This window comes from Pandoraea sp. PE-S2T-3 (assembly GCF_002179965.1).
In the GTDB taxonomy this organism is placed as follows: domain Bacteria; phylum Pseudomonadota; class Gammaproteobacteria; order Burkholderiales; family Burkholderiaceae; genus Pandoraea.
On sequence record NZ_NGUQ01000015.1, the window covers coordinates 1 to 57,671 of the forward strand.

At 62.3% G+C, this 57,671-nt stretch carries 51 protein-coding genes and 1 other RNA gene (1 of these 52 running past the window's edge); 9 read left to right on the top strand and 43 right to left on the bottom strand.

Annotated features, from left to right (window positions below; all coding sequences use genetic code 11):
• The coding region (locus tag CDV46_RS12245; RefSeq protein WP_303395613.1) for a biotin/lipoyl-containing protein at positions 1-409 on the bottom strand (409 nt) is incomplete at its 3' end.
• Between the two features lie 97 nt (positions 410-506).
• Positions 507-3,194 (bottom strand): pyruvate dehydrogenase (acetyl-transferring), homodimeric type, encoded by a 2,688-nt coding sequence (aceE, locus tag CDV46_RS12250; RefSeq protein ID WP_058379240.1) that lies wholly within the window; start codon positions 3,192-3,194, stop codon positions 507-509.
• A gap of 342 nt (positions 3,195-3,536) precedes the next feature.
• Between aceE and CDV46_RS12255 the strand changes: the two genes are divergently transcribed.
• From CDV46_RS12255 to CDV46_RS12270, 4 genes are all read left to right on the top strand, one after another.
• A complete protein-coding gene (locus tag CDV46_RS12255; RefSeq protein ID WP_058379241.1) occupies positions 3,537-6,020 on the top strand; it encodes a PAS domain-containing sensor histidine kinase in 2,484 nt (827 codons plus the stop codon).
• Positions 6,017-6,643, top strand: a complete 627-nt coding sequence (locus CDV46_RS12260) for a response regulator transcription factor (protein ID WP_058379242.1) — start codon at positions 6,017-6,019, stop codon at positions 6,641-6,643. The genes CDV46_RS12255 and CDV46_RS12260 overlap by 4 nt, the downstream gene beginning before the upstream one ends.
• A 252-nt stretch (positions 6,644-6,895) precedes the next feature.
• Positions 6,896-7,750 carry a bifunctional methylenetetrahydrofolate dehydrogenase/methenyltetrahydrofolate cyclohydrolase FolD gene (gene folD, locus CDV46_RS12265; RefSeq protein WP_087722797.1) on the top strand — a complete coding sequence of 285 codons (855 nt, stop codon included), beginning with the start codon at positions 6,896-6,898 and terminating at the stop codon, positions 7,748-7,750.
• A gap of 418 nt (positions 7,751-8,168) precedes the next feature.
• Entirely contained in the window at positions 8,169-10,247 is a 2,079-nt protein-coding gene (locus CDV46_RS12270) for a M3 family metallopeptidase (protein WP_087723262.1), read from the top strand.
• A gap of 147 nt (positions 10,248-10,394) precedes the next feature.
• Here CDV46_RS12270 and CDV46_RS12275 read toward each other — a convergent pair whose 3' ends face one another.
• The 17 genes from CDV46_RS12275 to ndk form a co-directional block, all read right to left on the bottom strand.
• Positions 10,395-11,033, bottom strand: coding sequence for a DUF4189 domain-containing protein (locus tag CDV46_RS12275; protein ID WP_087722799.1), 639 nt, complete (start codon positions 11,031-11,033; stop codon positions 10,395-10,397).
• Positions 11,034-11,330: 297 nt separating this feature from the next.
• On the bottom strand, positions 11,331-11,867 hold the full coding sequence (locus CDV46_RS12280) for a phosphoribosyltransferase (protein ID WP_087688100.1): 537 nt from the start codon (positions 11,865-11,867) through the stop codon (positions 11,331-11,333).
• Between the two features lie 27 nt (positions 11,868-11,894).
• Positions 11,895-13,235, bottom strand: coding sequence for an adenylosuccinate synthase (locus tag CDV46_RS12285; RefSeq protein WP_087722801.1), 1,341 nt, complete (start codon positions 13,233-13,235; stop codon positions 11,895-11,897).
• 73 nt (positions 13,236-13,308) lie between these two features.
• Positions 13,309-14,469, bottom strand: coding sequence for an ATP phosphoribosyltransferase regulatory subunit (locus tag CDV46_RS12290; protein ID WP_087688102.1), 1,161 nt, complete (start codon positions 14,467-14,469; stop codon positions 13,309-13,311).
• 39 nt (positions 14,470-14,508) lie between these two features.
• Complete coding sequence (locus tag CDV46_RS12295) at positions 14,509-14,700, bottom strand: DUF2065 domain-containing protein (RefSeq protein WP_058379249.1); 192 nt, start codon at positions 14,698-14,700, stop codon at positions 14,509-14,511.
• A 72-nt stretch (positions 14,701-14,772) separates the two neighbouring features.
• Complete coding sequence (gene hflC / locus CDV46_RS12300; RefSeq protein ID WP_058379250.1) at positions 14,773-15,672, bottom strand: protease modulator HflC; 900 nt, start codon at positions 15,670-15,672, stop codon at positions 14,773-14,775.
• Between the two features lie 12 nt (positions 15,673-15,684).
• Positions 15,685-17,040: an FtsH protease activity modulator HflK gene (gene hflK / locus CDV46_RS12305; RefSeq protein ID WP_087688103.1), complete on the bottom strand. Its 1,356-nt coding sequence runs from the start codon at positions 17,038-17,040 to the stop codon at positions 15,685-15,687.
• Positions 17,041-17,259: 219 nt separating this feature from the next.
• A complete protein-coding gene (hflX, locus tag CDV46_RS12310; protein WP_249277560.1) occupies positions 17,260-18,426 on the bottom strand; it encodes a GTPase HflX in 1,167 nt (388 codons plus the stop codon).
• Positions 18,427-18,528: 102 nt separating this feature from the next.
• On the bottom strand, positions 18,529-18,765 hold the full coding sequence (gene hfq / locus CDV46_RS12315; RefSeq protein ID WP_010807283.1) for an RNA chaperone Hfq: 237 nt from the start codon (positions 18,763-18,765) through the stop codon (positions 18,529-18,531).
• A 125-nt stretch (positions 18,766-18,890) separates the two neighbouring features.
• The gene (gene der, locus CDV46_RS12320) at positions 18,891-20,228 is read right to left on the bottom strand and encodes a ribosome biogenesis GTPase Der (protein ID WP_058379252.1); all 1,338 of its coding nucleotides are present in this window, start codon (positions 20,226-20,228) and stop codon (positions 18,891-18,893) included.
• A 78-nt stretch (positions 20,229-20,306) separates the two neighbouring features.
• A complete protein-coding gene (gene bamB / locus CDV46_RS12325) occupies positions 20,307-21,494 on the bottom strand; it encodes an outer membrane protein assembly factor BamB (protein WP_249277561.1) in 1,188 nt (395 codons plus the stop codon).
• 85 nt (positions 21,495-21,579) lie between these two features.
• Positions 21,580-22,209 carry a tetratricopeptide repeat protein gene (locus tag CDV46_RS12330; RefSeq protein ID WP_087688106.1) on the bottom strand — a complete coding sequence of 210 codons (630 nt, stop codon included), beginning with the start codon at positions 22,207-22,209 and terminating at the stop codon, positions 21,580-21,582.
• Positions 22,210-22,241: 32 nt separating this feature from the next.
• Entirely contained in the window at positions 22,242-23,618 is a 1,377-nt protein-coding gene (gene hisS / locus CDV46_RS12335; protein ID WP_087722803.1) for a histidine--tRNA ligase, read from the bottom strand.
• A gap of 62 nt (positions 23,619-23,680) precedes the next feature.
• Positions 23,681-24,961 carry a flavodoxin-dependent (E)-4-hydroxy-3-methylbut-2-enyl-diphosphate synthase gene (gene ispG, locus CDV46_RS12340; protein ID WP_058379255.1) on the bottom strand — a complete coding sequence of 427 codons (1,281 nt, stop codon included), beginning with the start codon at positions 24,959-24,961 and terminating at the stop codon, positions 23,681-23,683.
• An 18-nt stretch (positions 24,962-24,979) separates the two neighbouring features.
• Complete coding sequence (locus tag CDV46_RS12345; protein WP_087722805.1) at positions 24,980-26,065, bottom strand: helix-turn-helix domain-containing protein; 1,086 nt, start codon at positions 26,063-26,065, stop codon at positions 24,980-24,982.
• Positions 26,066-26,326: 261 nt separating this feature from the next.
• A complete protein-coding gene (rlmN, locus tag CDV46_RS12350) occupies positions 26,327-27,448 on the bottom strand; it encodes a 23S rRNA (adenine(2503)-C(2))-methyltransferase RlmN (RefSeq protein WP_087688717.1) in 1,122 nt (373 codons plus the stop codon).
• A gap of 58 nt (positions 27,449-27,506) precedes the next feature.
• Positions 27,507-27,932, bottom strand: a complete 426-nt coding sequence (ndk, locus tag CDV46_RS12355; protein WP_058379257.1) for a nucleoside-diphosphate kinase — start codon at positions 27,930-27,932, stop codon at positions 27,507-27,509.
• Positions 27,933-28,340: 408 nt separating this feature from the next.
• Here ndk and CDV46_RS12360 point away from each other — a divergent pair, with 408 nt between their 5' ends.
• Positions 28,341-29,039 carry a Bax inhibitor-1/YccA family protein gene (locus CDV46_RS12360; protein ID WP_058379258.1) on the top strand — a complete coding sequence of 233 codons (699 nt, stop codon included), beginning with the start codon at positions 28,341-28,343 and terminating at the stop codon, positions 29,037-29,039.
• Positions 29,040-29,148: 109 nt separating this feature from the next.
• On the opposite strand, the gene rlmD is transcribed toward CDV46_RS12360, so the two are convergent.
• The 11 genes from rlmD to CDV46_RS27410 all read right to left on the bottom strand — a co-directional run bounded on the left by rlmD (position 29,149) and on the right by CDV46_RS27410 (position 40,926).
• Entirely contained in the window at positions 29,149-30,675 is a 1,527-nt protein-coding gene (gene rlmD / locus CDV46_RS12365) for a 23S rRNA (uracil(1939)-C(5))-methyltransferase RlmD (protein ID WP_254916036.1), read from the bottom strand.
• Between the two features lie 70 nt (positions 30,676-30,745).
• Positions 30,746-31,522, bottom strand: a complete 777-nt coding sequence (locus CDV46_RS12370) for a 3'-5' exonuclease (protein ID WP_087722808.1) — start codon at positions 31,520-31,522, stop codon at positions 30,746-30,748.
• 150 nt (positions 31,523-31,672) lie between these two features.
• Positions 31,673-32,779 carry an RNA polymerase sigma factor RpoS gene (rpoS, locus tag CDV46_RS12375; RefSeq protein ID WP_087688110.1) on the bottom strand — a complete coding sequence of 369 codons (1,107 nt, stop codon included), beginning with the start codon at positions 32,777-32,779 and terminating at the stop codon, positions 31,673-31,675.
• Positions 32,780-32,794: 15 nt separating this feature from the next.
• On the bottom strand, positions 32,795-33,580 hold the full coding sequence (locus tag CDV46_RS12380) for a peptidoglycan DD-metalloendopeptidase family protein (protein ID WP_249277563.1): 786 nt from the start codon (positions 33,578-33,580) through the stop codon (positions 32,795-32,797).
• Between the two features lie 85 nt (positions 33,581-33,665).
• Positions 33,666-34,763 carry a protein-L-isoaspartate(D-aspartate) O-methyltransferase gene (locus tag CDV46_RS12385; RefSeq protein ID WP_441339333.1) on the bottom strand — a complete coding sequence of 366 codons (1,098 nt, stop codon included), beginning with the start codon at positions 34,761-34,763 and terminating at the stop codon, positions 33,666-33,668.
• Between the two features lie 41 nt (positions 34,764-34,804).
• On the bottom strand, positions 34,805-35,566 hold the full coding sequence (gene surE, locus CDV46_RS12390) for a 5'/3'-nucleotidase SurE (protein ID WP_087688113.1): 762 nt from the start codon (positions 35,564-35,566) through the stop codon (positions 34,805-34,807).
• A 59-nt stretch (positions 35,567-35,625) separates the two neighbouring features.
• Positions 35,626-36,444 (bottom strand): ABC transporter permease, encoded by an 819-nt coding sequence (locus CDV46_RS12395; RefSeq protein ID WP_058379263.1) that lies wholly within the window; start codon positions 36,442-36,444, stop codon positions 35,626-35,628.
• 175 nt (positions 36,445-36,619) lie between these two features.
• Positions 36,620-37,432 carry an ABC transporter ATP-binding protein gene (locus tag CDV46_RS12400; RefSeq protein WP_058380365.1) on the bottom strand — a complete coding sequence of 271 codons (813 nt, stop codon included), beginning with the start codon at positions 37,430-37,432 and terminating at the stop codon, positions 36,620-36,622.
• Positions 37,432-38,463, bottom strand: coding sequence for an ABC transporter substrate-binding protein (locus CDV46_RS12405; protein ID WP_087688114.1), 1,032 nt, complete (start codon positions 38,461-38,463; stop codon positions 37,432-37,434). Before CDV46_RS12405 ends, CDV46_RS12400 begins: the two co-directional genes overlap by 1 nt.
• 151 nt (positions 38,464-38,614) lie before the next feature.
• The gene (locus tag CDV46_RS12410; RefSeq protein ID WP_087688115.1) at positions 38,615-39,817 is read right to left on the bottom strand and encodes a CaiB/BaiF CoA transferase family protein; all 1,203 of its coding nucleotides are present in this window, start codon (positions 39,815-39,817) and stop codon (positions 38,615-38,617) included.
• Between the two features lie 383 nt (positions 39,818-40,200).
• Complete coding sequence (locus CDV46_RS27410; RefSeq protein WP_249277506.1) at positions 40,201-40,926, bottom strand: helix-turn-helix transcriptional regulator; 726 nt, start codon at positions 40,924-40,926, stop codon at positions 40,201-40,203.
• Between the two features lie 414 nt (positions 40,927-41,340).
• Here CDV46_RS27410 and CDV46_RS12420 point away from each other — a divergent pair, with 414 nt between their 5' ends.
• A complete protein-coding gene (locus tag CDV46_RS12420; protein WP_087722812.1) occupies positions 41,341-41,742 on the top strand; it encodes a hypothetical protein in 402 nt (133 codons plus the stop codon).
• Positions 41,743-41,844: 102 nt separating this feature from the next.
• Here the strand turns inward: CDV46_RS12420 and CDV46_RS12425 are convergent, their stop codons facing one another.
• The 12 genes from CDV46_RS12425 to ffs form a co-directional block, all read right to left on the bottom strand.
• Positions 41,845-43,176, bottom strand: coding sequence for a hypothetical protein (locus CDV46_RS12425; RefSeq protein WP_087722814.1), 1,332 nt, complete (start codon positions 43,174-43,176; stop codon positions 41,845-41,847).
• Between the two features lie 383 nt (positions 43,177-43,559).
• The gene (locus CDV46_RS12430; RefSeq protein WP_087688118.1) at positions 43,560-44,327 is read right to left on the bottom strand and encodes a peptidase C39; all 768 of its coding nucleotides are present in this window, start codon (positions 44,325-44,327) and stop codon (positions 43,560-43,562) included.
• A gap of 12 nt (positions 44,328-44,339) precedes the next feature.
• Entirely contained in the window at positions 44,340-45,050 is a 711-nt protein-coding gene (locus CDV46_RS12435) for a C39 family peptidase (protein ID WP_249277507.1), read from the bottom strand.
• 53 nt (positions 45,051-45,103) lie between these two features.
• A complete protein-coding gene (locus CDV46_RS12440) occupies positions 45,104-46,483 on the bottom strand; it encodes a hypothetical protein (RefSeq protein ID WP_087688119.1) in 1,380 nt (459 codons plus the stop codon).
• A 30-nt stretch (positions 46,484-46,513) separates the two neighbouring features.
• Positions 46,514-47,170 carry a hypothetical protein gene (locus CDV46_RS12445; RefSeq protein ID WP_087722816.1) on the bottom strand — a complete coding sequence of 219 codons (657 nt, stop codon included), beginning with the start codon at positions 47,168-47,170 and terminating at the stop codon, positions 46,514-46,516.
• Positions 47,167-47,679 (bottom strand): hypothetical protein, encoded by a 513-nt coding sequence (locus CDV46_RS12450; RefSeq protein ID WP_140413351.1) that lies wholly within the window; start codon positions 47,677-47,679, stop codon positions 47,167-47,169. Before CDV46_RS12450 ends, CDV46_RS12445 begins: the two co-directional genes overlap by 4 nt.
• Before the next feature lie 5 nt (positions 47,680-47,684).
• Positions 47,685-48,275 carry a hypothetical protein gene (locus CDV46_RS12455; protein WP_140413352.1) on the bottom strand — a complete coding sequence of 197 codons (591 nt, stop codon included), beginning with the start codon at positions 48,273-48,275 and terminating at the stop codon, positions 47,685-47,687.
• Positions 48,276-49,018: 743 nt separating this feature from the next.
• The gene (locus CDV46_RS12460) at positions 49,019-50,380 is read right to left on the bottom strand and encodes a sigma-54 dependent transcriptional regulator (protein WP_058379273.1); all 1,362 of its coding nucleotides are present in this window, start codon (positions 50,378-50,380) and stop codon (positions 49,019-49,021) included.
• Positions 50,381-50,629: 249 nt separating this feature from the next.
• Positions 50,630-51,226: a recombination mediator RecR gene (recR, locus tag CDV46_RS12465; RefSeq protein WP_087688122.1), complete on the bottom strand. Its 597-nt coding sequence runs from the start codon at positions 51,224-51,226 to the stop codon at positions 50,630-50,632.
• Between the two features lie 26 nt (positions 51,227-51,252).
• Positions 51,253-51,579, bottom strand: a complete 327-nt coding sequence (locus CDV46_RS12470; RefSeq protein WP_058379275.1) for a YbaB/EbfC family nucleoid-associated protein — start codon at positions 51,577-51,579, stop codon at positions 51,253-51,255.
• A 97-nt stretch (positions 51,580-51,676) separates the two neighbouring features.
• Entirely contained in the window at positions 51,677-53,611 is a 1,935-nt protein-coding gene (gene dnaX, locus CDV46_RS12475) for a DNA polymerase III subunit gamma/tau (protein WP_087723266.1), read from the bottom strand.
• 337 nt (positions 53,612-53,948) lie between these two features.
• Positions 53,949-54,047: signal recognition particle sRNA small type (gene ffs / locus CDV46_RS12480), an RNA gene on the bottom strand.
• Positions 54,048-54,352: 305 nt separating this feature from the next.
• Between ffs and trxA the strand changes: the two genes are divergently transcribed.
• The 3 genes from trxA to CDV46_RS12495 all read left to right on the top strand — a co-directional run bounded on the left by trxA (position 54,353) and on the right by CDV46_RS12495 (position 57,322).
• Entirely contained in the window at positions 54,353-54,679 is a 327-nt protein-coding gene (gene trxA, locus CDV46_RS12485; RefSeq protein WP_087688123.1) for a thioredoxin TrxA, read from the top strand.
• Between the two features lie 193 nt (positions 54,680-54,872).
• Positions 54,873-56,135, top strand: a complete 1,263-nt coding sequence (gene rho / locus CDV46_RS12490) for a transcription termination factor Rho (RefSeq protein WP_042115527.1) — start codon at positions 54,873-54,875, stop codon at positions 56,133-56,135.
• A gap of 152 nt (positions 56,136-56,287) precedes the next feature.
• A complete protein-coding gene (locus CDV46_RS12495) occupies positions 56,288-57,322 on the top strand; it encodes a hypothetical protein (RefSeq protein WP_087722818.1) in 1,035 nt (344 codons plus the stop codon).
• A gap of 177 nt (positions 57,323-57,499) precedes the next feature.
• On the opposite strand, the gene CDV46_RS12500 is transcribed toward CDV46_RS12495, so the two are convergent.
• Positions 57,500-57,671, bottom strand: partial view of a Fe(3+) ABC transporter substrate-binding protein gene (locus tag CDV46_RS12500; protein WP_087722820.1) — the 3' portion only. The gene runs 884 nt beyond the window's last position; only the last 172 of its 1,056 coding nucleotides appear in the window; its start codon lies off the right edge, out of view; it ends in the stop codon at positions 57,500-57,502.

Here is a 57,671-nt window from a genome sequence, read left to right on the forward strand (position 1 = left end):
CCGGCACCTTCACGTCGATCTTGCTCGCACCGCCAGTGGCAGCCGGCGCGGCCGGTGCTGCGGGTGCCGGAGCCGCCGGTGCCGCAGCTGCGGCAGGGGCGGCTTGCGGTGCAGCGGCAGGCGTGGCGGCCGGGGCAGCAGCGCCGTTGGTTTGTGCGCCCGAACCGTTGACGGTCTCGAGCGTCAGGATCAGCGAACCTTCCGACACTTCATCGCCAACCTTCAGGCTCAGTGCCTTGATAACACCGGCCACCGGGCTCGGCACATCCATCGTGGCCTTGTCCGACTCCAGGGTGATCAGCGCCTGCTCGGCGTCGATCTTGTCACCCGCCTTGACCAGTACTTCGATCACGGGCAAGTCCTTGAAGTCACCGATGTCCGGGACTTTCACTTCGATCACTTGACTCATTTTCCACAGTCTCCTCGAGGCTGCGCTTGTCGTGCGGCGCGCGTCCGCCTGCCGCTGGGGGGCGGCTGGCGGACACTTCTGCCGCGCGAAGCGGCCTTTAGACGGTCATCGGGTTGGGTTTATTCGGATCCAGGTTGTACTTGGCGATCGCTTCGGCAACCTTGCTTGCCGGCAGCGTGCCTTCGTCGGCCAGCGCCTTGAGCGCAGCGACCGTCACCCAGTTACGATCCACCTCGAAGAAGTGACGCAGCTTCTCACGCGTATCCGAGCGGCCATAGCCGTCGGTACCGAGCACCACGTAACGACCGCGCACGAACGGACGAATCTGATCCGCATACGTACGGATGTAGTCGGTCGATGCGATGACCGGACCACGCGTATCGTTCAGGCACTTCTCGACGTGCGACAGGCGCGGCGTCTCGGTCGGGTGCAGAAGATTGTAGCGTGCCACGTCATTGCCTTCGCGCGACAGCTCGGTGAAGCTCGGGCAGCTCCACAGATCCGATTCGACGCCCCAGTCGTTCTTGAGCATCTCGGCCGCAGCAATCACTTCGTTGAAGATCGTGCCCGAACCCAGCAGTTGCACGCGCGGTGCCTTGCTGTTGTCCACGCCGCGGCGGAACGCATACATCCCCTTCAGGATGTCTTGCTCCACGCCTTCCGGCATGGCCGGGTGTGCGTAGTTCTCGTTCATCACGGTCAGGTAGTAGTACACGTCTTCCTGATCCTGCACCATGCGGCGCAGACCGTCCTGAACGATCACGGCGAGTTCGAAGGCGAACGTCGGATCGTACGGCAGGCAGTTCGGAATCGACGACGCCCACAGCAGCGAGTGACCGTCTTCGTGTTGCAGGCCTTCACCGTTGAGCGTGGTGCGACCAGCGGTACCGCCGATCAGGAAACCACGGGCGCGCATGTCGCCAGCGGCCCAGGCCAGATCGCCGATGCGCTGGAAGCCGAACATCGAGTAAAAGATGTAGAACGGGATCATCGTCTCGCCGTGCGTCGAGTACGACGTCGCGGCAGCGATCCAGTCGCACATGCCGCCAGCTTCGTTGATGCCTTCCTGAAGGATCTGACCGCTCTCCGACTCGCGGTAGAACATCAGTTGATCCTGATCCTGCGGGATGTAGCGCTGGCCGACCTGACTCCAGATACCGATCTGGCGGAACAGGCCTTCCATACCGAACGTACGCGACTCATCCGGCACGATCGGCACAATACGCTGACCCAGCGCCTTGTCCTTGAGCAGCACGTTGAGAATACGCACGAACGCCATCGTCGTCGAAATCTCGCGGCCTTCGGCAGTCGCCTTGAGCAGTGCGTCGAAGGCGGTCAGGGCCGGTACCGGCAGCGAAGCGGCCTTGGTGCGGCGCTGCGGCAGGTAGCCACCGAGTTCCATGCGGCGTGCGCGCATGTACTCAAGCTCCTTCGAACCTTCTTCGAACTTGACGTACGGCACGTCGGCAATTTCGTCGTCGGTGAGCGGCAGCTTGAACTGGTCGCGGAATTTCTTGAGCGACTCCACCGGCATCTTCTTCTGCTGGTGGGTGATGTTCATGGCCTGACCGGCTTCGCCCATGCCATAGCCCTTGATGGTCTTGGCCAGGATGACGGTCGGTTGACCCTTGTGCTGCGTTGCCGACTGGTAAGCCGCGTAGATCTTGTGCGGATCGTGACCGCCGCGATTCAGCGCCCAGATGTCTTCGTCGGAATAGTCGGCCACCATGGCCTTCAGTTCAGGCGTGTTGAAGAAGTTCTCGCGCACATAGGCGCCGTCCTTCGACTTGTACGTCTGATACTCGCCGTCCACGCATTCCATCATGCGCTTCATCAGCAGGCCCTTGCGATCACGGGCGAGCAGCGAATCCCAGCGGCTGCCCCAGATGACCTTGATGACGTTCCAGCCGGCACCACGGAACTCCGATTCGAGTTCCTGGATGATCTTGCCGTTACCACGCACCGGACCGTCCAGGCGCTGCAAGTTGCAGTTGATCACGAACACGAGGTTGTCGAGACGCTCGCGCCCGGCCATGCCGATCGCGCCCAGCGATTCCGGCTCGTCCGTTTCGCCGTCGCCCAGGAAGGCCCAGACCTTGCGGCCTTCGGTCTTCACGATGTTGCGCGACTCGATGTACTTCATGAAGCGAGCCTGATAGATCGCCATGATCGGGCCCAGGCCCATCGACACCGTCGGGAACTGCCAGAAATCGGGCATCAGCCACGGGTGCGGGTACGACGACAGACCGCCGCCGTCCACTTCCTGACGGAAGTTCTCGAGCTGGCTCATCTCCAGACGGCCGAGCAGGTACGCGCGGCTGTAGACGCCCGGCGACGAGTGGCCTTGCACGAACACCAGATCGCCGCCGTGCTTGTCCGACGGGGCGTGCCAGAAATGGTTGAAACCGACGTCATACAGCGTCGCGGCCGAGGCGAACGAGGCGATGTGGCCGCCGACGTTCGTGTCCTTGCCGGCACGCAGCACCATCGCGATCGCATTCCAGCGGGTGTACGAGCGGATCTTGTGCTCGATTTCCTGGTCGCCCGGGATACGGGCTTGCTGGTCGACGGGGATGGTGTTGATGTAGGGGGTGTTCGCCGAGAACGGGAGATGTTCGCCGTTGATACGGGCGAATTCAATCAACTTCTCAAGCAGGTAGTGGGCACGGTCCGGGCCCTCCGCAGCCAGCACGCCTTCGAGCGAGGCCAGCCATTCTTGCGTTTCTTGGGGATCGGCGTCCGCAGGGGACACGATCTTGAGGGCTTCTTCAGGTACGGCGGACATGGTGTCTCCTTGTCTGTCGTTAGCGGGTTGGCGTAATGGTCGATACCCGCTTCATGGACGGGCCCACCGGCATTTTTACCGGGGCATTGTACGAAGGATATTCCTGCCTTCGCAAGCGAAATTTCAGATTACGATAGTAAATTTCATAGTGCGAAATTCTGTTGCAGTGCACATAAAATCAAGGGCTTGGAGATGCCATCTCAACACGGTTTGTTGGCGTACCGATCGGTCTCAGTGGCGTTTTGAGCGGGCGTCTTACCGAAAACCTCGGACGCTTCCGAAAAGCAGCGCTTGCAAGGGCAAAGGCGCAGGAAACCGGCCGGCCTGCGCTACAATCTCGGCATGCTTTCGCCACGCCTCGCCAACTCCGCCCCACCGTCCCGGACCGCCACCACGCCCGCCCGCTCAAACCGCTGGCTGCAAGGGTTCGCGGAGTCGCACTACTACTTGCTGGTGCCGCTCGTCTCCATTGTGATCTTCCTCGTGGTGATGAGTCTGATCCTGTGGAGCCTGAACCGTCGTGAGACCGAACAGCAACAGGACACCCTCTATCGGAACGTGGCATGGGCGCAGCAGCAGATTCGCCTGAATATGCTGGCCATTCAGGACCAGATCAGTTCCCTCGCGCGTGATACCGCCGCCAAGCCGCAGGACATTGCGCACTTCCAGAACACGGCCAGCGAGCTGATGCAGAATCATGCAGACATTGTCTTCATGAACTGGCTCGATGCTGGGCAACGCCCGAAGTGGGCCGTGCCCGCCGACTCGCCATTCGCCTCGCGCTTGCAGGGCACCGCACAACACCCGATGGAGGATGAGTTGCTGGTGGCGTTTCGCGCTGCACGAGACTCCCGGCGCTCGGCCTACTCCACGTTGATCTACGACGCCTCGGGGGCGAGTTACATCGTCGTACAGGTACCCGTGCTTCGAGAGCGTGAGTTTCTCGGCACGATCAGTGCGGTCTATTCGGTGGAAGGCCTGCTGATTCACGAGTTGCCGCAAGAGCTTGGCGACAAGTTCAAGGTGTCGTTCATCGACACGCACAACAACGAACTCGCAACCACATCGACGCGCCCGCCGTTGCCGCGCGACGTCTCCTATGAATTGCTGCTCGATCCGCCCGGCCATAGCCTCGCGGTGCGAATCTACTCGTATCCGGCAGTCGGCAACTTCGTCAACAACACACTGGTCTGGCTGATTGCCGGGTTGTCGTGCTTCGTGCTGTGGAGTCTCTGGAGTCTGTGGCGGCACACACGCCAGCGCTTCGAAGCCCAGCAGGCGCTGTTCAACGAAACGTCTTTCCGGCGCGCGATGGAAAACTCCATCGTGATCGGCATGCGCGTACTCGATCTGCAAGGCCACATCACTTATGTGAATCCGGCGTTTTGCCGCATGACGGGCTGGGATGAGCCCGACCTCATGAACCGGGCGCCGCCTTACCCGTATTGGCCGAAAGACGACATTCACGAGATGCAGCGGCGCATCGACATGACGCTGCGCGGCAAGGCGCCCTCTCACGGGTTTGAAATTCGCGTGCAGCGCAAGGACGGCACGATCTTCTACGCGCGCATGTTCGTCTCCCCGCTCGTCGACGCGCACGGCCGGCAGACCGGCTGGATGTCGTCACTCACCGACATCAGCGAACCCAAGCGCGCACGTGAAGAACTCGCCGCTGCGCATGAACGCTTCACGACCGTGCTGGAAAGCCTCGACGCGTCGGTGTCCGTGCTTGCGGTCGACAAGGCCGAGTTGCTGTTTGCCAACCGCTATTACCGCCAGTTGTTCGGCACGCGCCCGGAAGGTCACCTCGAACTCTCGGGCGGCGGCGAGTTGTCGCCCACCTCGCTCGATCACATCGACATGGTCGATGCTTTCGCCGGATTGCCGGCGGCATCGCTGACCGATACGGCAGCGGAGACGCAGGAAATCTATCTGCCCACGCATCAGAAATGGTTCGAAGTGCGTCGCCAGTACATTCAATGGGTGGACGGTCATCTGGCGCAGTTGCAGGTCGCCACGGACATTACTGCGCGCCGCCACGCAGAAGAATTGGCACGCCAGGAGGAGGAACGGTTACAGTTCACTGGCCGTCTAACGACCATGGGCGAAATGGCCTCGTCGCTCGCACACGAACTGAACCAGCCGCTCGCGGCGATCAACAACTACTGCATGGGCACGGCCGCCCTGGTACGCGCGGGTCGCACGTCGCCGGAAACGCTGTTGCCGGCACTGGAAAAGACGTCACAGCAAGCGGTTCGGGCAGGCATGATCATCAAGCGCATTCGCGCTTTCGTGAAACGTAGCGAGCCGAAGCGTCAACCGTCATCAATCTATGAGATCGTGGCGGATGCCGTGGGCCTCGCCGAGATCGAAGCGCGCAAGCGCCGGGTGCGCATCGTGACCGAGCTGCCGGCAGGACTGCCACAGATTTACGTCGATCCGGTGTTGATCGAACAGGTGCTGGTGAACCTGTTGAAGAATGCGGCAGAAGCGATGCACGGCTATACGCCGCCGCCCGGCCAGCGACGCGACCTGACGGTGCGTCTGCACGTTGAGCGACGCGACAAGTCGATTGAATTTCAGGTGTCCGACCACGGCCCAGGCGTGGACGAAGCCACCATCGAACGGTTGTTTGAACCGTTCTTCAGTACTAAATCGGACGGCATGGGCATGGGCCTGAACATCTGCCGCTCGATCATCGAATCGCATCACGGCCGTCTGTGGGTAGAAAACAATGAAGTCGACGGCGTGCGGAATGGTTGTACTTTTTGTATTCTGTTACCGTTAGAAGGCGATACGACATCCGGATCCGGGGGAGGACTATGACGACACCAAACACCAATATCGATCAAGAAACTGTCTTTGTTGTCGATGACGACGAGGCGGTGCGCGATTCGCTGCGCTGGCTACTTGAAGCCAATGGCTACCACGTGCGCGGCTTTGAAAGCGCCGAACAGTTTCTTTCGCACTACGACCGACGTCAGGTAGGCTGCCTGATTCTCGACGTGCGGATGGCCGGCATGAGCGGCCTGGAGCTTCAGGAACAGTTGATCGCGCAGAAGATCAACATCCCGACGATCTTCGTGACGGGCCACGGTGATGTGCCGATGGCCGTCAACACGATGAAGAAAGGCGCGATGGACTTCATCGAAAAGCCTTTCGACGAAGCGGAACTGCGGGCGCTGGTGGAGCGCATGCTCTCGAAAGCCCGCCAGGACGCCAGCAGCCAACGCGAGCAACAACAGGCCGAGGAACTGCTCTCGCGCCTCACCGGCCGCGAACAACAGGTACTGGAACGGATCATTGCCGGCCGCCTGAACAAGCAGATTGCCGACGATCTGGGCATCAGCATCAAGACGGTCGAGGCTCACCGGGCCAACATCATGGAGAAGCTGAACGTCAACACGGTCGCCGACCTGCTGCGTCTCGCCCTGTCCAAACGCTCGTGAGTCTCGCCTGACCAGGGCTTTCTGAGCACAACGCTGCCCCGCCGCCCACCCGGCGGGCAGTCAGCGGCAACGATACCCACCTTGCATTCCCCCAAGGGCCGGCACACCACCGGCTCGCGCAAGGTGCCCCCTCCCGTCACCATCAGCGCGCCGCTATAATACGGTCTTTGCCGTCTGCCACCTGCCTTGGCCGACGCTGCCGTATCCGGCCTCTCAGGCCAGCCCCCTTCCTTCACACGATACCCACGCACCATGACCGCCACCCTCATCGACGGCAACGCCCTCGCCAAACGCATTCGCGCGGAAGTTGCCACGCGCGCCGCCGCCCTCACCGCCCGTGGCCATCAGCCCGGCCTCGCCGTCGTTCTGGTCGGCGAAGATCCGGCCAGCCAGGTCTACGTGCGCAACAAGGTCAAGGCCTGCGAAGACAACGGCCTCCACTCGTCGCTCGACCGCTACCCGGCCGACCTGACCGAGACGGCGCTGCTCGCCCGTATCGATGAGCTCAACCGCGATCCGAAGATCAACGGCATTCTGGTGCAACTGCCGCTGCCGAAGCACATCGACAGCCACAAGGTGCTCGAAGCCATTGCACCGGAAAAGGATGTGGACGGCTTCCACGTCTCGAACGCCGGCGCCTTGATGACGGGTGCGCCGCTGTTCCGTCCGTGCACGCCTTATGGCTGCATGAAGATGCTGGAGTCGGTCGACTTCCCGCTGCGCGGCGCGGTGGCTGTCGTGATCGGTGCATCGAACATCGTCGGTAAGCCGATGGCCATGATGCTGCTGCAAGCGGGCGCCACCGTCACGATCTGCAACAGCAAGACGAAGGATCTGGCCGCGCACACCCGCAACGCCGACGTGATCGTTGCCGCCGTCGGCAAACGCAACATCGTCACTGCCGATATGGTCAAGCCGGGCGCCGCAGTGATCGACGTCGGCATGAACCGCGACGACGCCGGCAAGCTGTGTGGTGACGTCGACTTCAACGGCGTCAAGGACGTGGCAGGCTTCATTACGCCGGTGCCCGGTGGCGTCGGCCCGATGACCATCACGATGCTGCTGGTCAATACGATCGAAGCCGCTGAGCGCTCGCTGGGCGCCTGAGCGTCTGGCTGCCCCGATTGACGGGCTTGTGAAGGAACGTGGCCGACGGCCAGACGGGTCTCGCCGCGTTCCTCCCGAGCACACCACAACGGGGTGCACCACCCCGGCGTAACTTTCGCACCGCGCGTGCATCGCGACTCTCGCGCTTCCGCGCTTCCCCGCTTCCCCGCTTTACGCTTGCTTAACTCCTGCCCTACGCCCGCCCGCTCCCGCTCCACTCCTCCTCTGCAACCGCCTCATGCCTGCTTTCCCGCCGCATTAAGGCCGTTTGCAGATGCACCGACGCTTCCCCGTCCGCCTCGGCCTGACACCGCCCTTCATGGCAATCCCCAATCAATCCAGTTGAAAAAAACGACTGGAAAAATCGCAGGGATGCCCCCACACTCTTCGTAAGCCCCTTCAAGTGGACATCGATCGCATGAATACGCCGCAAACCAATCCCCTGCTTGATACCGAAGGACTCCCCCGCTTCGCCGATATTCGCCCCGAGCACGTGACGCCCGCCGTCGACGTTCTGCTCGAGCAGGCGCGTGCCGCGGTGGACCGGGCGGCGGATCCGTCAACACCGGCGACATGGGCCAACATTCTCGACGCCGTGGAAGACGGCACAGAGGGCCTTGGCCGCGCCTGGGAAATTGTCGGACACCTGAACGCCGTGGCCGATACGCCCGAACTGCGCGCGGCCTATAGCGACAACCTGCCGCGCGTCACCGAGTTTTCCGCCAGCGTTGGCCAGAACCTCGCATTGTTCGACAAGTACAAGGCCATCGCCGCGGGCCCCGAATTTGCCGGTCTCACGACCGCTCGCAAGAAGATTCTCGATAACGAAATGCGTGGCTTCCGCCTGGGCGGTGCCGAGCTTCCCGAAGACCAGAAGCCGCGTTTTGCCGAGATTCAGGAAGAGCAAGCTCACCTTGGCAAGGCCTTTTCCGACCACGTGCTCGACGCGACGAACAAGTTCTCGCTGGTGATCACCGATGAGCAGGAAATCGCCGGCGTGCCTGAAGACGACAAGGCCGCCGCACGCGCCGCCGCCGAGCGCGACGAAGTTGAAGGCTGGAAATTCACCCTGCATTTCCCCTCCTATTTCCCCGTGCTGCAATACGCCGACAACCGCGCCTTGCGCGAAAAGCTCTACCGCGCCAACGTGACACGCGCCTCGGAGCTTGGCCCGCAATACGGCGAGGGCGAGGCCGAGTGGGACAACACCAAGATCGTGGTGGAGCAACTCGCCTTGCGCCGCGAAGAAGCACAGATGCTCGGCTTCAAGAATTACGCCGAAGTGTCGCTTGAACCGAAAATGGCCGAGTCCCCGGCCCAAGTGCTCGAATTCCTCGAAGATCTGGCCAAGCGCGCCCGTCCGTACGCCGAGAAGGATTGGGCGGAGTTGCAGGACTTTGCTGCGAAGTCGCTCGGCATCGACAAGCTCGAACCGTGGGACACGGCTTACGCTTCCGAAAAACTGCGCCAACAACGTTATGCCTTCTCGGAGACGGAAGTTCGCCAGTATTTCCCGCTGCCGAAGGTGCTGGATGGCCTCTTCCGCGTGGCCGGCACCTTGTTTGGCGTGACGATTCGCCCGCAAGACGCCGAGACGTGGCACCCGGATGTGCGCTTCTTCCGTATCGAGCGCGACGGCGAGTTGGTGGCCCAGTTCTACATGGATCTGTTTGCCCGGGAAGGCAAACGCGGCGGCGCATGGATGGACAGCGCCCGCACGCGCAAGCGCTTGCATGACGGCGCGCTGCAAACGCCGGTCGCCTATCTCGTCTGCAACTTCCCGGCGCCCGTGGGCGACAAGCCCGCGCTCTTGCCGCACGACGACGTCATCACGCTGTTCCATGAGTTCGGTCATGGACTGCATCACATGCTCACGCAAGTGGAAGACGCAGGCGTTGCCGGCATCAACGGCGTGGAGTGGGATGCCGTCGAGTTGCCGTCGCAATTCATGGAAAACTTCTGCTGGGAATGGGATGTGCTCGAGCACATGACCGCCCACGTCGAGACTGGCGCACCGCTGCCGCGCACGCTGTTCGACAAGATGATCGCCGCCCGTAACTTCCAGAGCGGTCTGATGATGCTGCGTCAGGTGGTGTTCTCGGACTTCGACATGCACCTGCACTATGACTTCGACCCGCGTGGCCCGGAGTCGGTGCTCGACGTCTCGCGTCGTATCAACGACCGCCTGCACGTGACGCCGCAAGCCGAGATTTCGCGCTGGCCGAATACGTTCAGCCACATCTTTGCCGGTGGGTATGCCGCGGGCTACTACAGCTACAAGTGGGCGGAAGTCCTCTCGGCGGATGTGTACGCAGCGTTCGAAGAAGCGGCGAAGGTCAGCGGCACGGTGCTCGACACCGCGACGGGGACGCGCTATCGCGACGAGATTCTCGCCGTCGGTGGCAGCCGCGAAGCGATGGAATCGTTCATCGCGTTCCGTGGCCGCGCGCCGCAAGTCGATGCACTACTGCGACACAGCGGCATGTCGGCAAGCTGAGCAAGCTTGTATTGGATTGACCCGATCGATGTCGGATCGGTAGTGAAGTACGGGCCGAGAGGCCGAGGGGCGGATCCTGAATCACTCAGGATCCGCCCCGTTTCCTTTGGTCATTCGGGCGAGCGTCGCTGACGCGCACGGGCGCTTTCAACTATCGTCATCGCAGCCGTTCGGACGCCACACGTAGCTGTTGGTCTCCCGATCGAGACACCGTGCCGCCTGAAACCGCACGGTGCAGCCGTTCTCGTACGTCCGCACGCACTCGCCGTTGTTACAGCGTGTTTGCATGCGCACCACCTGCCCTGTTGGAATCCGGCACTGTGGCTGGGGTGCCTGAGCCGCTTGCGGCGCAGGCGGGCGTTTGCCGGGACGTTGCCCGCTGTCATACCAGACCTGCGCGTTGTCGATCGCGCAATCGCCACCGCGCTGGCAGACCACGAACGCATCTTGCACCGCAGCCGCCTTTTCGTCGCCGAGCGCCACGCCAATCTCGCCATTGCTCGCGTGAACGACTGACCAGTAAGCCGGCCCATTGCCCGCCATGATGATCTCGCAACGCCCGCCCCCGCGTCGACCCGGGGCAAGCTGACTACGACATTTGTCGAGGGCGACGAGCTTGGCCTTCGCCATGGACGTCTGGTTGCCCACGAAGACGTAGCGCAGCGTCCCTCCCGAGCGAATTCCGGCGACGGCAGCCGCAGCGAAGCTCTGCGTGCTGGCGAGCGCCATCACGCCGCCAAATATCGCGAGACTGATCAGAGAAAGGATGCGAAGCCACATCGTCATGACGGTGCCGCGGGTGCCGCTCGCGCGGTGTCTGCGTTGAATGAATCGATACCGCCATCAGACCATAGTCATGAGGCATACGATGCGGCGAGAAGAAGGGAGTTTTGTCGCCGTTTTTGCGGCTTCCGAGCCCGCTCACACTGCGGCCGAAGTTGCTCCGGCATACCTTTTCAGGACATTTATCCGCGCCTCACAAAGCAAAACAGGCGGTACACCTTTCGGTGCCACCGCCTGCATCGCGAGGCATCCGCCTCGCCGGAAACACCTGTCGGCGCCTCCGCTCACAGTTTCAAACGCTCAGGTACCGCGCTTGATCCACGCCGACAGATTGTGCGGGCGCAGCGTGTCGTACTCTTCGAACGGCTGGTGAATCCAGGGGTTCGTCGCCAGATAATCGACGGCGTAGTCCGGTGCCACCTTCGAGCAAGCCTTGTGCCACAGCACGGCCGAGCGCACGTCGGTCACCTTCGGGAAACGCTCCTTCAGGTGGCTGCCCACGCGCTCGAGCGTCACGCCCGAATCGACCAGATCGTCGACCAGCAGCACGCGGCCTTCCAGCTCGCCGCGCGTGATGGTGATGTACTGGGCAATGTCGAGGTCGCCGCGAACGGTGCCTTCGGCCTCACGATACGAGCTCGTCGCCAGAATCGCGAGGGGCACGTCGTAGATGCGTGCAAGCTGGTCGCCCACACGCAAGCCACCACGGGCCAGACACAGGATCTTGTCGAATTTCCAGTTGGACTCATAGACCTTGAGCGCCAGGCGCTCGATCAGTCGATGGTATTCGTCCCACGAAACCCAGAGGTTCTTATCGTCGTTTTGGGGCAGATTCATGGTGTGCCGTTCCAATCCTACGGGGTCTCAGTTCTTGAACGGGTGACGCAGGAGAATGGTCTCCTCGCGATCCGGACCGGTCGACACCATATCGATCGGAATACCGCTCACTTCTTCGATGCGCTTCAGGTAGTTCTGCGCTTCCACCGGCAATTGATCCCACGACTTCACGCCGAACGTGCTTTGCGACCAGCCCGGGAAATCTTCGTAGATCGGCTCGCAACGGGCCACATCCACAGCACCACGCGGCAGGATGTCGACCGTCTTGCCGTCAATCTTGTAACCCACGCACAGACGCACGGTTTCGAGGTTATCGAGCACGTCGAGCTTCGTCATGCACAGACCGGTCACACCGTTGATCTGAATCGAACGCTTGAGCGCAGCGGCATCCATCCAGCCCGTGCGGCGCGGACGGCCGGTCACCGAACCAAATTCCTTGCCCACCGTCGCCAGTTGCAGGCCGATGGCTTCCTGACGCGCGGGATTGTCCGCATCGTACAGTTCACTCGGGAACGGGCCTGCGCCAACGCGCGTGCAATAAGCCTTGGTGATGCCGAGAACGTAATGCAGTTGCTGCGGACCGACACCAGCACCCGCCGACGCGGCACCGGCCACGCAGTTGCTGCTGGTCACGTACGGGTACGTGCCATGGTCGATGTCGAGCAGCGTGCCTTGGGCACCTTCGAACAACAACTTTTGGCCTTCGCGGTTCGCCGCGTAGAGCAATTGCGACACGTCGGCGATCATCGGACGCAGACGTTCGGCGTAGCTCAGCATCGTATCCAGGGTTTCCTGGAAGTCGACGGCCTTCGCGCCCAGATACTGGGTCAGCACGAAGTTGTGATAATCGAGGTTTTCGCGCAGACGGGCGGCGAACGTTTCCGGATCGAAGAGATCCTGCACGCGCAGCGCGCGGCGGCCAACCTTGTCTTCGTACGCCGGGCCAATGCCGCGACCGGTCGTGCCGATCTTGCTGGCGCCACGGCGCGCTTCGCGTGCCTGGTCGATGGCGATGTGGTACGGGAGGATCAAGGTACAGGCTTCGGAGATGCGCAGACGGCCGCAGACATTCAGGCCAGCGCCTTCGAGTTCGCCGATTTCCTTGAACAAGGCTTCCGGCGAGAGCACCACACCGTTGCCGATGTAGCAGGTGACGCCTTCATGCATGATGCCCGACGGGATCAGGCGCAGGATCGTCTTCTTGCCGCCAATGATGAGCGTATGTCCGGCGTTATGGCCACCCTGGAAACGCACCACGCCTTGCGCGTGATCGGTCAGCCAATCGACGACCTTACCCTTTCCTTCGTCGCCCCACTGGGTTCCGATAACGACGACATTGCGTCCCTGATTCAAAGCATTGCCGGACATAACAATAGTTGGTTTGGTTAAAAACGTATTCTACCCGTGTTGGGGTACGCTAGTGCCGCTTTTTTCAGCGGATTCACCGGGGTGTCACAACCCACTGGCCATCTTTCTCAACGAGAACGCGGTCTCCCGTGAACTCCTCGAAGTCTTGATCGTGGCCCGGCAGCATGCGGATAACCACCTCACCGGCGTCGCGCAGGCTCTCGATCTTGGCACGCAGTCCCGGCACATCGTCCGCAGGCGCCAAAATCGCATTACTACGCGCTTCTACCGGCGAAATTGCGGCCAACTCACGCAAATCCAACGAAAAACCGGTTGCCGGACGGTCGCGTCCGAATGCCTGACCAACCTTGTCGTAACGGCCGCCGCGAGCAATCGCGTTCGGGATGCCGTCGACGTACGCCGCGAACATCACGCCGCTGTGATACTGGTAGCCGCGCAGATCGGCCAGATCGATCGACAACTCGGCCTGTCCGTCCTTGCTCTGCGACGCCGCCAGATAGTCCAGATCGTCCAGGGCCGCCTTCACGCCGGGCAGGTCAGGCAAGACCTTACGGGCACGCGCCAGCGTCTCGGCGGGCTCGCCGTATAGCGTGGTGAGCGCCAACAGTGCGTCGCGCACATGGGCCGGCAAATCCTGCGTCAGCGCCTGAAGCTGGGGGACATCCTTCGTCGCCAGCGCGCCGAACAACTCGCTTTCCCGCGCCTCGGCCACCGGCACGCTGTCGATCAGCGCCTCAAGCACACCCGCGTGGCAAAGGTCGATACGAATTTGCTTGAGACCTGCCAGACGCAGACAGAACAGCAGCAACTCCTGAATCTCGAGATCGGCTTCCAGCCCGCCATGACCGAAGATTTCCGCACCAATCTGGAATGGCTCACGCGTGGCGAGCAAGTTGCGCGGGCGCGTGAACAGCACGCTGCCGGCATAGCACAGGCGCGTCACGCCCTTGCGATTGAGCAAGTGGGCATCGATACGGGCAATCTGCGGCGTGATGTCGGCGCGAAGCCCCATCGTGCGGCCGGAGAGCTGGTCGACCAGCTTGAACGTGCGCAGATCTAGGTCGTGACCGGTGCCGGTCAGCAGCGACTCGACGTACTCGAGCATCGGCGGCATGACGAGTTCATAGCCGTAGGTGCGGAAACGATCGAGCATGAGCCGGCGCAGATCTTCGATCTTGCGCGCCTCGGACGGCAGCACGTCGGCGATATTTTCAGGGAGTAGCCAGTTCGGCATGGGTATTTCGGTATTCAGACGGCGCGCAAAGCGCACCTTTTAGTGATCGGCCAGCAGCATCAGAATCAGCCCCAGCGACACGGCGGCCAGACCGAAGAATCGGATCTGGCCGGACGGCATTTCCGTTATTTTACGAAAACTTTGCCGCCACCGGTCCGGGGCGACGAACGGAAACAATCCCTCGACAATCAGCATGAGGGCCAAAGCGAGAATGAGGGTGCTGCTGGTCACGGGGGGACTCGGCCAAAATGCCACCGCCCGCGGTTGACGCGGGCGGTGGCGGCTACTCGGGTGTCAAGGGGGCTATTTTCCCGCTTTTCCGGCTGTCGCGCCAGCACCGCCCGAACTCCGCATGAAACGGAAGAAGTCGCTGTTCGGATCGGCAATGATCACGTCCTTCTTGTCACGGAAGGTCGCCTTGTACGCTTCGAGGCTCTGGTAGAACTGAGCAAACTGCGGGTCACGGCCAAACGCCTGCGCGTAGATGTTGGCGGCGGCGGCATCGCCCTCACCCTTCACCTGCTGCGCCTTGGCGTAGGCTTCGGCCACGACGACGTCACGTTGACGGTCGGCATCGGCACGAATCTGCTCGGCTTCTGCGGCACCGGTCGAACGCAACTCGTTCGCCACACGCTTACGCTCGGCAGCCATCCGGCTATAGACCGAATCGCTGATGCCGGCAGCCAGATCCACACGACGCATACGCACGTCGACGATCTCGATACCCACTTGCGCAGCATCCTCGCCAACCTTCTGCTTGACCCACTGCATCACCTGCTCACGCTGCGACGACACGACTTCAGTCACCGTGCGCTTTGTAAAGGCTTCCTGCAAGGCCGAGCGAATTTGCTGCGTCAGACGATCCTGCGCCAGACGGTTGTCGCCCTTGAAGCTCACATAGAACTTGCGCGGATCGACAATGCGCCACTTCACGTACGAGTCGACGATCAGGTTCTTCTTCTCGGCCGTGATGAAGCGTTCCGGCTCCGGGTTGTCGATCGTCATGATGCGCTTGTCCAGATACAGCACGGTCTGGAGCGGCGGCGGCAACTTGAACTTCAGGCCCGGCTGGCCATAGACATCCTTGATTTCGCCGAGCGAAAACACGACGGCATAACGACGCTGATCCACCACGAACATGGTCGAGGCAAGCACGATCAGCAAGACGATCAGCGCGACAATAATGGTTCCAATACGGTTCATGCGCTTATCCCCTTAGCGTGAATCGCGGTCGCGGTTGCGCAGTGCCGCGCGCGATCGATCATGGTCGATATCCGTGGCATCGTCGGCAGCCGCCGAGCCCGTCGCAGCGTTCGTGCCCGCACCGGAGGCCGGTGCCGGGGTCGACGCGTCGCTGCGTGTGCGATCCATGATCTTGTCCAACGGCAAATACAACAGGCTGTTGTTCTTCGAGTCCACCATGATCTTCGTGGTGCGCGAGTAGATCTGCTGCATCGTATCGAGATACATGCGCTCGCGAATCACGCCAGGCGCCTTGGCATAGGCTTCCTGCACCGACTTGAAGCGATCGGCATCACCCTGCGCCTGCGACACGACGCGCGCCTTGTAACCGGCCGCCTCTTCGGTCAGACGCGATGCCGTACCCTTGGCACGCGGAATCACATCGTTGGCATACGCCTGTGCTTCGTTCTTGGAGCGCTCCAGATCCTGACCGGCCTTCACGGCATCGTCGAACGCGGCTTGCACCTGCTCCGGCGGCTGCACGCTTTGCATCGTCACGCTCGTGACGAGAATGCCCGTCTTGTACGTGTCGAGAATGCGCTGAATCGACGTGACCAGTTCGTTGGCGATTTCTTCGCGGCCGGAATACAGCACGAAGTCCATCTTGTTCTTGCCCACGATTTCGCGCACGGCGGTTTGCGCGGCAAGATTCACCGACGATTCGGCGTCCACGTTATTGAACAGGAACTCGGTCGCATCCTTGATCCGGTACTGCACAGCGAAGCGCACGTCGATGATGTTCTCATCGCCGGTGAGCATCGACGAATCCTTCAGTGCGGTATCGCGAACGGTGCTCGAACGGCCAACTTCGACCGATCGGATCTGCGACATGTTCACGATCTCGACCGCTTGGATCGGATACGGCAGGCGCCACTGAATACCCGAGGTCGTCGTGTATTTGTACTTGCCGAATTGCGTGACGACGCCGACCTGCCCTTCCTGCACGATGAACACGCCGGTGGCGAGCCAGATCAGGAAAGCGATGGCGACGACAATGCCGACACCGATACCCGAGCCGCGCGAGCCGCCCGTGTAGTTGTTGGAACCGCCACCATTACCGCCTCCGCCGCCCTTGCGGCCGAAGATACGGTTCAGACGGCGATTGAAGTCGCGCCAAAGTTCGTCGAGATCCGGCGGACCATCCTGCTGCGGGCCTTGCGGTCCACGCGGGGGTTCTTTCTGATCTTGAGGATTAGGCGTGTTTGAACGGTCGGGCCGATTCGGCTCCTGATTGCCGGACGGCGTATCGCCGCCGCCGTCCCGCCCCCAGCGCGGGTCGTTCAGGGAGAAAGTCAAGCCAACTCGTCGCATCAAAGCTCTTGGAAGCATAGGTAGAAGCGTGGTGACTGAAGCGGTCTTGGCGTTGCGACCGGCGCGCCGCGTTTCGGAGCGCGCGTGTTGCCGGTTGCGCGTGGTTCCCGAATCTGGTGTGCCGATCGGCGGCCTTGCCCGGCCTCCGTCTAGTCTCTTGCCAGTTCGTCACCCGTTTCAGGCGGTGCTGCCAGTGTTCCCCGCGGCAGCCGCACCATCACGGTGTGACGTCTCGTGTTATCTGTCTTCTGCGCGCGGCACATCGTCCCAACGGTCGATGAGCCGGACATCGGGCGCTTCGTGCTGCGATTGTAACCCAGCAGTGCCGGCCACAACCGCCTCGGTAATGGCCTCACGCAGCAGGTCGAGGCCCTGACCGGTACGCGCGCTCAAAAACACGCGCGTGATGCGTCCGCTCTCGTCCCGCTCGATTCTCGGCCCTTGTGCGGCCAGTTCCGGCACCGCGTCGATCTTGTTCCAAACGAGAATCTGCGGGATGTTCGCTGCATCGATCTCCGCCAGCACGGCGTTGACCTCGGCCATCTGCTCCTTGCGCACCTGACTCGAGGCATCCACCACATGCAGCAGCATGTCGGCGTGTACCGTCTCCTCAAGCGTCGCCCGGAATGCCGCCACCAACTGGTGAGGCAACTCGCGGATGAATCCGACAGTATCCGATAGCACGATGTTCCCGACTTCTCCCAGATAAACGCGACGCGACGTCGTGTCGAGCGTCGCGAAAAGCTGGTCAGCCGCGTAGGCATTGGCCTTGGTCATCGCGTTGAACAGCGTCGATTTACCCGCATTCGTATAGCCGACGAGCGAAATCGACATCGTGCCGCTGCGCTGGCGCGCCCGGCGTTGCGTATCGTGTTGACGCTTGAGCCGCTCGAGCCGGATGCCCAGCGCTTTCACGCGCTCGCCGAGCAGACGACGGTCGGTCTCGAGCTGCGTCTCGCCAGGGCCGCGCAGGCCGATACCGCCCTTCTGACGTTCCAGGTGAGTCCAGGCGCGCACGAGGCGCGTGGACAGGTACTGCAACTGCGCGAGCTCGACCTGCAGCTTGCCTTCGTGACTCTTCGCGCGTTGGGCGAAGATATCGAGAATCAGGCTGGTGCGATCGACGACGCGCGTTTGCAGAAGATGTTCGAGGTTACGCTGCTGACCCGGTGTCAGGGCGTGATTGAAAATGACCAGATCGACGTCATGCTCTTCGATCGCAGCGCGCAATTCTTCGGCTTTACCGCTACCGATAAACAGCTTCGCATCTGGGCTATGGCGACGACCGGTAATGCTGACGACAGGCTTGGCGCCTGCGGATTTCGTCAGAAGGTCAAGTTCCTGGAGACTGGCTTCGAAATCGAGCTTGCCGAAATCGATGCCGACGAGGGCGGCGTTTGTGATCAAACTACGCAGGGGATGGGTTTCGTGGCTGTTGGACAAGAGCGGGATGGCGGGAAGAGAAATTCGCCCGGCCGGAGTGACTCCCGGTCGGGCGAGCCTGAATCAGGACTGCTCGGCTTCCGGATGGAAATTCACCGGACGCGCAGGCACGACCGTCGAAATGGCGTGCTTATAAACCATTTGGGTGACCGTGTTACGCAGCAGGACGACATACTGGTCAAACGACTCGATGTTTCCCTGCAGCTTGATACCGTTGACCAGATAGATCGAGACGGGAACATGCTCCTTACGCAAGGCGTTCAGAAACGGGTCTTGTAGAAGTTGCCCTTTGTTGCTCATAAGTTACTCCATTGTATTTTTAGCAAATGACCGTAGCCAGGGCGTGTGCGCGCTTCCCACCCTGACTCCCACACTATAGCCGATTTTGCTAGCGTCGCCAGCAAAACCCCGCCCCGGACGGGCTTTCACTCGCCCTTGGCGTAAGGGTTCGCGCTGTTCCGGAACTCTATGCGTAATGGAGTCCCCTTCAACTTAAAAGTTTCGCGGAAACGGTTCTCTAAGTAACGGCGATAGCTGTCGGTCACCCCATCGAGATTGTTCCCGTGGATGATGATGATCGGCGGATTCGAGCCCCCCTGGTGCGCATAACGCAGCTTGGGACGCGAGAAGCCGGAGCGACGCGGTTGCTGGTGCTCCACGGCCTCTTCCAAGGCACGCGTGAGCTTCGGCGTAGGCAGCTTGCTCATGGCCGCTGCGTACGCTTCGTCCACCGAGCGCATCAGTGCGCCGATACCGGTCGCACGTACCGCTGAAATGAAGTGGAAGCTGGCGAAGCCCAGGAATTTGAGCTTGCGCTCCAATTCCTGCTTGGTTTGGTCACGCGTGTACTCGTCCAAACCGTCCCACTTGTTCACGCCTACCACCAGTGCACGGCCCGATTCGACGATGAAGCCGGCGATGTGCGCGTCCTGATCGGAGATGTCCTGACGGGCATCCAGCATCAGAATCACCACGTTGGCGTCGGCAATCGATTGAAGTGTTTTCACAACCGAAAACTTCTCGACGGCCTCGAACACCTTGCCGCGGCGGCGCAAACCGGCCGTGTCGATCAGCGTGTAATTCTTGCCCTGCCGCTCGAATTCGATGTGAATCGAATCGCGCGTGGTCCCCGGCATGTCGAACGCGATCACGCGCTCTTCGCCGAGCAGCGTGTTCACGAGCGTCGACTTACCGACGTTCGGACGGCCGACGATGGCGATTCGCACGCGGCCATCGCCCTTCTCTTCCGTCTCGTTCTCGTCCTGATTGGCGTAGAACGGCGCCAGTGCCTCGTCGATGACTTCGCGAACGCCGTCGCCGTGGGCCGCCGAAATCGCCAGCGGATCGCCCAGACCGAGTTCGTAGAAATCGTTGGCGACCGTCGTGTACTTCATGCCCTCGGCCTTGTTGACCACGAGCATGATCTTGCGACCGGTCTTGCGCAGATACTCGGCAATGATCTGGTCTTGCGGTGTCAGGCCCTGACGGCCGTCGACGATGTAGATCACCACATCGGCTTCGACCACGGCCTGGCGCGTCTGCTTGGCCATCTCGTGGTAAATGCCGTCTTTGGCGACCGGTTCGAAACCGCCGGTATCGATGACCAGATACGGATGCTCGCCAACACGCCCCTCGCCATAGTGACGGTCGCGCGTGAGCCCGGGCATATCGGCGACGAGAGCGTCGCGCGAGCGGGTCAAACGGTTGAATAGCGTCGATTTGCCGACGTTGGGGCGCCCTACGAGCGCGATCACGGGTTTCATGAATAAGCCCTAAAAACGAATACGGCCGGCGCGCTGCCGGCCGTTCCCGGAAAATGCCCGGGTGCTGCCGATAACCGGTTAATTCGGTCGGAAGCCGTAGATGTTGCCGTCGCGCGTTTGCACAACCAGCGTCTGACCGGCAATGACCGGTTGTACGCTGATCGCACCGCTCAACTTCACGCGGGCGAGGATATCGCCGTTGTCACGCGACAGGAAATGCAGATAGCCCTGCTTGTCGCCTACCACCACCACACGGCCGAGGGCCAGCGGTGCCGACAGATCACGGTACTTGAGTTTGTCGTTCTGCCACAGTGTACTGCCATCGGCAGCGTTGAACGCGTACACGGCACCGTCGGTATTGACCGCTGCCACCACACGTTCGTCTTGCGTCACGCCGTTCGGCGACGAGAAGTCACGCGCCCACAGGCCGTTACCCGTCTGCACGTCCGCACAGCCGACACGGCCCTGGAAGGTCGCACCGCACACCTGACGGCCGAACACGACCGGCGAGCCGGTCACGTCGTTCACACGCTCGACTTCGGTCACGCCCTTCGGATACGACAGCGGCGTCACCCACAGCGGGTTGCCGGTGTTCGCATCGAGCGCCACCATCTTGCCACCCGGGAAACCCGTCACGACTGCGCGGTCACCCAGGAAGATCATGCCCGTGCCGGTGCGCAACGTCAGCGTCGTCGACGGTTGCGAGTACGACCAGCGTACTGACCCCGTGCCCGAATCGAACGCCGTCACACGGTTGTTGATCGCTCGCACGACCACCAGACCACGCCCCACCAGCGGCGCGGTCAGCACTTCGCTGCCCGCATTCGCCTTCCACGACTGCTTGCCATCGTGATCGAACGCGATCACGTCGCCCTTCTGCGTGGCGACAACCGTCGTCTCGCCGTCGCTGCCCGGGCCGGCCGTGATGCTGCTGTCAGCCTTGGCGGCCCAGTTCGACGCGCCGGTATCGGCGTCCAAACGCACGATGCTGCCATTGGCCCCCGCCGCAAACACGGCGTTCCCTACCGCCACCGGTGCAAAGCTGTAATCGCCCGCCTTACCCACGCTTGCCGTCCAGATCTGCTTGACGGTCAATGCCTGCTTGATCTCCGTCAGCGGCGTCGGCTCATGCGGCGGCTTGCTGCTGAAGATGCCACAACCACCCAGCGTGCCGAGCACCGCGAGCGTCAGCACCGCGCTGCCTGCGCGCTGGGAAAGACCACGGCGCGAGCCACGGCGCGCCGCGTCGGACTGCGTGTTCGACATCGATCGACGGAAGTCGTTAAGGATCATCATGTACCCGGTTATGCGTTATGAGAGGGTCATACTGCCAATGAAATTCCGGCGCGCTTCAGGCGCCCAGCGCGTCGAGCTTGAACTGCACGAACTGGCGCATACCCGAGTCCTGCTTGTCGAGCTTGTCGAGTGCCAGCTTGTAAGCGGCGCGTGCGTCAGCCACCTTGCTCTGCGCAACGAGTACGTCGCCACGACGATCGGCAAACAGCCCCTCATACGGTGCCGGCGGACTGTCGAGCATCTTGAGTGCTTCGTCGTACGCCTTCTCGTCGAGCAACACACCGGCCAGACGCAGCTTGGCCAGTTGCTTGTACTCGTCGTCCTTGGCGTTCGACACGGCCCACTGCAACTGCGCCTTCGCACCCGCCGCGTCACCCGCGTCCGAGAGCGACTTGGCGGCCAGCAGCGCGGTCATCTGCGCGTACGGCGTGCCGCTGAACTTGCTTTCCATGTCCGACGCGATACGGGACACCTTCACCTTGTCTTTCGCGTCGATGGCCGTGGCCAACTCGCCGTACAGCACGCCTGCCTCGACCGTCTGCTTGCGCTCGTAATAGCGCCACAGATTCCAGCCGCCATAGGCCAGCATGATGACGACCAGCGTCCAGATAACGTAATTGCCGTACTGCTTCCACCAGGCCTTTACGTTCTCGATCTGTTCCTGTTCCTCGTGATAGCTGCTCATTCGCCGGGGCTCTCCGTGTCTGGCGTCTTGGATTAGTGAATCGTTTCGTTGCCTGCGCCATTGCTGGCCAGGCTTTCATTCACGCTTTCGTCGGCACTCGCGACGATGGCATCGATCAGGTGCTCGGCAAGACCTTCGAACGGCACGCTCGTCTGATTGTTCGACGGATCGGCCGCGCGCAGGTGCTTGACCACCGCCGCGCCCGACGCCACTTCGTTCTCACCGACGATGATCGCGAAGCTTGCGCCGCTCGCGTCCGCACGCTTCATCTGCGATTTGAAGCTGCTGCCCTTGCCATCCGGGCTGCAATGGAACACGACATTCAGGCCAGCATCGCGCATGCGTTCTGCGGCGATCAGTGCCGGTGCCACGGCGGCTTCGCCCTGGTGCACCACATACACGTCGGCGCCCTCCGCCTGCGGCACCAGATCGTCTTCGCGCAGCAGTTCGAGAATGCGCTCGACACCCATCGCCCAACCGCACGCCGGCGTGGCATCGCCACCGAGTTGTTCGACCAGCGGATCGTAACGACCGCCGCCCGCCACCGTACCTTGCGCGCCGAGCTTGTCGGTCACCCACTCGAACACGGTCAGATTGTAGTAGTCGAGACCACGCACCAGACGGGGGTTGATAGTAAAGGGAATGTTGTTCGCCTTGAGCAGCGACTGCACGCCTTCGAAATGCTTGATCGAGTCTTCGCCGAGGTAGTCGATCAACTTCGGTGCACCTTCGACCATCGCCTGCATCGCCGGGTTCTTCGTGTCGAGCACGCGCAGCGGATTGGTGTAAAGACGGCGCTTGCCATCTTCATCGAGCAGGTCGACGTGCTTCTCGAGGTAAGCAATCAGGTCGGCACGGTGACGTGCGCGCTCTTCGCCCTGCCCCAGCGAATTCAGTTGCAGATGGATGCCGGTCAGGCCGAGGTCGTCCCACAGGCGCTGGCACATCAGAATAATTTCGACGTCCGCATCGGGGCCCGCCAGACCGAGCGCTTCCACGCCGACCTGATGGAACTGACGATAGCGGCCGCGTTGCGGCTTTTCGTGGCGGAACATCGGGCCGAAGTACCACAGGCGCTTCGGGCCGCTGTACAGCAGATTGTGCTCAAGCGTGGCGCGCACTGCCGCAGCCGTACCTTCCGGACGCATCGTGAGCTGCTCGCCGTTGAGCGCATCGGTGAAGCTGTACATCTCTTTCTCGACGATATCGGTCACTTCGCCGATGCCGCGCGTGAACAGCTGCGTGTGCTCGAGAATCGGCGTACGGATCTGTTGATAGCCGTAGGCGCGCAACATGGCGCGCACCGATTCTTCGAAAAACTCCCACAGGGCTTCGTCCTGCGGAAGGATGTCATTCATGCCCTTGACCCCAGCCAGCTTGGCGGGGCGCTTCTTCTTTTCTTCAGTCATATTCTCTTTGTCCTGCCCGCTTGATCCTGCGTCCATCGCCGCTTCAATCGATCTGAATCGACTCAGGCAGCAACGGCGCCTTCGGTCTGCGCGTAGCGGGTCTTCACATAGTCGTCGACGATCTGCTGGAACTCTTCCGCGATATGGTCGCCGCGCAGGGTACGCACTTTCTCACCATCGACGAACACCGGTGCTGCCGGCGATTCGCCCGAACCCGGCAAGCTGATGCCGATGTTCGCGTGCTTCGATTCGCCCGGACCATTCACGATGCAGCCCATGACCGCAACGTTCATGTTTTCGACGCCCGGATATTGCGCCTTCCACACCGGCATTTGTTCACGCAGGTACGACTGGATCTTCGAGGCCAGTTCCTGGAACACGGTGCTCGTGGTGCGGCCGCAACCCGGGCAAGCGATGACCATCGGCGCAAACGCGCGCAGACCCATCGTTTGCAGGATCTCCTGCGCCACCACCACTTCGCCCGTACGTGCACCGCCCGGTTCCGGCGTCAGCGAAATACGGATCGTGTCGCCAATGCCTTCCTGCAACAGGACTGCCAGCGCAGCCGTCGAGGCCACGATGCCCTTCGATCCCATGCCCGCTTCGGTCAGCCCCAGATGCAACGCGTAGTCGCAACGCTTGGCCAGTTCGCGGTACACCGCGATCAGGTCCTGCACGGCGCTCACCTTGCACGAGAGCAGAATCTTGTCGGCCGACAGACCGACACGCTGCGCCAGCTCAGCCGACTCGAGTGCCGACGTGATCAGCGCTTCGTACATCACGCTCTGCGCTTCCCACGGGGTCGCGCGCGAGGCGTTCTCGTCCATGATGCGGGCGAGCAGCGACTGGTCGAGACTGCCCCAGTTCACGCCGATGCGCACCGGCTTGTCGTACTTGCAAGCGGCTTCGATCATCTGCGCGAATTGCGTGTCACGCTTCGCGCCCTGGCCGACGTTGCCCGGGTTGATTCGGTACTTCGACAGCGCTTCGGCGCATGCCGGATAGTCGTTGAGCAGCTTGTGACCGTTGTAGTGGAAGTCGCCCACCAGCGGCACCATCACGCCCATGCGATCGAGCTGATCGCGAATCGCCGGCACCGCCGCCGCCGCTTCCGGCGTGTTGACGGTGATGCGCACCAGTTCGGAGCCGGCTTGTGCCAGTTCCTTCACCTGAATGGCCGTGCCGATCGCGTCTGCGGTGTCGGTGTTGGTCATCGATTGCACGCGAATCGGCGAATCGCCGCCGACCGTCACGAGCTGGCCACCCCAACGAATCGCGACTTTACGCGACTGACGGCGCGGTGCCGGACCGCCAATGATCGGCATGCATTCTACAGAAGCCATGATTACCCTCTTTCGGTCTTACTGGAGCGTCAGACGCGCCACGTTGCCCGCGTTACGGGACTTGATCTCGACCGGTTGACCGTTGAACTCCAGCGACTCGACGCCCGCGACGTTACCCACAACGATCTTGAACGGCGCTTCGCCCGTAATTTCCTGTTCGGCACCTGCTCGCATTAACTGGGAGTACAGCACCTTGCCGTCCTTCGCACGCACTTCGACCCAGCTATCTGCTTTCAGATGCAACGCAATCTTGCCATTACCTGCTGCGCCCGGCGCAGCAGCATTGGCTGCCGAAGCGGCAACTGCCGGCGTCGGCACTGCGGCCTTGGCAGCGGAGGCTGCCGCGTTCGCGATGCCCGCCACGACGTGCGTCGGATCGACCGCTGCGATCAGGCCGGCACCGGCCGTCGCCGAGCTCGCCGTCGCGGTGTTGACGGTGCTTTCCGTGTTGCCGTTGTTGGCAGCGGTGTTCACATTGTTGGTGCCATCAGCACCCGGCGGCGTGCCGTTCGCATCGGCCACGACCGGCTGACTGGCCGGCTCGGCGGCTTCTGCCCCCGGCACCGACGCGGCACTCGCCAGATCGGCGGCCTCGGTCGACCCACGGGTCGGCTTGTGGGCATTGCCGAAGTACCACGCGGCACCGGCAATCACCACGAGCGCAGCCAGTGCCCACGGCCATTTGGCCTGCGACGCGGCGACCGGCGAGCGGAAGCGCACGGGGCTCTTCGGAATACTGGGCTGCCCCGTCGGCGCCTGCGGAACATCGATCGGTGCGGTGCGGCCAAAACGGCGCAGCGGCTCGATCATCGGTTCCGGGTCACCCCCGAGCATGCGCGCATAGCTGCGCACGACCCCTTGAATAAACGGCATTTCCGGCAAGGCATCCCACTGGCCGGATTCCAGACGTTGCAGCTTCTGCACCGAGACTTTCAGACGCGCCGACACATCTTCGATCGACATGCCGCGCTTCTCGCGCAATGCGGCCAGTTGCGCACCCACCTGCGCGCCCAGCTCAGCCAATCCGGCGGCCGATCCCGACGGCGTCCCCTGGCCCTGAGTCCCGGTTTGCCCGCCTGCGTCCGCCTGATTCTGGTTATCCATCGATACGCCCCCGTTCGTAAGCAGCCGCTCGCAGCGGCTGAGGATATGCTGGCGACAGCGCCATCACGTCACCCTCCTTGCGCGCGGCGTGAAGATCTGCGCGACGCTTCGGACGATTCGATGTGGCACTGACGAAATCGCGCGAAGCATCAACGATGCCCCGCGCGAGGAATGCTGTAGTGCGTGACTGATCCGCCGGGCAGCATGGCACGCGCCGGGCCGACGGCCCTGGCCACGGTCCCTGCCCGCCCATGCGCAACCTCATACGGTACGCACCTCGACCGCGATTTTCCCGAACTTGCCGCGCTGTGCGAGCCGCGTGCGATCCTGCACTTCGCCGGCGAGCTGACCACACGCCGCGTCGATGTCATCGCCGCGCGTCTTGCGTACGGTCGTGACGAGGCCTGCGTCGAGCAGAATCTGCGCAAACCGCTTGATTTGCGGATCCTTCGAGCGCAGCAGGCCCGATTCGGGAAACGGATTGAACGGAATCAGATTGAACTTGCACGGCACGTCGCGGGTAAGTGCGACCAGCTCGCGCGCATGCGCTTCGGTGTCATTCACACCGTCGAGCATGCAGTACTCGAACGTGATGAAATCGCGCGGGGCCACTTCGAGGTAGCGCTCGCACGCGCCCATCAGTTCGCGTAACGGATATTTCTTGTTGAGCGGCACGAGCACATCGCGCAGCGCGTCGTTCGGTGCGTGCAGCGAGACGGCCAGCGCCACGGGCAGCTCCTGGCCCAGGCGATCCATCATCGGCACCACGCCGGACGTCGACAACGTCACGCGACGACGCGACAGCCCGTAGGCGTTGTCGTCGAGCATGAGGCGCATCGCGCCCACCACGTTCTCGAAATTGAGCAGCGGCTCGCCCATGCCCATCATCACCACGTTGCTGATGACGCGCTCGTTCTTGCCTTCGCGCCCGAGATCGCGGCGCAACGCAAATTCGGCCATCCACAACTGGCCGATGATCTCGCCGAGCGAGAGATTGCGTGAGAAACCCTGCTTGCCGGTCGAACAGAACCGGCAATTGACAGCGCAGCCCGCCTGCGATGAAACGCACAGCGTGCCACGCGTCTCCTCAGGGATGTAGACGGTTTCCACGGCATTGCCGTTACCTACATCCAGCAGCCATTTACGCGTGCCATCAGTCGACACGTGGTCGGTGATGATCGTCGGTGCAGCGATCATTGCACGTGTCTGCAATTTTTCGCGCAACGACTTGGCCAGATCGGTCATGCAGCCAAAATCGGCGGCACCCATCTGGTGGATCCAACGCTGGAGCTGGCGCGCACGGAACGGTTTTTCACCGAGCGTGCCGCAATAGGCGGCCAGACCGTCCGGATCGTAATCAAGCAGATTCGTGAGGTTGGTCATGGCCTGGTCCATCAACATCCCTTCGGTAACTTCTTGCGACTGATCGGCTAAACGCGCTTTAGCGCGCGTAGACGTTCAGGCCAGCGAAGAAGAACGACACTTCGACGGCAGCCGTTTCAACGGCGTCCGAACCGTGCACGGCGTTCGCGTCGATGCTGTCGGCGAAATCGGCGCGAATCGTGCCCTTCTCGGCCTTCTTCGGATCGGTAGCGCCCATCAGGTCGCGGTTCTTCAGAACAGCGCCCTCACCTTCCAGCACTTGAATCATGACCGGACCCGAGATCATGAAATCGACCAGATCCTTGAAGAACGGGCGTTCCTTGTGAACACCGTAGAACTGTTCGGCTTCGGCGCGCGACAGTTGCACGAGCTTGGCAGCAACGATCTTCAGGCCCGCGCCTTCGAAACGGCTGTAAATCTGGCCGATCACGTTCTTGGCAACGGCATCGGGCTTGATAATCGAAAGAGTGCGTTCGACTGCCATGAAAAACTCCAAAAAATTAAGCAGTTATATAACCAACATGAACCCGTAATTGTAGCACGAAGGCTGTTATTATGGTGATGGAACCTACAGTGCGCGCACCGCTCAAACGCAGGACGGCCGGGACTGTCCGGCTTGTTGGCGAGATTTGCGCAGCAGCAGGATTCCTCACCTTCCCGCCATGGAAAGGTTGACGGCATCCCGCCGACTTGAATTTTCGGGTATTTGCCCAAACATTCTCGGCATCTTCTGAGCGCATTCCGGGACATCTTTCGATATCCTGTGACATCGACGACAAGCCAGACCAACGGCTGCGGGGGATAAACCGGCGCACGCCGGTCATCGTAAAAAGCGTCACACGACGTCTGCCGGCCCCGCTGGCGGGCACAATGACCACGGAGAACACCATATATGAACCAGGATTTCCAACGTTTCGGCTACGGCGGGCAAGGCGCGACGACCGTACAGGTGCGCAACAAGGTGCTGCGCAATACGTATTGGCTGCTCGCGCTGTCGATGCTGCCGACGATTGCGGGAGCCTGGCTGGGCGTGACCTACGGCTTCGCGCTTTTCGCGGGCAGCCCGATGGTCAGCGTCATTGCCTTCCTCGCGATCGCTTTCGGCTTCATGTTCGCCATCCAGCGCTACAAAGACAGCGGCGTGGGGGTGGCCCTGCTGCTCGGCTTCACGTTCTTCATGGGCCTGATGCTCACGCGCATGCTGAGCTTCGTGCTGGGCTTCTCGAACGGCGCGTCGCTCATCATGCTGGCGTTCGGCGGCACCGCAGTGATCTTCGGCGTGATGGCGACGGTTGCCACGGTCAGCAAGCGTGACTTCAGCGGTCTGGGCAAGTGGCTGTTCATGGGCGTGCTGGTGATCATCGTCGCCTCGATCGCCAACATCTGGCTGCAACTGCCGGCCCTGATGCTGACGGTCTCGGTGCTCGCCATCGCGATCTTCTCGGCCTACATCCTGTTCGACGTGCAGCGCGTGGTGAACGGCGGCGAAACGAACTATGTGACCGCCACGCTCGCGATCTACCTCGACCTGTACAACATCTTCACCAACCTGCTCGCCATCCTCGGCGTGCTGGGCGGCAACCGCAACTGACCGGCTCCGGCGGGCTGCGCGCCCGCCCCAGTCTTAAGCAGTTGCCTCGCGGCATAAAAAAGCCAGTCCCTCGGGACTGGCTTTTTCTTTGACTGGATCAAGGACCGGATCAGGCGTCTTCGTGAATCACGCCCTCACCGTCTGCCACACCGGCGATGGCTTCCACACCCTCGTCGGCCGCCGCGTCCGGGTCCGCCTCGGACACGCGCACACGCGGCACCCACGGCTGGCCGATGCTTTCATGCTCGAACACCGCCATCGACTCCACGTGCGACGTGTGCGGGAACATGTTCACCACGCCCGCCTGCGTCAGGCGATAGCCCGCTTCGTGCACCAGCAGCCCAGCGTCACGCGCCAGCGTTGCCGGGCTGCACGACACGTAGACGATGCGCTTGGGCAGCCCCTCATAGCCTTGCTGAGCAAGCTCAGCCAGCGCCTTTGACACAGCGAGTGCACCTTCGCGCGGCGGATCGATCAGATAGCGGTCGAAAGCGCCCAGCGCGCGAATGTCCTCCGCCGTGATGTCGAACAGATTTCGGCAGGCGAATTCCGTGTGCTCCGCGACACCGTTGCGTTCGGCATTGGCGAGTGCGCGCTCGGTCAACGCCGTGCTGCCTTCGATACCCATCACCGTGCCGGCACGACGCGCGAGCGGCAACGTGAAGTTGCCCAGACCGCAGAACAGATCGAGCACGCGCTCCGTCGATTCAGGCGCAAGCAGTCGCAGCGCACGGTGCACCAGCACACGATTGATCTGGTGATTGACCTGCGTAAAGTCCGTCGGCTTGAACGGCATCCGGATCTGGTATTCCGGCAGCGTGTAGTGCAGTTCCGGCTCGAGCGGATAGAACGGCACGGCGGTGTCCGGCCCCTTGGTCTGCAACCAGAACTGAACCGCGTTCGCATCGGCAAACATGCGCAGAATATCTTCGTCCGTCGGCGTGAGCGGCTCGAGAATGCGCAGCACGAGGGCGGTCACGTCGGCACCGATAGCCAGTTCGATCTGCGGCAGACGCTCACGAATCGACAGCGACTCCACCAACCGGCGCAGCGGCACCAGCATGTCGGAGATACGGCGCGGCAGCACTTCGCACGAATCCATATCGGCGACGTAGCTGCTCTTGCGTTCGTGGAAGCCGATCAGCACACCGCCCTTCTTGGGTACGTAGCGCACCGTCAGACGAGCGCGGAAGCGATACCCCCAGTCCGGCCCTTGAATCGGGCGCAGCATCGTCTCGGCCTTGACCTTGCCCAGACGCGCCAGATTGTCTTCGAGCACGCGTTGCTTGATGGCGATCTGGGCGCGCGGCTCCAGATGCTGCATCGAGCAGCCGCCGCACTTGCCGAAATGCGGGCATTGGGGCTTGGCGCGCATCGAGCTCGAACGCAGGACTTCCAGCGTTTCCGCCTGTTCGAACTTGGGTTTGCGGCGATAGCTCAGGTATTTGACGCGCTCCCCGGGCAGCGCACCTTCGACGAAGATGACTTTGCCGGGTTTGAATTCCGGCGTGCCAGGCTCACCTTCGGGCGCGGTGCGGCCAACGCCGCGCGCTTCCATGTCGAGCGATTCGATATCGATGATGCCGGGCTCGGCACTCGGCCGGCCGCGCGAGGAGTTTCGGGAGGAGCGGGTCACGTCTTTGTTCTCATGGCGACAGCAAACCCGGCATTTTAATCGATTCGCGCCCGCCTTCCCACTTGTCGCATCAAATCCACGCGTCGAGATATTCCTTCCAGTGCGGCGCCGTCTCGTCACCGAGCGAGCGCTTCACGAACTCGATCTCCTGCTCGTACTCCGCCTGACGCAGACCACCGCGCATCAACTGAAAGCGGCAGTACACCAGATACGTGTTCACGACATCGGTCTCGCAGTAATTACGGATCTCTTCGAGCTTGCCGTCGCGATACGCTTCCCACACCTTGCTGCCATCCATGCCCAGCTTGCCGGGAAATCCGCACAGCTTCGCCAGATCGTCGAGCGGTGCGTTGGCACGTGCCTGATACATCGCCAGCAGATCCATCAGGTCGAGATGGCGCTGGTGATAACGGCTGATGTAGTTATTCCACTTGAACTCGCGATCGTCTTCGCCCATGTCCCAATACCGCGGGGCAGCGACGCCGTGAATCATCGCGCGGTAATGCAGCACGGGCAGATCGAAACCGCCGCCGTTCCACGACACCAACTGCGGCGCGTACTTCTCGATGGTGCGATAGAAGCCGGACACCAGTGCCGCCTCGCCGTCTTCCAGTGTGCCGAGCGACTTCACGCGAAAGCCGTCGCGGTCGCGAAAGACGCACGAAATCGCAGCGATCCGGTGCAGATGCAGGGGCAGGAAGTCGTGTCCGACCTTGGCGCGCCGGGCGGCGAAAGCGGCTTCGGCCACTTCGTCGTCGGTCATGCCGGCGTAGGCCGGTTCGAGTCGACGCAAACCGTCGACGTCGGGAATCGTTTCAATGTCGAAGACGAGTACGGGAGATGCCATGATGAAATTCGGGAAAGGAATGAAAAAGGCTGTCGCACGGCGCGAGGCGACCGGCAGTGCCGCCCGTCGCCCTCACTCGAGATCGAGACCATCAGGGCGACCAGCCCCCCTGAGCCACCCGGCGCAAGCGACACGACGTCCACCAGCGACTCAGAGCACCGCGTCCTTGCGCACGCCGTTCGAGGCGAAGTAGCGCTTGAGCTTGACGAGCGCCTCTTGCTGAATCTGGCGCACGCGTTCGCGGGTCAGCCCCATTTCGTCGGCGAGCTCTTCGAGCGTGGCGGGCTCAACGCGATTGAGGCCGAAGCGGCGCTCGATCACATAGCGATGTTTGGTCGACAGCCGCGACAGCCACAGGCGCATGAGGTCCTCCAGCTCGCGATGCTGGACTTCCTGCTCGGGCGCCACGCCATGATCGTCAGACAGCAGATCCAGCAGGCTGCTGCCGGGATCGATCTCAAGCGGGGCGTCGAGCGAAGCCACGTGCTCGTTGAGGGCCAGAATGTCGGTAATTTCGTCGGGCGTCTTGCCCGTCAGATCGGCAATGTCTTCAATGCTCGCGTCACGCTGCTCGCCGCCGTCGACATAAGCCGCGCTCTTCTCCAGATGGCGCTTGGCGCGCAGCACCTGATTGAGCTCGCGAATCACGTGCACCGGCAAACGCACCGTGCGCGCCTGATTCATGATGGCGCGCTCGATGCTCTGGCGAATCCACCACGTGGCGTAAGTCGAGAAACGGAAGCCGCGGCCCGGGTCGAACTTCTCGATCGCATGCATGAGGCCGAGGTTGCCCTCTTCGATGAGATCGAGCAGCGGCACGCCGCGATTGAGATATCCCTTGGCGATGCTGACGACGAGGCGCAGATTGCGCTCGATCATCACCTGCCGCGCGGCAAACTCGCCGGCTTGCGCACGCGTCGAGTAATCGAGTTCCTCGGCGGGCGTGAGCAGCGGCTTGACGCTGATGCGATTGAGATAGTGCTGGACGGTATCGGCAGTGAGTTCGGCCTGAAGCACCGTGCCGAAATCGTCGCCATCGGCAGCTTTGCGCTTGCGTCCGCCCGACGATGTCTCACTCGCGCCCTCACCGCTGCCTTCTTCGTCGGATGACGGGGCGTCATCCTCCTCCGCCTCGCGCTCGTCGAAAGCGTCGTCCACGTCCTCTTCCTGCCGGGATTGCCGATCGTCAACTTCCTGATCAGGTTCCGGGGCAGCGAGGTCTTCCTCTTGCGAAGTACGACGCTTTCTCTTGAGCATTCGACCCTGCCTTGTTTATTGAGGCGGCAAATACTTCATCGGATCCACAGGTTTGCCATCACGGCGCACCTCGAAATGCAACATGACACGATCGGCATCGGAGTTGCCCATTTCGGCAATTTTCTGACCGCGCGTGACGCTGTCGCCTTCCTTGACCAACAGTGTGCGGTTGTGCGCATACGCCGTCAAGAAGGTCGAGTCGTGCTTGATGATCACCAGGTTGCCGTAACCTCGCAGACCGGCCCCCGAGTACACCACCTTGCCCGCGCCGGCGGCATACACCGGATCGCCGACATTGCCCGCGATGTTCAACCCCTTGTTCTTCGAATCGTCGAACCGGCCGACCACACTGCCCTTGGCCGGCCACGACAGCGCCAGATCACCGCTCGACACTGCGCTCGGTGCGGCCGTCGCTGCCGAACTGCTCGGCGGCGGCACCACCGCAGGCGGCACCGAAGCCGGGTTGGGGCTCGTGGTTGCCGTCGACGGCGTGCTGCCAATCGGTGCGGGCAGCGGCGTGCCGGTATCGCCCGCAGGCGGCTTCACACGCAGCACCTGACCGACTTCGATCTGGTCCGGATTCTGAATGTTGTTCCAGCGCGCGATATCGCGATAGTTCTGACCGTTTTCCAGTGCGATCCGATAGAGACGATCACCCGGTTTGACGCGGTAGAAGCCCGGTGGCACCGGCGTATTGTCGATGACGGGAGCCCCCGTCACACTGCTGTCGGTCGTCGTACCGCCTACGGTACGGTCAACGACCGGGGCGCCGACCTGTCGCGATGCGCATGCTGCCAGCATGCTCAGCAACAGAACACTGGCGACGCGTTGTTGAATACCCGCTCGCAAATTCACTCAATTCCTCCGCAGAATAGGCCCGACGGGCTTAGATGATGCCCGATTTTAAGGGGACGAATAACACCCTATCAAGCTGCGTCTCGCGCCACTGGCGCGTACCGACACGCTCGATGAGGGTCAAAATCTGTTGCTCGCCGCCCACCGGGGCAACGAGACGTGCGCCAACGGCGAGCTGATCGAGCAGCGCATCCGGAATTTCAAGTCCGGCTGCGGCGATCACAATGCCGTCGAACGGCGCAACGGCCGGCAGACCGAGCCGGCCATCACCGTAGTGCAACCGGATGTTCGGCACGCGCAATGGCCGCAGGTTGGCTTTCGCCCGTTCATGCAGCGGGCGCACCCGCTCGATCGAATAGACGTCGCGGGCCACACAAGACAGCACCGCCGCCTGATAGCCGCAACCGGTGCCGATTTCCAGCACCTTCTCCAGCGGACGGCCACTCGCGAGCAGCAACTCGATCATGCGACCGACCACCGATGGCTTCGAAATCGTCTGGCCATGACCGATGGGCAACGCCGCATCTTCGTAGGCCTGATTGGCCAGACCCGCATCGACAAAGCCGTGACGCGGCACCGTCGCGAGCGCCGCCAGCACACCCGCGTGTTTGACGCCCGATGCGGCAACGCGTTCAGCCATCCGGCCCCGTACGCGCTCCGAGGTGAGCCCAATACCGTCCGGCGAAGGGACCGGCACCGGCTTCGCATGACGTGCAGTGTTGCCTGTCGAAACTTTCACCGGCGCGGCAAGCCCTTTGCCCTGCACCGGACGCGGCGCCGTTTTCACCGTTTGCCCGGCCCCATGAGGCGCAGGCTGCGCGTGCGGCGCACTTGCCGGTCGCGCCAGCCCCTTCGGGGTGACGGGGCGCGGTGCCGTCGAACCCGTCGGCCGTGCCGACGCGCCCGCCATCGGTGTCGCAGCCGGGCGCAGCCCGTGATGTTGATTCGGCGTGTGACTGGCCGAAGCGGTCTTCCCTGTCGCCGGCTTGCCCGATGCTACCGGCGTCACCGGTGTTGACGGCTTGGTCGGTGTCGCCGCCGCGCGCGTCATCGCGGCTGGCGGCGCACCGGCGGGGCTTGCCCGTGATGCCTTGTCGAGCACCGGCGCCTTGCGTTGGCGACGGGTCATGACTTCAGACAGAGGGAGAGGAAAACGCTTCGGCGGTGTCGTCATTGTCCGGCCACCCCTGCGCTGGCCAGCCAGTCATGCACGACACCGAGTCGTGCGTTATGCGTGAGATCCAGTTGCAAGGGGGTGACCGAGACGTAATCGTGCGCCACGGCGTGAAAATCGGTGCCTTCGCTGCTATCGCGCGCGTCGCCGGCCGGACCGATCCAGTAGATGGTTTCGCCGCGCGGGCTTTCCTGACGGATCACCGGCTGCGACTGATGCCGCTTGCCCAGACGCGTCGCTTGCGCGCCCTTGAGCTGGTCGTACGGCAAATTCGGAATATTGACGTTAAGGAGAAACGGCGCACCAAGCGGCCTCTCCATATAGCGCTCGATCACGTCGCGCGCCACACGTGCGGCGCTGTCGAGGTGATCCCAGCCCTTATGTACCTGAGAGAAGGCGAACGACGGGATGCCGAAGAGAAAGCCCTCGGTGGCCGCCGCGACAGTGCCGGAATACAGCGTGTCTTCGCCCATGTTCTGGCCGTTGTTGATGCCGGAGACCACAATGTCGGGCCGCTCGTCGAGCAGCCCGGTCAGCGCAACGTGAACACAATCGGTCGGCGTGCCGTTGATGAAAGTGAACCCGTTGCTGCCTTTGAAGACCGACAGCGGCCGTTGGAGGGTCAGAGAATTGGACGCACCGCTACAGTTCTGTTCGGGCGCCACCACGGTAATGTCGCCAAGCGGGGCCAGCGCTTCGTAAAGCGCGGCCAGGCCTGGCGCCTGATACCCATCGTCGTTGCTGAGCAGGATTCGCATGTGGGCAATTGTAACCGAGGAAAGGTCCCCGGATATGACGCTCACGAGGCGTCGGATGCCTACATCTTTTCGGTTTCACCCGCCTGCGGCTGCCAGACCAGCAGTCGCTTCTCCACCACACCGACGAGCCCGTCGAGCACCAGCGCAAACGCCGTCAGAATCAGCACCCCGGCAATCACGGCGTTGATGTCGAACGTGCCTTCGGCTTGCAGAATCAGGTAGCCCACGCCACGCGCCGACCCCAGATACTCGCCCACGACGGCACCGACAAACGCCAGCCCCACCGAATTGTGCAAGCTGGAGAACACCCAGCTCGTCGCGCTCGGCAGATACACCCGGCGCAGCAACTGGCGCTGATTCGCCCCCAGCATGCGTGCATTGGCGAGCACCACCGGGCTGACTTCCTTCACGCCCTGATAGACGTTGAAGAACACGATGAAGAACACCAGCGTGACGCCGAGTGCCACCTTCGACCAGATACCGAGCCCGAACCACACCCCGAAGATCGGCGCCAGAATCACGCGCGGCATCGAGTTGGCGGCCTTGATATAAGGGTCGAGCAACGCGCCGGCGGCCGGCGAGAGCGCGAGCCACAGACCGACCGCCAGCCCGGCCACCGTACCGATGGCAAATGCGAGCACGGTCTCGAGCAACGTCACGCCGAGGTGAAGATAGATTTCCCCGCTGGCAAACCACTGCCAGATCTGCCACAGCACCTTCTGCGGTTCCCCGAAGAAGAAGGCAGCCTTGTCGGGACTATCGAAATAAAACGCCGGCAGCAGTGTGGGGCTGGTCAGGACATACCAGACCAGAAAACTCACTACCAGCAGCAGCCATTGCCACAACCGCAAATGGCGCATGATCGAACGATTACGCATGACGAACGAATTCCGGGAATATCAGACAAGCCAATCGAACCAGCCGAAGATGTCGGGCAAATCGAAGCAATCCATCCAGTCGAACCACTGGACCCAGCCGCACCCGATGTTCAGGGGGCCAACGTGATCTGGTGGCTCACGAAGCTCAGGAAGGTCACGATTTGTCCCATGACGCTCAGACGGCCTTGAGCTGTTGGGCATAACCCTTCAACACTTCTTCGCGCAGCACATCCCAAATCTGGGCATGCAGCTCGGTGAAGCGCGGCAGGTTCCGAATTTCCGCCACATCGCGCGGACGCGGCAGGTCGATGCGGAACTCGCCGATCGGATGGGTGCCCGGCCCGGCGGCCAGCACCACCACCCGGTCGGACAGCGCAATCGCCTCGTCCAGATCGTGCGTGATGAAGAGCACGGCGCGGCGCTTGGCGGCCCACAGTTCGAGCAGTTCGTTCTCCATCAACTGACGCGTCTGGATGTCGAGCGCCGAGAACGGTTCGTCCATCAGAATGATGTCCGGATCGAGAATCAGCGTCTGCGCCATGGCCACACGCTTGCGCATGCCGCCCGAGAGCTGATGCGGATACCGGTCGCCAAAACCGCCCAGCCCCACGCGCTTGAGCCACTCGTCACCGCGCGCCCTCGCCTCTTCCGGCGCGACGCCGCGAAACTCCAGCCCGGCGGTCACGTTGTCGATCGCGTTGCGCCACGGCATCAGCGCCTCGGCCTGGAACATGTAGCCCGCGCGCGAGTTGATCCCCGTGAGCGGCTCGCCAAACACTTTCACCGTGCCCGACGACGGCATCAGCAGCCCCGCCGCGACGTTGAGCAGCGTCGACTTGCCGCAACCGGTCGGGCCGACCACCGACACGAACTCGCCCGGCGCAATGTCGAGCGAGGTGTCGGCCACGGCCGTGTAGCGCTGACGACGATCGTCGCGCGCGACGAACGTGCAGGTAATGCTGTCAAAACTCAGAGCCGGCGCAGTCATCATTTGTACTTGGCGTCGGCCTTCTTGGTGAATTCGTTCGTGAACGTCTTCGCCAGATCGATCGGGCGGCCCTTCACGGTCTCATCGAATGCCTGCAACGTGCGCAGCGCCGTCGCGGGACCATCGGCGGGAATGATGCCGTCCGGCGAGATGGCTTCCTTCACGCGGCTCCATGCATCGAGGTACAGCGCGCGGTCGCCGAGCAGATACGCTTCGGGCACCGTCTTGATCAGGTCCGACGGGCCTGCCGTCTGCAACCAGCGCAACGCACGCACCATGGCATTGGTGAGGGCCTGCGTGGTGTTCGGATTTTTCTGGATGAACGACTCGTTCGTGTAGAGGCAGCCGGCGGGCATATTGCCGCCGAACACCGACACCGTTTCCTTGAGCGTGCGCGTATCCGAGATCACGCGGATCTCCTTGTCGCGCTCCAGCATCGTGATGACCGGGTCGAGGTTGACGATCGCGTCGATGTTGCCCGAGCGAATCGCCGCGAGCGCGCCCGACGAAGCACCGACACCGACGAACGCCACTTCATTGGGTTTCACGCCGCCCTTGGCGAGCACGAAGTTCGCCATGATGTTCGTCGACGAGCCCGGTGCCGTCACGCCGATCTTCTTGCCGCGCAGGTCAGCCAGCGACTTGTAGTTCGGCATCGTCTTGTTCGACACGCCGAACACGATCTGCGGCGCGCGGCCTTGCAGCACGAAGGCGCGGATGAACTGGTTCTTGGCCTGCAACAGAATAGTGTGTTCGTAAGCCCCCGAGACCACATCGGCGCTGCCGCCGACGAGTGCCTGAAGCGCTTTCGAGCCGCCGGCGAAGTCGGAGATTTCGACGTCGAGGCCTTCGTCCTTGAAGTAGTTCAGGCGCTCGGCAATCGTGAGCGGCAGGTAATAGAACAGGTTCTTGCCGCCGACGGCGATAGCGATCTTGGTCTTTTCAAGTTTGGCTTGTGCGAAGCCCGGGCGAATGCCTGCGCTCAGCAGACCGGTGGCGGCAAGAGCCGTCACGAACTGACGTCGTTGCATGGTGATTGTCTCCGTGGTTGCAGCGTTCTTTCTTTATTCGACGTGCTTTATTCACGAGACGCCTGCGCGAGCCGTCCGACCTTGCCCCGGTCACACCGGGCGAAGTCGGCACCGTCGGTACGGCACCCCGTGATCCTGCGCCAGCGATCACTCAAATGATCTTGTTCTCGCGCAGGGTCTTGATTTGCCCGGCATCATAACCCAGTTGCCCAAGCACCTCATCCGTGTGTTCGCCCAGCGCCGGGCCGAGCCACTGGGTCTCGCCCGGGGTATCGGATAGCTTGGGCGTGATGTTCGGCAGATCGATCGGCGTGCCATCGGGAAACCGGTAACGCTGGATCATCTGGCGCGCGGCAAACTGCGGGTCCTGGAACATGTCTGCCACCGTGTAGATTCGGCTCGCGGGCACATCCGCCCCTTGCAAGACGGTGAGCGCTTCATCGATAGGACGCGCGCGAGTCCACCCGCCGATCGCATCGTCGATTTCCTGCGTGCGCGGCACACGGCCATCGTTGTGTGCGAGCCCCGGGTCTTCGGCGAGATCGGCGCGGCCGATGGCATGCATCAACCGCTTGAAAATCGGATCGCTGTTGCCGCCGACGACGATCATGCCGTCTGCGCACGGGTAGGTGTTCGACGGCACGATGCCCGGCAGCGACGCGCCGGTGCGCTCACGCACCATGCCCGCCACGCTGTACTCGGGCACCACGCTCTCCATCAGGTTGAACACCGCTTCATACAGCGCGACGTCGACCACCTGCCCTCGCCCGCCGTTCACGTTGCGGTGATGCAGCGCCATCATCGCGCCGATCACCCCGTGCAACGCCGCAATCGAATCGCCGATAGAGATACCGATGCGCGGCGGCGGCAGTTCGGGATAGCCCGTGATGTGACGCAAGCCCCCCATCGACTCGGCAATCGCGCCGAAGCCGGGCCGGTCGCGGTACGGGCCGGTCTGGCCGTAGCCCGAGAGCCGCACCATCACCAGGCCCGGATTGTCGGCCGAGAGTTGTTCGTAACCGAGCCCGAAACGCTCAAGCAGACCGGGGCGGAAGTTCTCGACCACGATGTCGGCCTGCGCTGCGAGCTTGCGCACGATGGCCTGACCTTCCGGCGCCTTGAGATTGACCGTCACCGACTTTTTATTGCGCGCCTGCACAGCCCACCAGAGCGACGTGCCGCCCGCATCGGGATGCATCTTGCGCCACTTGCGCAGCGGGTCGCCGTGCTCCGGGTCTTCGATCTTGATCACTTCGGCACCAAACTCGCCGAGCATGCGTGCGGCGAACGGCCCGGCGATGAGCGTGCCCAGTTCAAGCACCTTCACCCCGGCGAGCGCGCCCTTGCCCGGCAAACCAGAAGTATTGGCAGCACCGGCAGCGCCTGTGGAAGCCGTGGAATCGGGAGGCAGTTGGGAGGAAGACGTACCAGCAGCGGTGTTGGCCTGAGCGGCCTGCGGTGAGCGCGAAGCTTCGAACGACTTGGACAACGTGGACTCCTGTGCTTCATCGACGGGCGTTGCCGTCAACTCCGGCGCCCTGCCCGCGAGCAGGACACCTCAAAAAATGGGCTGCAAGGGTTACAAATGAGATTGCCAATGAGTCTGCAACCGCGTTTGCAAACGAACGCCTATGGTAATGCGAGTGCGTGCACTCGGCCATCCGCATGAGTACTATCCGGCGGGGGCGTTGTTTTGCGGTACGAAATAGGGACGACGAATGAGGACGTGCGCGTCGATCACGTCTCGAAGAGATGCCGCGCGCCACGCTGTGCCGCGATGTAGATGGCCTCGCCGCGATTGCGTGCGCCGAGCCGCCGGTACAAGGCCGAGACATGCGTCTTGGCGGTGCCCTCGGAGATCACCAGTTGCTGGCAGATGGTCTTGATCGACAACCCGCGCGAGAGCAGCGCGAGAATTTCGTACTGGCGCTGCGAGATGCCCAATAACGCCGACTCGGCCAGTTGCGTCGCCTTGTCGCCGCCGAGCGGAAACACCGGCATGCGAGACAGCGGCAGTGCTTCGCCCAATGCCTCCTGACGCCAGAGTACGAGCAACGCCGAGAGCGCCTCTTCAGGCACGTAACGGCCGCCCGAAAACGCCATGTCGAAGACCGAACGAATGCGCGCAAGCGAGTTCGGCCAGGGCAGACAGGCGGTCACGCCCGCCTGAAGCCAGCGAATGATTTCGTCGGGAAAACCCGCATCGCCGACGACGATCACCGGCACCGGCGGGGTGCATTCGCTCGCCACCGCGCACAAGGTGTCGACGGCCGGTGTGCGCGCAATCGTCTCATCGAGCACGAGCGCACGCCGCGACGGCAGCTCGCGCAGCCAAAGCCAGTCCTGTCCCGTGACATCTTCCACGTGACGCAGGACTGGTGGCGTCGCGTTCGCCTCGGTTTGCAACGCGACTTGCAGGCCGCTCAGCCAGGTGGCAGCCTCACCCACGACCAGCACACGCATGGTTTCCCCTGTCGATCCGGTCGGCCTCTGCGCCGCCGTTCCCCACTTCCCGTTTCCCGCTAATTTTGTGACGCCTGTCGTTTTGTCATGTTTTCTACGGACTTCGGCCCACCCTGGGAGCCGCGCCTCCAGCAAAAAACCGAAGAAGTCTTCGGTCTTTTGTGATCCGGTTTTACGTGTCAGGCATCACCTCGTTGTCCGAGCAGTTTATGCGTGAAGCCCGCGTAACGGCGAGCCAGCGGACCTGTGACGCCCATCGATGTTGCCTTTGCGCGACAAAACGCAGTTTGCGTAAATTAATTACTCAAACACGCGAAAGCAAGCTATTACTTTTTTCCCCTTTCCTTTCTGTAAACGCGCAATAAAATACAGCCAGTATCGCGAGAACAGCATGCGGAGGCCGGGGGGCACGCCATGTCATACATCTTCGACAGCAAGACGCGCACTGCCATGTTTTGCGTGGCCGTTGCGTGCATCACCACACCGGCTTACGCCGACTCGCTGGACGTTGGCGCCGTACCGGCCGCGGTGAGCGACGCGCTGCTCAACAGCACTCGCGCGACCAACGCTCAACGCACCCTTGTCGTGTCCAATGTGCCCGGCGGCGCCGCTTCGGCGATCGCCCCGGTCAACGCGACCATGACAACGGCGAACAACGTGCGCCTGTGGGATGAAGTGATCCCGCCCGTCCCGTCGCCGAAACCCACACAAGCCTCGACGTCGAACCTGCCACGCACCGTGGTGGCCAGTGCGCAAAGCAATCTGCAACGAACCAGCCTGAACATCAACGCCACATCGTCGCGGCTGCCGCGCTGAAAATGCGCTGAGTCAGCACCCGCCCGCCAACGTCGAACTTACCGCTTCACCCCATCACCATCAAAACCGCCCGGCCAACATCGGCCGGGCTTTTTTTCGTCATCAGAACGTGTACGGGAAACGCACCCCGATCACGTAGTTCGGGGCATCCGGCGACATGCCGGCGTTGACGTAACCGTTGACCGTCCAGTGCTTGTCGATCGCGTAGTTGATGCCGAAGTTGAGCGACGCCGCGTTGGTCGTGCTGCCCGCCACCGTGGTGTAGGGCCCACCCGGCGTCGCGGTCTTCGTGGCGCGCGAGATGGCCGTCGAGTACGAAATCGACAGGGCCGTCTTGTCGTTGAGCGCCAACGCCATACCGGCACCCACCTGCACGATGTCGCCGAGCTTGACCTTCGCCGGCGTGGTCGTGCCTTCGATCGTCGAGATGTCGTCGAACGTACGGGCCACGTTGTAGGTGTAAGCCACGTTGGCGAACAACACGATCGGATCGTAGGTGCGCAGGAACGACAACCCGGCCGTGAACGCCCAGATGCCGTTACCCGTGGGCAGACGCGACGGCGTGGTCAGGTTGTTGTTGGTCGGGTCGGGCGTGCCGAGCTTGATGCCAAACGGCGACGTACCGGTCGGCGCGGTCACCCGGAACGACGCGACGATGTCGGGCCAGTTCTGCGATTCCTTGACGATCTGGTAATACAACGACGCGTTCACGTCGCCGATGTTCGCCGAGTTCTTGCTGATATCGCTGATCGCCGATGACGCACCGCCCACCCCGCCCGAAATGAAGTCGGAGTTGCGATACAGATACGGCACGTCGAACGCCACGCTCAAACGGTCGTTGATCCCGTAGCGCGTGTTGACGTCGAACGTCCACACGTTGGCCTTGGTTTCGCCGAGATTCAATTGACCGAGAAAGATGGCATCGAGCGCGAGAAAGCCGCTCAGCACGAGTTGCCGGCGATCGTAGTAGCTGTAGCTGATACCGGCGTCGATGGTGAGCTTGCGGTCGAAGAGCGGTGCGTGCTGCGCCTGCACCACCGCCTCTTCAGCCGGTGTGCGTTGCGAGTCGCTCGTGCTCTTTTGCATCTGCTGCGTTTCGCCGATCGGCGTGGCGGACGTCGGGCCAGCTGCCCCCGCCGCGCCACCCCCCGGCGTACCCGCCGAGCCGGCAGCGGAGCCGTCACCGGGCGAGACTTGCGCGATCTGCGCAGTGTCCCAGGCGGTGAGCCCGCGACCGCGTTGCGCCATCTCGATGTCGGTCAGGCGTTGCTTCAGAGAAGAAATTTCCCGCTGCTGCCGGTCAACCATGTCCATCAACATCTGGAGACGGTTATCCGGCGATGGGTCCGTATGCTCCTGAGCCTGGGCCGATAGCGTGAAAAGCAGTACACCCCAAGTAATGGCGGCAACGGGAAAAAAACGGTGAGTCTTCATGATCCCCCCCGGGTAAAAGTGCGGCGAGCGCCTCGCGACGTCGTGCCGCGCGCAATCCAACAAACACGTGTTTCCAAACGACGGTTGTCCTTGCTGCTCGACTGCGGAGCGACGCGTGCAGGTTGCTTTGCCGTTGTTGCCAACCCTGCCGACGTCACCCTCTTGTGCGCCACGTTCTTGCCGGCCGATGCCACCGATGCCACCGGTAAGCCCCGCTGGGATCGCGGGTCAGCATCATGTGCCGACTTCAACTGCTACGCGGCGTTGCCCCTTGGTTTTCATGGCGCCCGCGACTTGCTCCGGGCGCTGCCGGCTTCTCGTTACCGTTACCGTCCCGTTACCATTTCGTAACGTTACGTCGGCAACGAGAGCCACCTGCTTGTTCAGCGACGCCCGGCGACCATGTTCGCCAACGCGTTCTGAACACCGACCTGTCGAAGGGCGTTCGACGTGAGCGGATTCGTTTGCAGATTCAATTGCAGCGTGTTCATCACCTGCTGCGCATTGCCTGCGACCTGTACGACCTGCATGATCTGATTCATCGCACCACCGGCACCGCCGGCGACGCTCTGCCCAAGATTGCCGTTGGGCGTATTCAATGCAATTTGCATGCCCGCCGAGGTGATCGCCACACTGGCGCTCAGGTTGCCCACGGTCGTTTGGGAATTGCTCTGCCCTTGCGCGCTGGTCGGCACCAGCATCGACAGCGAGACGCCCGGGGCGTATTGGATGGTGGCCTTGTTGAGCGCGTTGTTCGCGTCGCCGGCCACCTGCGTGATCTGTGCCACACCATTGACCAGCACGCTCGCGGCACCCGCCACGGCCTGTGTGATCGGCGTTGTCGCGTTGACCAGACCCGGGATGATGCCGGTCGCGGCAGCGGTCTGGACCTGATAACCCGTGTTATTGGCGTTCTGGCTCACACCGAGCACGCCGGTCGCCGCAAGACTGGCGCCGGTCGGCATTTGCCATTGCGACTGCATCACGAGCTGAAAGCCCGTGATCATGTTTTGCTGCGCGTATTTGCCGGTGGCGTGTGCGAGCACGTCGTCGCCGACAGCCTGCCAGCTATCGGGCACCACGCTCGACGCAACTGCCGGCACGGCACTCACGAGGAACGGGATGGCCAGCATCGGGACGTAACGGTTCATGATGTTCTGGTCTCAAAACAGGTTCGACCGGATGAGGCCGAAGTCCACCATCGGGGTGGCTGTCGTCCCGGTCGTCAAGGCGCTGTCGCGCAGCTTGACCGCCAGGGACTCGTTTCCTTTGAGCAGCGGAGAATCCTCCAGGAACGGCTTGCCGATGACCGCCAGGACCAAGCCATTCCACTGCTTGGCAAAATCGGCTTGCGCGATAATTCGGTTGCCCAGCGCCGGGTCGGACACGAAGATGCGTCCGTCTCTGGCCGCCTTGATGAGCACGAAATGCTGGTACCCGTTGACATCGATGAGCGCAATGACCGGGATCTTCAGGTCATACAGCGCGTTGATGTCCACCTTGAAGCCACGCCCCTCGAGTCCGAGCGTCTCGACGAATTTCTTCATGTCGAGCATCGAGAACCCGTTCTTGATGACGGTCTCCGGATTGGAGAAGACCATCATCTTCTTGATCATTTCCGGCTCGGGGATATCGATCCCGTAGCCGTATCGCAGCAGTGTCGCCAGGGCTGCGGAACCACAACTGAAGTCGTATTCCTGCTGGACCAGATTCACGTAGTGCATCGACTTGAACGAACGCATCGTCTTGACCGCCGGTACGCCAGTCGAAGACTCCAGGTTCACCGATGCATACTGCGCGTGCCCGGCCCCGCTTGCGCACGCCAGAGCGCAAACAGTAGCGATCCTCACTGCGGCACGACGCGCATCATTCATGACACACCTCATGAAAAAACCGGTCCGGGGAGACCCCGGACCGGTTGCACACCTTACTTGATTGCCGAGATGGCAAGGCTGTTGCTCTGGACGTTGCCGATGCCCGAAGCCACGTTCACACCGATGTTGCCGCTGGAGTAGGCGAGTGCACCTGCGCCGAGCGAAGCCGTCGCGATGAAGTCACCCGAGGCCTTCATGCCAGCCGTTTGGTCGGTTTGAGCCGTCGAATTGGCCGCACCGCCCTTGTACCAGCCGGTCGCCCCTTGCGAGACAGCGGCTGCCAGACCGTTTTGCTGCACGTTGCCGACACCCGAAGCCACGTTCACGCCGACGTTCCCGGTCGCACCGGCGAGGGCACCATCACCCACGCTCGAGGTGACATAGAACTGCGACAGGCTGGCCGAACCCTTCGACGACTGGTTCGCAAACACTTGGGCCGAGGCATACACCGGCTGAGCGTTGAGCGAAGCGATCGCGACGTTGTTCGCCTGCGCGTTGTCGGCACCTGCGGCCACGTTCACGCCGATGTTGCCGTTAGCACCAGCCAACGCACCACCGCCCAGCGTCGCACCCATCGTTTGATAGACCGCGGTGTTGGTATGGAACGTGATAGCGCCCTTTTCCCACGTGGTTGCCATCGTGTAGGTGTTCGAGAAGCCCCACAGAGCACCGGCGGCGATCGAAGCCGAGTTCGTCGTCGCGCTGCCGTAGTCCACATTCGAGTGGAACGCGGCGTCGAAGCTCTTCTGGGTATTCAGGAAGCCACCTGCGAGGAAGCCACCGGCCGACTGCGATTGCTGACCGTAGGCGTATCCACCCCAGATCGAACCTTGACCGGCACCGGCATTGCCGACGATGTAGCCACCGTACAGAGCGAGACCACCCGGCAGCGGGATAATGCCGCCACCGATGATGCCGCCAGCGGCTGCAATGTTGGAATACTGATACCCGCCACCGGCGATGAAGCCGCCCGAGCCGGAGCTGGACTGACCGGCAACATAACCGGCGCCTGCCTGGAAGGACTGATTCGTGTTGAGGTGGCCGCTCGCCGTTGCGTTGACCCACGAGTCCGTATTGCTATACGTCTTCGTCGTCACGCCGCCGATGAGGTAGGCACCACCGGTGTCAGACACCGTCGTGGTCTTCGAGTCGACGCCATACGTCACATGACCCGTCGTGTAGTTGCCGAGCAGCGGCCCCTTCAGGTTCACGTGGTGTACGTCGACGCTCTGGTTGCTTTGCACGACGGCGTTGCCGGTGTTATCCACCGTGACGCAGCCGCGAATGCCGACCAGACCGAAAATGCCGACCAGGTTGAGCACGTTGGTTTCATTCCCGATGAACGAGAAGCTATATTGCTGGTGATTGGGTGACGCCATAGCGGTACCCGTAGCTACCAGCAGTGCAGCCGCTGCAATTGCTTTCGTTTTCATGACCATCTCCTTGACGAGAGAGTTACCCAGTTAAAAAGCTGTGCCCGCCGGGGGACGGAGCACAAAAACATTTGCGGTTACATTGCCTATCCCAGCCGACTGGTTCACTTGCACCACCCCGCTCGCGCCCCGGAATGCGTCACCGGAAATCGACGCCGTACGGAACTGATCGTTGAGGTTGTCGTGCCCAGCCGGGCCACCCTTGGAGATCGCAGCGGATAGTGCCGTATCCGATACGCTCGCCACTCCAGCCGCATCGCCCATCACAATGACCGTAGCGTTGCGTTGAAGATTGCCGGCACCGCTCGCCTGGTTCACCTGCACCAGTCCGGACGTGCCTGAAAATGCGTTGCCTTGAATTGCCGCGCTCGCGGCGCCTGTCGTGCTCGTGACGACGGCTGCCTGATTGGTACTCGACGTGCCGACCGTGACGCTGCCACCGTTCGCGATCAGCGCGCTGTTGGCTTGGGCGTTGTTCAGCCCGGCCGCCTGATTCACGGTCAGCGCGCCGGTCGCGCCTACCGCGACGCCGCTCTCGACCGTTGCGCTCGTGCCGGCGAGCTGGCCGTTCACGATGTAGATGTCTTCCGCAGAAGCCGTCGCGGCAAACCCGGCGGCGAGGACCATGGCCACGGCGACCGTGAGCGGTGCGCCATGCAGGCGTCGAATGTCGCGATACGCGCTCATTTGGCGACTCCCGCAGCACCCATGCTGGTCAGCGGCGCCAGGGCCGAGTTGATGACCGACGGCACCAGCGTGCCGATGCTGCCGATCCCGCCGCCACCGCCCGAGCCACCGGCAAAACCGCCGCCGACGCCGTTCGAGGAATTCAACGCGTTGCCGCCACGGGCATTGCCCACCAGCACACCCATCACCGGATTGATGCCCGACTGTACGGCGCCGGTGATCAAGCCCACCGAAGCGCGCCCGGTCAATTCACCATCCGTGACTTGATTGACGGCGCCCATCGCGGTATTGAACGGGCCGGTCGGGAAAGCGGGGACCGAGATGCCAATCGGGTTCTCGACGCGCGGCAGTTGCCGTCCGACGTACTCCGGCCCGATGTTGCGCTCGATCACGATGTCTCCCGGCGGGGCCGGTTCGGCCTTGGCAGTCGTGGGAAGCAGTGCCGGGGCGAGTGCCACGAGCATCGTGGCGATCGCGCTGGCAGCCTGCATCACTGAAGTGTTGATCATGTCGTTCACCGGGTGGTGTAGGTCACACGCATGACCTGGACGTTGTTCACACCGTTCGACAGTTGCTGCGGACGCGGCGTCGGCGTTACGGCGCCGGGCAGTTCGTCCCACAGCGTCACGCCATTCGCGAGTGTCATGCCGGGTGACTTGACCATCGTGCCGCCCTGCAAATTGCGGCCGCGCTGGTTGCCGAGTTGTTCGTCGTCGATGCGCGCTGCGGCAAGCGGTACCTTGCTCAGGCCGGCATCGTTGTTGCTGTTCGTATTGCTGTCGTCACTGCTGGCAACGGCGGCCGGTTCATCGGCCGGGGCTTGCGTGGCGGTTTGTTCAGTGGCCGGGCCGGCGGACACCGCCACATCAGCGTCGCTGACCGGCGTAGCCGTCATCATGGCCGTCACAGGCGTCATGGAGGCCGACGGCGGCACCATGGAACCCGTGAGCATTGCAATCTGCATGAGCGGGGCGCGCAGTGCGGGGGCCGCATCCTGCGCCTGTGCCGGCGCAGCGCACAGACCGAGCGTCACGACGATGGCAGCGCCCATGGCGCCTGCGCCTTGTCGTACTCGGTATTGCATTTCGGTGGTGAGAATTCGCATCGCTGTGCCCTCCTTGCCCGAGTCTATAAAGCGACTTCCGTGCCACAACGCTCAAGTGCTTGAAAACATGAAGACTTTTATTTTTCACCCTTGCGCCCGAGGGGTGCCGTGTTCGAAAACGTTTCAGCATTGATACGTGATGCGGTTCCTGCCACTTTTGTCACGCTTGCCGCGTCGCCGGCAGACATTCCGAACGGCGAGGGATGTCGGCGTGGTCAACGACGTCTTTCGGAAATGCCCTATTCACAAGGGTCTTGCGTGACAGATTTGCGGCAGAATCCGCGGCTCTCCTGCAAACGACATCGCAACGTCACACCCGGGGCTTTGCAACGCGAGGGCCGCCGGCGCCCCGGATGTTTCATCTTTGATGTGTTCGCGGGACAACCCGTAGTGCCCGAACCGCCGAAACTTCGTACCCCTCGACATGACGGCAAGGTGGCAGCGCCGTGACATCCCTTTCGTCACGACGCGCCCGCACTGCACCGCACAATCTCTCGCGCTTCGAGACAACGCATTGCGTACGACGGCGCGCACCGTCGGAATCGCTCGAAAGCCCCGTCGTTATTGACGATGGCAAGGCTCGCGAACGACGAATACGCGTCGAAAACCACAGTGAATTCAGGGGGAGAGATTGTGCACAAGACGGGCCGATCATCAGGAAGAATCGGGAATAATCAGGAGCCCAAAAAGAAACGACCGCCCTGCTCAACGCAGGACGGCCGCCCTCTCTTCGCCAGAAGATATCAGGCCGGCACGCCCGATTCATCACCACGCAATCCATATCGGCACATCAGTCGATACAGCGTAATACGCGAAATTCCCAACTCTGCCGCCACGTCGGTCAGACGATGGCAGTGACGCAACAAAGCCTGTTCGATGGCAATTCGTTCGGCTTCCGTACGAATTTCTTCGAGCGTGCGTACCAGCGTCGGCACCCACGGCAACAGGTCCAGATCCTTCGCCGAAATCATGCGGCTGTCGGCCATCACGATGGCACGGCGAACCCGGTTGATGAGCTCACGGACATTGCCGGGCCAGTGATACTCATACATGGCTTGCACGGCACACTGCGTGAAGCCACGAATCTTGCGATGGTTATCGCCTTTGAATCGTTGCAGCACGTGATGGGCCAGAATTTCGATGTCCTGACCACGCGCACGCAGCGGCGGTTCGTCGACACGCAACACGCACAGGCGGTGATACAGGTCGACGCGGAAGCGCCCTTCCTTCACGGCCTCTTCGAGATCGACGTGCGTCGCGGACATCACACGCACGTTCACCGGAATGACATCGTGGCCGCCCAGGCGCTCGATGGCCCCTTGTTGCAGAAAGCGCAGCAGGCTCGCCTGACTCTCGATCGGCAAGTCGCCGATTTCATCGAGGAACAGCGTGCCGCCGTTCGCGGCTTCCACGCGGCCGATCTTGCGGGCATTGGCCCCCGTGAAAGCGCCGCGCTCGTAGCCGAACAGTTCGGATTGCATCAAGTGCGGGGGAATGGCGCCGCAATTGATCGCCACGAACGGCCCCTTGGCACGCAAGGAGCGCTCGTGAATCGCCACCGCGCTCAGTTCCTTGCCGGTGCCCGACTCGCCCGAGATGAACACCGGCGCGTCGGTATTGGCCACTTTGCGGATGGTGCGGAAAAGCAGTTGCATCGCCTCGCAGGTGCCGACCATTTCCTGGTCGCCACCGACTTGCGGCGTGAAGATGACGGGCACCTCGCACAGCGAGGCCATGCCCCAGGCGTGACCGATCGAGTGCGCGAGCTGATCGTTCGTGCACGGAACATTCACGTAGTCGAAGCAATAGTCGCGAATCAGCCGGCGCACCGACGTCGTCGTGAGCTGTTGTGGATTCGTGGCAGCAACCCAGCCGACGGTCGCCGGCTGCATGCAGGACTCGAACGCGCCGAGCTCGCGATCGGTATAACCGCTCGCCAGGTCGATGAGTGCTGCGCTGGTAACCCCGGGATTGAGAATGCGACCGACGTCGCTGGCGCTCTTGGCCGGCACAACTTGCCAGCCTTGCTCGCCCAAAAACGACAACAAACCGTCGTTGTGCTTTCGGGAAGCGTAAATCAGGGTGCGCCCGGTATCGTTAGCCATACCTTAACTCCCTGCCTAAGCAGTGCCTGCGCGGGTGACCGGGTTTTTCGACCGGCTTGACGCAACAGGTATACGGCCCCACGCCGCTTGGGAGTTATGGTCTTCCCCGTGTTCTTTGGGTCCCCGAGTCGGCAGGTTCAGTCTAGAAGACCGGGGTATGCCCAGAAATAGCGAGAAACAGCTAATCCGATTGGATGAGAGTAGCAGTACCTACGCGCAAACACCCGTGGCGTCACGCGCTCGTCATGCTCAGAGCGTATGCCTGTCGAGGACGGCGCGGGCGATCGTACCGGCGTCTACATACTCGAGTTCGCCGCCCACGGGCACGCCGCGAGCCAGCCGGCTCACGCGCAAACCACGGGCCTTGAGCATCTGCCCCAGGTAGTGGGCCGTGGCCTCGCCTTCGTTGGTGAAGTTGGTGGCCAGCACCACTTCCTTGACCACGCCGTCGGTGGCGCGGCGGATCAATTGTTCGAAATGAATCTCGCCCGGGCCCACGCCGTCGAGCGGCGAGAGGTGGCCCATGAGCACGAAGTACAGACCCTTGAAGGTCATCGTCTGCTCGAGCATGTTCTGGTCGGCGGGGGTTTCCACCACACACAACAGGCTCGTGTCGCGCTCGGGATCGAGGCACGTCTCGCAGACTTCCACTTCGGTAAAGGTGTTGCAGCGCGCGCAATGGCGAATCTGCTCCGACGCCTGCACCAGCGCCTCACCCAAGCGCATGGCGCCCTGACGGTCGCGTTGCAGCAGGTGATAGGCCATGCGTTGGGCGGACTTCGGCCCGACACCCGGCAACGCGCGCAGGGCGTCGACGAGTTCCTGGAGGCTCGAAAGCTGGCGCATGCGTCGTCTTTCCTTCGCTTAGAACGTTAGAACGGCAGCTTGAAGCCCGGCGGCAGCGGCAGACCGGAGGTCATGCCCCCCATCTTCTCTTGCGCGGTCGCTTCGGCCTTGCGCACGGCATCGTTGAATGCGGCAGCCACGAGGTCTTCGAGCATGTCCTTGTCGTCCGCGAGCAGGCTCGGGTCGATGGTCACGCGGCGCACGTCGTTCTTGCAGGTCATCACAACCTTCACCAGACCGGCGCCCGACTGACCCTCGACTTCAATCAGGGCCAGCTGCTCCTGCATCTTCTTCATGTTTTCCTGCATTTGCTGAGCTTGTTTCATCAAGCCCGCGATATTTCCTTTCAGCATCTTGACTCCTGAGTCATGCGCACCGGGGCGCGTAGGGGCAATAGAGAGATTATTGGATGGATAGCGAATCGCGTCGACTTTGCGAATGCGAACTCGCTTATTGTACCGGCCGAATGCTATTTGGCAGGATTTGAGCGTCGAATTCGTCGATCAGTTCACGTACCAGCGGATCGTCGGCGATGGCCTGTTCGGCCGCCCGTTGCCGGGCCGCCGCCGCTTCGGCGGCGAGCGATGCGGCAGTGATACCGACTGGCCCCAGTTCGACGTTCACCTGAACGTCACCGCCGAAGTGTTCGGACAACACTTGCCGCAGCTTGTCTGCGGTGGCCGAATCGGCCAACTGACGCAGCGGCACGCGCAAATGCAGCGCACGGCCTGCCACTTCGGTCAATTCGCTTTGGAACGCCAGTTCCCGCGCCAGACCGCGCGCCGGCAATTCGGCCGCGAGCGCAGGCCATTCGCCAGTGAAGACGGGGGCGTTGCCGTCCGCGTCACGATAGACAACGGCGCGGGGTGCGGCCGGTGCCGCCGGTGCCGGAGCTGAGGCCGAGCTTATGCCGGCGGCAGCAGGCTCGGGCTCCGGGTCGGCGCCCGCCGGGGCATCGTCTGCCGGGCGTGAACCACTGCGGCCGGCCGACGGCGCACCACTCGCGCCACCCGACGTCCGGCCGCCAGTGCCTTTGCGACCCGCATTGAGCGCGGCCAGTGCGGCGCGGGCCGGTGACATCGGCGCACCGGCACCATCGGTCGGTGCCGTCGCGCGCGCTGCCGGGGCACGACGCACCTCGGGTTGTGCTGCGGGCGCCTGAGGTGCCGCCGAACGCATCGGTTCGGGCGCTGACGCTTGGGGAGCCCGTGCGGGCGAAGAGGCAGAAGAGGCAGGCGCGGGTGCAGAAGCGCGCGGTGCCGCGTGGGGCGTGGGCGACTCGGCCAGCGTTCCGCCCGCAAGCAGCGGCGTGAACGCCGCCATGCGCAGCAGCGCCATCGAGAAACCAGTGTATTCGTCGGGCGCGAGGCCCAACTCGCCGCGCGCGCGCGTCGCGATCTGGTAATAGAGCTGGACCGCTTCCGGCGAAATCGCTTCGGCAAGCCGGCGCACGTCGGCCGCTTCAGGCCAGTCGTCCGAGACGGCGTCCGGCGCGAACTGCGCGAGCGCGATCTTGTGGAGCAGACTGCCCAGATCCTGCAAACCGGCGGCAAACGAGAAGCTGCGTTCTGCCATCTCGTCGGCCACGGCGATCAGGTCGGTACGCGAGCCGTCTTTCAGCGCATCGAGCAGACGCACGAGCACGCTCTGATCGATGGCACCGAGCATGCCGCGCACGGCAACTTCCGTGAGCGGACCGGCCGCATAGGCGATCGCCTGATCGGTCAGCGAAAGCGCATCGCGCATGCTGCCGCTGGCCGCTTTCGCGAGCAGACGCAGGGCCTGGGGCTCGTTGTCGATGCCCTCTTCACCCAGAATGGTCGTGAGATGCGAGACGATGTGCCCGGCCGGCATCTGCTTCAAGTTGAATTGCAGGCAGCGCGAAAGCACGGTGACCGGAATCTTTTGCGGATCGGTCGTCGCGAGAATGAATTTGACGTGTGCCGGCGGCTCTTCGAGCGTCTTGAGCATCGCGTTGAACGCGTGACCGGTGAGCATGTGCACTTCGTCGATCATGTAGACCTTGAAGCGCGCGTCTGCCGGCGCGTAGACCGCTTTTTCGAGCAGCGAGGTCATCTCGTCGACGCCGCGATTCGAGGCCGCGTCCATTTCGACGTAGTCGACAAAGCGCCCTTCGTCGATGGCGCGGCAGGCACGGCAAACGCCGCACGGCTGGGCCGTGATCCCCGTCTCGCAATTCAGCGCCTTGGCCAGAATACGCGAGAGCGTTGTCTTGCCCACGCCGCGCGTGCCGGTAAACAGATAGGCGTGATGCAGGCGCTGTTGCTCGAGCGCGTGCGTCAACGCACGCACGACATGCTCCTGGCCCACCAGGGTCGAGAAGCCTTTGGGGCGCCATTTGCGCGCGAGTACTTGATAGGTCATGCCAAATTGTAACAGTTCGGCGGTGAGCTTCCGCACCGTTGGACGTCGCCCGATCAGGCGTCGATCCGGCTCGGAACGCCACCTCGACGTGCAGTGAATGACGCCGGCGAATTGAGGAGACTATCGGTGCGATAGAAAAAAATGTTGCGCGATTCTACCGCGCCCTTCCGCCCTGCGCGAGACGCATGAAAATGCATCGTATCGATCGCGGGAAAGCATCATCGACAGCGCGGCGACAGACGAACGCCGACCGGCATTGCGAGCTTGAAACACGTGACTTCGAGGGAGCGAGCGATGCGCAGAACGCGCGGAGAACTTCGATAAAACAAGGAGGTAAGGTGACGAGCCTGACCCTCGGCACTGGTAGAAAACGGCTGTGGCTGCTTCGTTCCCGACCTGACCAGATTGGCCGCGCCACCATGCGAGGAGGCCCGTCAGGAAAAGATTCTACCAGAGTCGACGCGCCAACAGAAGCGCTATTCTTGCCGATCTGCCCGCGACGCCCGTCCGGCGCGGGTATTTTCCTTATGGGGCGGCGCGCGCAAGCGTTGGAGATTTCCGTTAATATGACCGCAAACTGCAATAACGCGTCCTATTGAATCACGCTGTTGCAGCCTCCATATGGAGAATGAACGCCCGGGCACAAGGCCGAGCGACATCTCCGGCGCAGGCGAAAACGAGGCACGAAGGTACCGTTTTCCCGAAGCGTTTCCGAATAGATAGACGAGGCGTAAAACACTCATGAGCCAAAACATCAAACACATCTCCGACAGCACGTTCGAAGCGGACGTCATGCAATCCGACAAGCCGGTGCTGCTCGACTTCTGGGCAGAATGGTGCGGTCCTTGCAAGATGATTGCCCCGATCCTGGAAGAAGTGGCCAAGGAATACGGCGACAAGGTGCAGATTGCCAAGATCGACGTCGATGCCAACCAGGGCACCCCGGGCAAGTTCGGCATCCGCGGTATCCCGACGCTGATCCTGTTCAAGAACGGCGCTGTGGCTGGCCAGAAGGTCGGTGCACTGTCGAAATCGCAACTGACGGCGTTCCTCGACAACAACCTGTAATCCCGGGTTGATGGCAGCAGGTGCCGGGGCCTTTGTCGCCGCAGCGCGACAGCCCGGCACCTCGCCGGCGGTGCAACGCTTGCGCCTCGCGCTGCTTGCTATATAATCCGCCACAAAGCATCCCAAAGTTCTTCGAGCGTTCGCTCACTTTTCCCTGATCCTTCACTTGTCGTCCAACGGACGGCACCTCCGTATGCATTTATCCGAACTAAAGTCCCAGCACGTCTCCGAGCTGCTAGAAATGGCGAACGGTCTCGAAATCGAGAACGCCAACCGTCTTCGCAAGCAGGAGCTGATGTTCGCCATTCTGAAGAAGCGCGCAAAGACCGGCGAAACCATCTATGGCGACGGGACGCTCGAAGTGCTGCCGGATGGCTTCGGTTTCCTTCGCTCGCCTGAGACGTCGTATCTGGCCAGCACGGACGATATCTATATCAGCCCGTCGCAGATCCGCCGCTTCAACCTGCATACCGGCGACACGATCGAAGGGGAAGTGCGCACGCCGAAGGACGGCGAACGCTATTTCGCGCTCGTGAAGGTGGACAAGGTCAACGACCACCCGCCCGAGGCCTCGAAACATAAGATCATGTTCGAGAACCTCACGCCGCTGCACCCGAACAAGCCGCTGCTGCTCGAGCGCGACATTCGCGGCGAAGAGAACGTGACGGGCCGCATCATCGACATGATTGCCCCGATCGGCAAGGGCCAGCGCGGTCTGCTCGTGGCCTCGCCGAAGTCCGGCAAGACCGTGATGCTGCAACACATCGCACACGCCATCGCCACCAATCACCCGGAAGCCAAGCTTTTCGTGCTGCTCATCGACGAGCGCCCGGAAGAAGTGACCGAAATGCAGCGTTCGGTGAAGGGCGAAGTGATCGCTTCGACGTTCGACGAACCGGCAACGCGTCACGTGCAGGTCGCCGAAATGGTGATCGAGAAGGCCAAGCGCCTGATCGAAATGAAGCAGGACGTGATCATTCTGCTCGACTCGATTACGCGTCTGGCACGCGCCTACAACACCGTGATCCCGGCGTCGGGCAAGGTGCTGACCGGCGGTGTCGATGCCAACGCGCTGCAACGTCCGAAGCGTTTCTTCGGCGCAGCCCGTAACGTCGAAGAAGGCGGCTCGCTCACGATCATCGCCACCGCGCTGATCGAGACCGGCAGCCGCATGGACGACGTGATCTACGAAGAATTCAAGGGCACGGGCAATATGGAAGTGCACCTCGAGCGCCGTCTCGCGGAAAAGCGCGTCTACCCGTCGATCAACCTGAACAAGTCCGGCACGCGTCGCGAAGAGCTGCTGATCAAGCCCGAGATCCTGCAAAAGATCTGGGTGCTGCGCAAGCTGATCTACGACATGGACGAAGCCGAAGCGATGGAATTCCTGCTTGGCAAGATCAAGCAGACGAAGAACAACGCCGAGTTCTTCGACCTGATGCGCCGCGGCGGCTGATAGCCCGACGCGCATCACGTCAAAAAGCCGCGACGCCCGTCGCGGCTTTTTTATTTCGCCACGCCTTCCACGACCGCCCCGGCACGCTTCGGGCTGTCACGAACCCTGTTATATGATGGGCGCAATCCCCACGCCCCCATGGAGAATCTGCCATGTCTGAACAAGACGATCTGTCGAACGACCTGATTGCCGAAGCGGCTAACCACCTTGAGGCCGGGGATCCCGAGTCTGCACTGGAAATCGGCAAGCAGCTCGAATCGATGAAGCACCTGAGCGGCTATGAGATTCAGGCAGCCGCCTATGCCGAAATGGACGAAATGGAACAGGCAGTGACCGTGCTTGAGTCCGGCGTCGCTCAGGCAGAAGCGGGCGCATCGGGCCTCTGGCGTCTGTGGCAATTGCTCGGCAACTTCCGGGCCGACCTCGACCGCTTCCCCGCCGCCGTCGACGCGTACGAAGCCGCCGGCAACGCCGCGCCCGACGAAGATGTCGTCATCATCGATTTCAACCACGCCAACGCCCTCTCGCGTCACGGCGATCGCGAGGCCGCGCATCAACGTCTCGACCGCGTCTTCGAAAGCCCTTATCTGGCGCAGAACGGCCATGCGTTCATCGAAGCCGCCATCGCGCTGCGCATGCATCTGTTCAATGCGCAGGGTGACGCCCAAGCCGCCATCGACACCTTCAACGCCCTGCACAATCACGAAGGCGACGAAGAAGGCAGCAACGAATCCATGGCCGGTGTCTACGCCGAACTGTCGCTCGCCTACAAGCAGTCGGGTGACGACGCGAAAGCACTTGCCGCCGCCCAGGACGCCGTACAGCTCTACAAGTGGAGCGAACTCGTCCTCTGGTCGCTGCGCGCTGCACGTGGCGAGCAATCGGACACGGCCAAGGCCATGCATCTGATCGTCGAAGGCCAGTGGTACGAGCCGCTCGAAGATGAAGACCCCGACGGCCCTGCCCCCGAATTCGTCACCACGTACGACGTGGTCGCCGAGAACGAAGAAGACGCCCTGCGCCTGATCGCCGAGTGCGAGCCGCCGCAGGTGCGCGCGTCGCTGCGCATTGCCGAGACGCATCCGGTCGATCACGACGACGAATCGCCGACGCCGTACAAGGGCGTGTACGCGACCGGCGACTATCACATGTACCAGCCGGGCGACGAAGACGAAGCAATCGACTGAGCTTCGTGATCGGTATCGGTATCGGTATCGGTATCGGTATCGGTATCGGTACCAGCATCGGCGTCGAGGGCGGAAATGCCTCACGCCGACACACGATAAACAAAGGGCGCCGGAGATCCTCCGGCGCCCTTTGCATTTGGCAGGCAGTCAACGCGTCAGCCGCGACGCGTCACGGTATTACTTGTAGCCCGCGCGGTCGAGAATACGCTGCGCTTCCGGCAGGTTCTTCGCGATGGTACCGATGGGCACCGTCTCGGCCTTGAAGTCGCCCAGTGAAGCGAGCGCCGGGTTATCGACCTTCGTCGTCGGCACGGCCGGCCATTCGTTGTTGCCGTTGGCGAAGTATTGC

Bases quoted from the DNA above. Each gene is read 5' to 3' on its own strand.
- aceE (WP_058379240.1), bottom strand. From the start codon at position 3,194: ATGTCCGCCGTACCTGAAGAAGCCCTCAAGATCGTGTCCCCTGCGGAC.
- CDV46_RS12255 (WP_058379241.1), top strand. From the start codon at position 3,537: ATGCTTTCGCCACGCCTCGCCAACTCCGCCCCACCGTCCCGGACCGCC.
- CDV46_RS12260 (WP_058379242.1), top strand. From the start codon at position 6,017: ATGACGACACCAAACACCAATATCGATCAAGAAACTGTCTTTGTTGTC.
- folD (WP_087722797.1), top strand. From the start codon at position 6,896: ATGACCGCCACCCTCATCGACGGCAACGCCCTCGCCAAACGCATTCGC.
- CDV46_RS12270 (WP_087723262.1), top strand. From the start codon at position 8,169: ATGAATACGCCGCAAACCAATCCCCTGCTTGATACCGAAGGACTCCCC.
- CDV46_RS12275 (WP_087722799.1), bottom strand. From the start codon at position 11,033: ATGACGATGTGGCTTCGCATCCTTTCTCTGATCAGTCTCGCGATATTT.
- CDV46_RS12280 (WP_087688100.1), bottom strand. From the start codon at position 11,867: ATGAATCTGCCCCAAAACGACGATAAGAACCTCTGGGTTTCGTGGGAC.
- CDV46_RS12285 (WP_087722801.1), bottom strand. From the start codon at position 13,235: ATGTCCGGCAATGCTTTGAATCAGGGACGCAATGTCGTCGTTATCGGA.
- CDV46_RS12290 (WP_087688102.1), bottom strand. From the start codon at position 14,469: ATGCCGAACTGGCTACTCCCTGAAAATATCGCCGACGTGCTGCCGTCC.
- hflC (WP_058379250.1), bottom strand. From the start codon at position 15,672: ATGAACCGTATTGGAACCATTATTGTCGCGCTGATCGTCTTGCTGATC.
- hflK (WP_087688103.1), bottom strand. From the start codon at position 17,040: ATGCTTCCAAGAGCTTTGATGCGACGAGTTGGCTTGACTTTCTCCCTG.
- hfq (WP_010807283.1), bottom strand. From the start codon at position 18,765: ATGAGCAACAAAGGGCAACTTCTACAAGACCCGTTTCTGAACGCCTTG.
- der (WP_058379252.1), bottom strand. From the start codon at position 20,228: ATGAAACCCGTGATCGCGCTCGTAGGGCGCCCCAACGTCGGCAAATCG.
- bamB (WP_249277561.1), bottom strand. From the start codon at position 21,494: ATGTCGAACACGCAGTCCGACGCGGCGCGCCGTGGCTCGCGCCGTGGT.
- CDV46_RS12330 (WP_087688106.1), bottom strand. From the start codon at position 22,209: ATGAGCAGCTATCACGAGGAACAGGAACAGATCGAGAACGTAAAGGCC.
- hisS (WP_087722803.1), bottom strand. From the start codon at position 23,618: ATGACTGAAGAAAAGAAGAAGCGCCCCGCCAAGCTGGCTGGGGTCAAG.
- ispG (WP_058379255.1), bottom strand. From the start codon at position 24,961: ATGGCTTCTGTAGAATGCATGCCGATCATTGGCGGTCCGGCACCGCGC.
- CDV46_RS12345 (WP_087722805.1), bottom strand. From the start codon at position 26,065: ATGGATAACCAGAATCAGGCGGACGCAGGCGGGCAAACCGGGACTCAG.
- rlmN (WP_087688717.1), bottom strand. From the start codon at position 27,448: ATGACCAACCTCACGAATCTGCTTGATTACGATCCGGACGGTCTGGCC.
- ndk (WP_058379257.1), bottom strand. From the start codon at position 27,932: ATGGCAGTCGAACGCACTCTTTCGATTATCAAGCCCGATGCCGTTGCC.
- CDV46_RS12360 (WP_058379258.1), top strand. From the start codon at position 28,341: ATGAACCAGGATTTCCAACGTTTCGGCTACGGCGGGCAAGGCGCGACG.
- CDV46_RS12370 (WP_087722808.1), bottom strand. From the start codon at position 31,522: ATGGCATCTCCCGTACTCGTCTTCGACATTGAAACGATTCCCGACGTC.
- rpoS (WP_087688110.1), bottom strand. From the start codon at position 32,779: ATGCTCAAGAGAAAGCGTCGTACTTCGCAAGAGGAAGACCTCGCTGCC.
- CDV46_RS12380 (WP_249277563.1), bottom strand. From the start codon at position 33,580: ATGCTGGCAGCATGCGCATCGCGACAGGTCGGCGCCCCGGTCGTTGAC.
- CDV46_RS12385 (WP_441339333.1), bottom strand. From the start codon at position 34,763: ATGACCCGTCGCCAACGCAAGGCGCCGGTGCTCGACAAGGCATCACGG.
- surE (WP_087688113.1), bottom strand. From the start codon at position 35,566: ATGCGAATCCTGCTCAGCAACGACGATGGGTATCAGGCGCCAGGCCTG.
- CDV46_RS12395 (WP_058379263.1), bottom strand. From the start codon at position 36,444: ATGCGTAATCGTTCGATCATGCGCCATTTGCGGTTGTGGCAATGGCTG.
- CDV46_RS12400 (WP_058380365.1), bottom strand. From the start codon at position 37,432: ATGACTGCGCCGGCTCTGAGTTTTGACAGCATTACCTGCACGTTCGTC.
- CDV46_RS12405 (WP_087688114.1), bottom strand. From the start codon at position 38,463: ATGCAACGACGTCAGTTCGTGACGGCTCTTGCCGCCACCGGTCTGCTG.
- CDV46_RS27410 (WP_249277506.1), bottom strand. From the start codon at position 40,926: ATGCGTGTGCTGGTCGTGGGTGAGGCTGCCACCTGGCTGAGCGGCCTG.
- CDV46_RS12420 (WP_087722812.1), top strand. From the start codon at position 41,341: ATGTCATACATCTTCGACAGCAAGACGCGCACTGCCATGTTTTGCGTG.
- CDV46_RS12425 (WP_087722814.1), bottom strand. From the start codon at position 43,176: ATGAAGACTCACCGTTTTTTTCCCGTTGCCGCCATTACTTGGGGTGTA.
- CDV46_RS12430 (WP_087688118.1), bottom strand. From the start codon at position 44,327: ATGAACCGTTACGTCCCGATGCTGGCCATCCCGTTCCTCGTGAGTGCC.
- CDV46_RS12435 (WP_249277507.1), bottom strand. From the start codon at position 45,050: ATGAATGATGCGCGTCGTGCCGCAGTGAGGATCGCTACTGTTTGCGCT.
- CDV46_RS12440 (WP_087688119.1), bottom strand. From the start codon at position 46,483: ATGAAAACGAAAGCAATTGCAGCGGCTGCACTGCTGGTAGCTACGGGT.
- CDV46_RS12445 (WP_087722816.1), bottom strand. From the start codon at position 47,170: ATGAGCGCGTATCGCGACATTCGACGCCTGCATGGCGCACCGCTCACG.
- CDV46_RS12450 (WP_140413351.1), bottom strand. From the start codon at position 47,679: ATGATCAACACTTCAGTGATGCAGGCTGCCAGCGCGATCGCCACGATG.
- CDV46_RS12455 (WP_140413352.1), bottom strand. From the start codon at position 48,275: ATGCGAATTCTCACCACCGAAATGCAATACCGAGTACGACAAGGCGCA.
- CDV46_RS12460 (WP_058379273.1), bottom strand. From the start codon at position 50,380: ATGGCTAACGATACCGGGCGCACCCTGATTTACGCTTCCCGAAAGCAC.
- recR (WP_087688122.1), bottom strand. From the start codon at position 51,226: ATGCGCCAGCTTTCGAGCCTCCAGGAACTCGTCGACGCCCTGCGCGCG.
- CDV46_RS12470 (WP_058379275.1), bottom strand. From the start codon at position 51,579: ATGCTGAAAGGAAATATCGCGGGCTTGATGAAACAAGCTCAGCAAATG.
- dnaX (WP_087723266.1), bottom strand. From the start codon at position 53,611: ATGACCTATCAAGTACTCGCGCGCAAATGGCGCCCCAAAGGCTTCTCG.
- trxA (WP_087688123.1), top strand. From the start codon at position 54,353: ATGAGCCAAAACATCAAACACATCTCCGACAGCACGTTCGAAGCGGAC.
- rho (WP_042115527.1), top strand. From the start codon at position 54,873: ATGCATTTATCCGAACTAAAGTCCCAGCACGTCTCCGAGCTGCTAGAA.
- CDV46_RS12495 (WP_087722818.1), top strand. From the start codon at position 56,288: ATGTCTGAACAAGACGATCTGTCGAACGACCTGATTGCCGAAGCGGCT.